Origin of the sequence: Anaerophilus nitritigenes (assembly GCF_004138215.1) — a bacterium.
In the GTDB taxonomy this organism is placed as follows: Bacteria; Bacillota; Clostridia; order Peptostreptococcales; family Thermotaleaceae; genus Anaerophilus; species Anaerophilus nitritogenes.
On the sequence record NZ_RYYS01000042.1, the window covers coordinates 1 to 57,671 of the forward strand.

Genomic DNA, 57,671 nt, shown 5'->3' on the forward strand with positions numbered 1-57,671 from the left:
TGATGTGTTATCAGTAAATAAATAGAATAAAGCAATCAAGAACCTCCTAACTAGGAGGTTCTTTTAATGAATTATTTTTTAAAATTCTAATGATAATTCAGAAAGGACAATTATTAGAAGAAGTATATTTTATTAATATGTATAATTTCATGAAATGTGGAAACAATCCCTTCTAGATAGACTAGGAGGGATTTTATGTGGAATAGAAGACGTAAAAGAAAAAGGAAAATTCTTTTATCATGTATAGTTTTGTTTTCAATAGCATTTTTATATGGATACAAAGACAGAGAACTTAATACTACTGAAGAAAATAGTCCTACTCAATGGGGAAATAATATTTTAGAACCATCAAAAGAGCAAGAAAAACAAGTAGTGAAAAAAAATGATGAAAAACCCCAAAAGATTCCTATTGTAGAAAGTGAAAACAAACTTACAAAACAAACTCAAATTGTATTTAATACATATTATGAAAAGACTAGAGATACAATGACAAAGAAAAGTAGTTTACCTAAGGAATGCATAGGAAAAAGTTTTGAAGAGGTTCAAAATTATTTACAAGAAAAATATACAGACTGGGAAATAAGACAATGTAATGAAGATATGGTAGAATTATATAAAACAACAAATATAGTACCACCTAATTATTATATTGTAAAAGAATATAATGGATATATAGGTGTATATCAAGTAAATGAAAGTGGAGAAAATATTTTATTAGAGCAAACTGAGATTCCTATGTCTTCTTTAAGTAATATGGATTTACAATATATGAAAGAAGGAATCGTCAAAAAAAGCAAAGAAGAAATCAATCAAATTTTAGAAGATTATAGTAGCTAAAATGTACTCTTTTGAGTACATTTTTGTTTGTGTATGATACAATATAAAAGATCGAATATTTGTTTGTACAAGGGAGAGAAGTTTATGATCATATTAGGGATTGATCCAGGAATTGCGATTGTAGGGTATGGTGTTATAGAATATAAAGGAAATCATATAAAAACTTTAGGTTATGGGGCTATTATAACACACGCTAATGAAGAGATGCCTCAAAGACTCAAAAAAGTTTATGATGATTTAGAGATTTTGTTAGATCGATTTAAACCAGATGTAGTAGCTATAGAAGAGCTGTTTTTCAATAAAAATGTTAAAACTGCTTTAATGGTTGGACATGCTCGAGGGGTATTAATCTTAGGAGCTGCCAATAGAGGTATAGATATTTATGAGTATACACCGCTACAAGTCAAGCAAGGTGTTGTAGGGTATGGAAGGGCAGATAAAAAGCAAGTACAACAAATGACTAAGACTCTTCTTAATCTACCCCAAATACCAAAGCCTGATGATGTAGCAGATGCATTAGCTGTAGCTATTTGTCATGCTCATTCAGGAGCATTTAAAGGGTTGTTTAAAATTAGATAATGGGGGATAGTTTATGCTAGAATACATAAAGGGAGACCTTATAGAAATAAAAGAAGAATATATTATAGTAGATCATAATGATATAGGCTATAAAATCTATACAACTTCTTCATCTATAGTGAATTTTAAAGAGATTCATAAAAAAATAATAGTATATACACAACTTATAGTAAGAGAAGATGATATGAGTATTTTTGGATTTTCAACGAAAGATGAGTTGAAAATTTTTAGGCTTTTAACTACTGTAAATGGAATAGGACCAAAGGTAGCATTAGGGATACTATCTTCTATTCCTTATAAAAGTTTGGTAGGAGTTATTATTTCAGAGGATCTCAATACTTTAATAAAAGCACAAGGAGTAGGAAAAAAAACAGGACAAAGAATCATATTGGAGTTAAAAGACAAAGTAGATCATGATATGGCAATTTTTGAGTCTAATTTGCTTCAGGTTCAAATGAATAAATCAGATGATACACAAGAAGCCCTAGATGCATTGATAATTTTAGGATATACAAAAGCAGAAGCAAATAAAGCTATAGACGTTGTTAAAGATTCCTCTAAAAGTGTAGAGATGATGATTAAAAATGCACTAAAGATATTATCAAGATAGATAAAAGGGGGTGGAAATATGATTCAAGATATGGATGAAGGAAGAATTATTACTACAGCACCTAGAGTAGAGGATTATGAAGTGGAAAACAGCTTAAGGCCTAGAAAACTAGATGATTATATGGGACAAGATAAGGTCAAAGAAAAGCTTAAAATTTTTATAGATGCTGCAATGATGAGAGATGAATCTTTAGATCATGTGCTTTTATATGGGCCTCCTGGTCTTGGAAAAACTACCTTATCAAATATTATTGCCAATGAGTTAGGGGTAAATATTAGAGTGACTTCAGGGCCTGCTATAGAAAGACCTGGTGATTTGGCAGCTATTCTTACCAACTTAGCAGAAAATGATGTATTGTTTATTGATGAAATACATAGGCTTAATAGAACTGTAGAAGAAATACTTTATCCTGCTATGGAAGACTATGCATTAGATATTATTATTGGAAAAGGACCAAGTGCAAGGTCTATTCGATTAGATTTATCAAGATTTACATTAATAGGTGCTACTACAAGGGCAGGTCTTTTAACCTCTCCTCTTAGAGATCGATTTGGAGTTATATGTAAGCTTGAGCTTTATGAGATAGAAGATCTAACAAATATTGTAATTCGATCAGCAGCTATATTAGGAATAGAAATAGAACAAAAAGCTGCTATAGAGATTGCAAAAAGATCGAGAGGAACACCTCGTATTGCAAATAGATTATTAAAGAGAGTGAGAGATTTTGCACAAGTAAAGGGAGATGGACTTATTACATTAAAAATTGCAAAAGATGGTTTGGCTCTTTTAGAAATAGATGAATTAGGATTAGATCAAGTAGATCGAAATATAATGTTTACAATTATACAAAAATTCAATGGAGGTCCGGTAGGATTAGATACTTTATCAGCTTCAACTGGAGAAGAAAGAAATACTATTGAGGATGTATATGAACCGTATCTTCTTCAATTAGGGTTTATGCAAAGAACTCCTAAGGGAAGAACAATTACAAGCTTAGGGTATAAACATTTGGGTATTTCTAAAGAAGGATAAAGATAGAAGGTAATTAACCGATACATAAAAATAGATTTGTACTTATATAAAAAAAGGAATTTCTCTAGTTTTGTCGAATTTTAAAAAAAAACAATAATCAAGGGGAGAAATTTATGAAAAATTTTTACAAAGTAATAATGATTACAATATTGACCGTATCTTTTGCTTTTACTACTTTAGGGTCTGCTAATGTCTACCCCTCTTCTAATGATGTGAAAATAGGAATCCTATATGGAAGAAATTGCCCGAATCAAGTAAAATTATCTGCTTCTAATGATATAGAGCTAGGATATTTTATGGGAAATGAATTTAGAATTGTAATGGATTTTTTTGAAAGAGAAATAATTGTAAAAAAAGATAATGAAAATTCTATTTATATTCAAATTGGACAAGGATTTTTAAGCAATAATGAAGCTTATACTTTTCAAAATCAAATTTCTTCATCCATAAACAATACTTTCATAGCCTATAAAAATGGAGTAAATATTTGGGTAGGACCTTATGAAAATTTTGCAGATGCACAAGTTTCATTAGAAAATATAAAATCAATTTTACCAGAATATAATGTTACGATGATTCCCCAAGTAGCAAGAGGCATTCAAGTTATCAATCAAAGAGGCAAGATTTTATTTGTATATGATAGCTTAGATGGAGAATATCATTTTAGAGAAAGTTTGCAAAAGGATACACAAGGAATCATGCAAGTAGATGGAAAAAAATATAGAGGTAGTATCATGATTAAAAGATATCCAGATAGTGATTTTACAGTGATTAATCAATTGGGACTAGAAGAATATCTATATGGTGTTTTGCCAAGAGAAATTTCAGGAGATTGGCCTATAGAAGCACAAAAAGCTCAAGCAGTTGCTGCAAGAAGTTATACCCTTGTCAATATGAATAAACATAAAGCGCATGGATTCGATTTATGTTCTAGTACAGATTGTCAAGTGTATGGAGGATACAGTAGTGAAAAACCAAGAAGCAATCAAGCAGTAGATCAAACTAGAGGAAAAGTAATGACATATGAGGGAAAAGCTGTTACAGCCCTTTATCATTCCAATAGTGGAGGACATACAGAAGACAGTGAGAATATATGGTCAAATCCAATAGGATATTTAAGAGGAGTAGACGACCCTTATTCTATAGGAGCACCAAATTCTGATTGGACCATTGTTTATACAAAGAAGCAAATAGAAGATATTTTAATGACTCAAAATATATATGTAGGAAATATACAAAATACAACTATAGTAGAACGCTCTAAAAATGGAAGAGTTTTAAAGCTTTTGATTAAAGGATCAAATGGAGAAAAAATTTTACAAAAAGATGAGATTCGAAAGGTATTTGGTTATAATAATATTAAGAGTACGTGGTTTGATATAATAGGAAATGATTTAAATAATAGTAATGATGGAGATGATTTATTTGTAAATTCTGATAAAAATTTGATACAAAAGCCCAAGAATTCTGCTTTGTATATTAGAAGTGGAGAAGAAATTAAAATAGCGAATGAAAAAACTTATATAACTAATGGAGAAAAAATAAAGGCACTATATGAAACTACATCTAATTATTCTTCTTTAGATACTTATACTGTTTCTGGAAAAGGTTGGGGACATGGACTTGGAATGAGTCAATGGGGAGCTAAAAAAATGGCAGAGCAAGGGTTTTCTTATGAACAAATATTAAAGCACTATTATACAGGAATCCATATAGACTAAGGAGTTTTAAAAATGAAAACAAGTGATTTTAATTTTAATTTGCCAGAGGAGTTAATTGCACAAACTCCTCTGAAAAATAGAGATGAATCTAAGCTAATGATTTTAGATAAAAAAAATCAACAAATCAATCATGGAGTATTTAAAGATGTAATAGATTATTTAAATCCTGGAGATTGCTTAGTTTTAAATGATACAAGAGTACTTCCTGCAAGACTTTTTGGAATCAAAGAAAATACAGGAGCAAAGGTAGAATTTTTACTTTTAAAAAGAACAGATGAAGATTCATGGGAGACTTTGGTAAAACCTGGGAAAAGAGCAAGAGTTGGAGATACTATTTCTTTTGGAGATGGAATATTAAAGGCTCGTATTGTAGATATGGGAGAAGAAGGCTCACGCATCGTAAAGTTTGAATATAAAGGAATTTTTGAACAAATTCTAGATCAATTAGGAACTATGCCCCTTCCTCCTTATATAAGGGAGACTTTAAAAGATCAAAATAGATATCAAACTGTTTATGCAAAGCATGAAGGATCAGCAGCAGCACCTACAGCAGGACTTCATTTTACTCCTGATTTATTAGAAAAAATAAAACAAAAGGGTGTAAATATAGCCTATATTACTCTTCATGTAGGACTTGGAACTTTTAGACCTGTAAAGGTTGACGATGTATTAAACCATAAAATGCATTCAGAATTTTATATGGTAAGCAAAGAAACAGAAAAAATCATCAATGACACAAAACAAAATGGAAAAAAAGTAATAGCAGTAGGCACTACTTCTACAAGAACTTTAGAAAGTATTGGAAAGGAAAAAGGTAAGATTAAAGAAGGAAATGGATGGACAGATATTTTTATTTATCCAGGATATGAATTTAAAATGATTGATGGACTCATTACAAATTTTCATCTTCCAGAATCTACTTTAATTATGCTTGTGAGTGCATTCTGTGGAAGAGAATTTACACTTAAAGCATATGAAGAAGCGATAAAAAACAGATACAGATTCTTTAGCTTTGGAGATGCTATGCTCATTATTTAAAATAGAAGGAGAAAATATAAAAAATGGCTATTAGATATGAATTGATTAAAGAATGTAAACAAAGTGGAGCAAGGTTAGGAAGACTTCATACTCCACACGGGATAATTGAAACCCCAATCTTTATGCCTGTAGGAACTCAAGCTACAGTAAAGACTATGACACCAGAAGAATTAAAAGAAATTAATGCTCAAATTATTCTAAGTAATACCTACCACTTATATTTAAGACCTGGACATGATCTGGTAGAAAAAGCAGGAGGATTACATAAATTCATGAATTGGGATAGACCGATTCTTACAGATAGTGGAGGATTTCAAGTATTTAGTTTAGGAGATTTAAGAAAGATATCAGAAGAAGGAGTAGAGTTTCGGTCTCATTTAGATGGATCTAAGCATTTTCTTAGTCCTGAAAAAGCGATAGAGGTAGAAAATGCATTAGGAGCAGATATTATTATGGCGTTTGATGAATGTGCGCCTTATCCAGCTGACAGAGATTATGTAAAGAACTCTCTAGAAAGAACTACAAGATGGGCAAAAAGATGTAAAGAGGCTCATAAAAATCCTAATACTCAAGCTCTATTTGGAATTGTTCAAGGAGGAATGTATAAGGATTTGAGAGAGCAAAGTGTAAAAGACATTACAGAACTTGATTTTCCAGGATATGCAATAGGAGGATTAAGTGTAGGAGAGCCGAAACCTCTTATGTATGAAGTATTAGATTATACTACACCACTTCTTCCAAAAGATAAACCAAGATATTTAATGGGAGTAGGAAGCCCAGATTGTTTAATTGAAGGAGTTATAAGAGGAATTGATATGTTTGATTGTGTGTTGCCTACGCGTATTGCCAGAAATGGTACGGCTATGACATCTATTGGAAAAGTAGTGATTAAAAATGCTAAATATACGGAGGATTTTTCTCCACTAGATCCAAATTGTGATTGTTATACTTGTAGAAATTATTCAAAAGCTTATTTAAGACATCTTTTTAAAGCACAAGAAATTTTATCAGCAAGACTTGTTACTTATCATAATCTTTATTTTTTACTTAATTTAATGAAAGATGTACGACAAGCTATTATGGAAGATAGACTTTTAGATTTTAGAAAAGAATTTTTTGCAAAGTATGGATATGATTTATAAAATTTTCTAAATATAAAAGGAGTTAATACTTTTATGTAGAATACTAATGTATATCAGAAAAGGAGGCATTATAGTATGAATCCGCAGATGTATTCACCTATTTTAATGACGGTCATATTTGTTGCTATATTTTATGTGCTTATTATTAGACCGCAAAAGAAAAGAGAAAAGCAAGTTAGAGAAATGAGAGACAACTTAAAAGTGGGAGATCAAATTACAACCATAGGTGGTATATATGGTAAAATCTCAAAAATTAAAGATGACTTTATTATTATTGAAGTAGGTGCAGACAAAACGAAGCTTCAAATTGCTAGATGGGCAGTAGGAAATGTATTAAAAACTGATGATGTAGCATAAAAGAAGATGACATAGGTCATCTTCTTTTATTAGTTCTATTTTAAATTTTTATACATAAACATTCTAAAAGAATGTTTTTGGAGGTGGAAAAGGTGAAAACGGAAAGTGAAAATAGGATTGCTACCTATGTAAAATCTATAATGGTTGCGTGTATTTTTTCATTATTTGTATTTGTGATTATTGCACTACTCATTACTTATACAGATATTTCTGAATCTATTATTCCTATTCTTGCATCTATTGTTATGATACTGAGTGCTTTTACTAGTGGTATGTATGCAGGTGTAAAAATAAAAAGAAAAGGACTATTCAATGGACTTTTAGTAGGAGTTTTTTATATGATTGTGATTACTTGTATGAGTTTTTTGTTGATCAAGGATTTTAAATTTGAAATGTATGCATTTTATAAGATGATGATTGGAATCGTAGCAGGTGGAATTGGGGGAATGATTGGTGTGAATTTAAAATAAAAACTTTGACATCATAATCGATTGTGTTATAATTTAGTAGAAATTAAATTAGAGGAGGCATCAGGATGAAGCATGTGAAAACTTTAACAAAAGCAACATTAAAAGAGAGTGCAGCAAAAGGCGGATGTGGAGAGTGCCAAACTTCATGCCAATCAGCATGTAAGACTTCTTGTACAGTTGCAAATCAAGAATGTGAAAATAGATAATACATATATAAAAACAGTAATATTTTCATATTACTGTTTTTTATATGAATCAGGAAATTATGCGTTTAATAAAATGATGGATAACTTTAGAAAAAAGTTTCTATAAATTTTTTAAGCAATAAAAAGTTTAAAAAGTTTTACATTAAAGGAGGACAATCAATGATACACAAGTTTATACAAGAAGATACAAGAATTGTTTTAGATGTAAATAGTGGTGCAGTACATGTAATAGATGAAATTATATACGATGTATTAGATTACTATAAAGAAAAATCTGAAGATAAAATCATAGCTTTATTATCTGAGAAGTACAAAAAAGAAGATATAATAGAAGCAATAGATGAAATAAAGACTTTAGAATCAGAAGGGCTTTTATATGCAGAAGATGTTTATCAAAATCATCCAGCATTTTTAAATAAAAAACCTTTTATTAAGGCTTTATGCTTGCATATTGCTCATGATTGTAACATTCGCTGTAAGTATTGTTTTGCATCTCAAGGAGATTTTAAAGGTCAAAGAAGTTTAATGGGTGAAGAAGTAGGAAAGAAAGCATTAGACTTTTTAATTGAGCACTCAGGAAGTAGAAGAAATCTTGAAGTAGATTTCTTTGGAGGAGAACCTCTTATGAATTTTGAAGTGGTCAAAAAATTAGTAGAATATGGAAGAAAAAGGGAAAAAGAAACTAATAAAAGATTTAGATTTACTATAACTACAAACGGTGTATTGTTAAATGATGAAAAAATGAAATACATTAATGAAAATATGAACAATGTAGTACTTAGTATAGACGGAAGAAAAAACGTTAATGATTATATGAGATACACTGTGGATGGATCTGGAACTTATGATATTATTATTCCTAAATTTTTAAAAATGGCTAAAATGAGAAATGGAAAAGATTATTTTGTAAGAGGAACTTTTACTAAAAATAATTTAGATTTTTCTAAAGATGTACTTCACTTAGCAGATTTAGGATTTGATAGTACTTCTATAGAACCTGTAGTAACAGATCCTAAAGAAGATTATGCACTATCAGAGGAAGATTTAAAAAAGATTTATGAAGAATATGATCTTTTAGCAAAAGAATATATCAAAAGAAAAAAGGAAGGAAAGGGATTTCATTTTTTCCACTTTATGATTGATTTAAATCAAGGACCTTGTGTAGTAAAAAGATTATCAGGATGTGGAGCAGGAACTGAATATTTAGCTGTAACCCCAGAGGGAGATCTTTATCCATGTCATCAGTTTGTAGGAAACGAAGAGTTTTGTCTAGGAAGTGTAGATAATGGTATTTCAAATCAAGAAATAAGAGAAAACTTTAAACATGCTCATGTATATAGCAAGGAAAAATGCAGGGATTGTTGGGCAAAATTCTATTGTAGTGGAGGCTGTCATGCGAATGCTTATAATTTCAACCAAACTATTTACAAGCCTTATGAAATGGGATGTGAAATGGAGAAAAAAAGAATTGAGTGTGCGTTATTTATTCAAGCTAATTTATTAAAATAAGAGATCATACCATTATATCGGATACATTGATCATGATGTTTTCTAAAAAAAGTAAGCATTGACCCTTATCCATACTCAGTATATAATATTTTTATGAGCCAAAAAGGAGGAGTAGAGAATATGAAAACGAAAAATATAATGATCTTGTTATTAGTACTTGTCCTTGTTACAGTAGGAGTGTTTACAGGGATAAAAGGATTTGAAGGTGCTCATATAAAGCCTATTAGAGATAGTATGAAACTTGGACTTGACTTAAAAGGTGGAGTATTTGTAGTACTTGAAGCACAAACAAATGCTACAGGACAAGAACTTGACAAAATTATGACTCAAACAAAAGAAGTGATTGAACGAAGAGTAAATGCAATGGGCCTTACAGAGCCAAATGTAATGAGAGAAGGAAGCAATAGAATAAGAGTAGAGCTTCCAGGAGCTAAAAATGCTCAAGAAGCTGTAGAAGCAATCGGAAAAACAGCTCAGCTTCAATTTATCAATGCACAAGGTGAAATTATTTTAACAGGAAAAGAAGTAAAAAATGCAGAGGTAATATTTGACAAAGATAAAGGAAATGCTCCAGGAGTTTCATTGGAGTTTAATAAAGAAGGAGCAAAGGCTTTTCAAATCGCAACAAGAGAAGCAGCTTCTCAACCAGAAAATTCACCAGGAAGAATTATTGCAATTGTATTAGATGGACAAGCAATCTCTACACCAGGGGTACAAAATGAAATTCCAAATGGAAAAGGTTCTATTACAGGAAACTTTACAATGGAGGAAGCAGCTCAACTTGCAGCACTAATCAGAGGGGGAGCTTTGCCTGTTGAATTGATAGAAGTTCAAACTTCTGCTATAGGACCAACTCTTGGTATGGATTCATTAAACAAAAGTATTTTTGCAGCAGGAATAGGAATTGGGTTGATATTCTTATTTATGTTACTTTATTATAAGGTACCTGGATTTATTGCAAGTATTGCTTTGATTCTTTATATTTTAATTGTTTTGTGGGTATTAATAGGATTTGGTGCAGTACTTACACTTCCTGGAATTGCAGGATTGATTTTATCTGTAGGTATGGCAGTAGATGCAAATGTTATTATATTTGAAAGAATCAAAGAAGAGATTAGAAATGGTAAAAGCCTTAGAGCTTCAGTAAATTCAGGATTTTCAAAGGCATTAGGAACAATACTAGATTCTAATGTGACTACATTAATTGCAGGAATTGTACTGTATCAATTTGGATCAGGGCCTATCAAAGGATTCGCAGTAACTTTAATGGTTGGGCTAGTGGCAAGTATGTTTACAGCAGTAGTAGTAACGAAAACATTATTAAAAACAATTATTGATATGAATATTTTCAAAAATACAAAATTCTACGGGGCATAGAAAGGAAGTGTAAGAAGTGAAGATTGTTTCTAAAAAGAAGTTATGGTTTAGTCTTTCTATTGCCATTATTGTGATAGGATTAATAATGGGAATGTTTCGAGGATTCAATCTAGGAATAGATTTTACAGGCGGAACCATGATGCAAGTTTATTTAGGTAAAACAGTACCAGTAAATGAAGTAAAAGAAGTGATTGCAAAGTTTGATTTGGATGCAGAAATCCTTCATGCAGGAGATAAAAAAGAAGAGATTATTATAAAAACAAAAAAAGATTTAAATACAAATGAAAGACAAGAAGTGTTTGAATCATTAAAAGATAAATATAATTTAAAAGATAATGAGCCTAGACAAGCAGAGCAATTTGGGCCTTCTATGGGAAGTGAAATACAAAGAAAAGCATTGATTTCAATAGGAATTGCAGCTTTAGGAATGCTTATTTATATTACTTTTCGTTTTGAAGTTAAATTTGGAGTATCAGCTATTTTAGCGTTGATTCATGATATTTTAATTGTACTTTCAGTATTTGCTATCTTTAGAATTCCTCTTAATAGTTCTTTTGTAGCAGCTATGCTTACGATTGTGGGATATTCTATAAATGATACAATTGTAGTTTTTGATAGAATCAGAGAAAATATGAGATATGTAAAAAAGAAAAATTACGAAGAAGTAGTAGATATGAGTATTAATCAAACTATTACTCGTACAATTAATACGTCTTTAACTACATTGGTTATGATTGCAGTTTTATATATTTTTGGAGTAGAAGCTATTAAAACTTTTACACTTCCCTTGATTTTAGGAACTGCGGTAGGAACGTATTCTTCTATTTTTATCGCTAGTCCTATTTGGGCTACATTAAAAGAATTGGGAAATAATTAAAATGAATATAATCATATTTAAATAAGTGGCCTATTGGCCACTTATTTAAATATGTATGAAGTGAAGCAATAAAACAAATTATATTGAATAGAGACAATATATAGCATATAATAAGATGTATGCTTAAATAAAGAATATAAATTTTTTTAATTATAATCCTTATGAATAAGGGAGGAATTTTGATGGATTTAAAGGAAAAAATAAGGGTTATTGAAGATTTTCCAGAAAAAGGAATAAGCTTTAAAGATATTACTACCCTTTTGAAGGATGGAGAAGCTTTTCAATATACTATTGACCAAATGGCTCATGAAATTAAAGATAAAGAATTTGATTTTATTGTAGGGCCAGAATCAAGAGGGTTTATTGTAGGAACTCCTCTTGCTTATGCAACAAAAAAGGGTTTTATTCCAGTAAGAAAGCCAGGAAAACTTCCAGGAGAAACGGTAAAATATACATATGATCTAGAATATGGTACTGATTCACTAGAGATGCATAAGGATGCTATCAAACCAGGACAAAAGATTATTATTGTAGATGATTTACTAGCTACTGGAGGGACTTTACTTTCAACTATTAAAATGATTGAAAGTTTAGGAGGTAAAGTGGTAGGAATTGTATGTTTAATTGAATTAACTTATTTAGGTGGAAGAGAATTATTAAAAGATTATGATGTGAAATCTTTAATTCAATATAATTAGTGGTTGGATTTCCAACCACTCATTCTTTTTTGACAAAACTCTAGATTGTATACTATGATTTTTATTTTATTTGTTATATAATGTATGTAATATTTTAATCATGCGTATAATCTTATTGTTATGACGTAGTAATAGGGTGATGATATGTTAGAAAATCTACTAGCACAAATACAACAGTATAATCCAAACAGTGATATGGGCTTTATTATTAAAGCCTATAATTTTGCAGAGGCTGCTCATGAAGGACAGGTAAGAAAATCAGGAGAAAAATATTTTGTACATCCAGAGAAAGTAGCAAAAATATTAGCAGAATTAGAGATGGATGATGCAACTATTGTTGCAGGTCTTTTACATGATGTAATTGAGGATACAAAATATACCTATGAAGAAGTAAAACAAGAATTTGGTGAAGAAGTTGCTATTTTAGTGGAAGGAGTAACCAAATTAGGAAGATTTACTTATGAAACAAAAGAAGAAAGACAGGCTGAAAGTCTTAGAAAAATGTTTTTGGCTATGGCACAGGACATAAGAGTTATTATTATAAAACTAGCTGATCGTCTTCATAATATGAGAACTTTAAAATATATGAATGAAGATAAAAAAAGAGAAAAAGCAGTAGAAACATTAGAAATTTATGCACCTATTGCTCATAGACTGGGAATATCAAAGATCAAATGGGAACTTGAAGATTTATCTCTTCGATATATCGATCCAGAAGGATATTATGACTTGGTAGATAAAGTATCTAAAAAGAAAAGAGAAAGAGAAGAATATATCAATCAAGTAATCAAAGAATTAGAAGATGCATTAAAAGATGTAAAGATAAAATGTGAAATTAACGGAAGATCAAAACATTTTTACAGTATTTATAGGAAGATGGTCTATAGAAATAAGGCTTTTGAAGAGATTTTTGATTTAACAGCTATAAGGATACTTGTAGACAATGTAAAGGATTGTTATGGAGCACTAGGAATTGTACACACTATGTGGAGGCCGATTCCAGGAAGATTTAAAGACTATATTGCTATGCCTAAACCTAATATGTACCAATCGTTGCATACTACAGTGATAGGTCCAGATGGAGAACCTTTTGAAATTCAAATCAGAACTTGGGATATGCATCGCATTGCAGAATATGGTATTGCAGCTCATTGGAAGTATAAGGAAGGCAAGACAGGAGAAACTAAAGAAAATTTAGATGATAAATTAAGATGGCTTAGACAATTATTAGAATGGCAAAGAGATATGAATGATCCTAAAGAGTTTATGGAAAGTCTAAAAATTGACTTATTTACAAATGAAGTTTTTGTATTTACTCCAAAAGGAGATGTCATAGATCTTCCAGCAGGATCTACGCCTATTGACTTTGCTTATAAAATTCATTCCGCCATAGGAAATAGTTGTATTGGGGCAAAGGTAGATGGAAGAATTGTTCCTATTGATTATAAGCTGAAAAATGGAAATATTGTAGAAGTGCTTTCGTCAAAAAATAGCCATGGTCCTAGTAGAGATTGGTTAAAGTTTGTAAAAAGTACTCAAGCAAAAAATAGAATTCGTCAATGGTTTAAAAAAGAAAGAAAAGAAGAAAATATTGAAAAAGGACGAGAAATGCTTGAGAAAGAAATTAAGCGTAACAATTATGAAGTGCATGAACTTTCTAAAACCCCATGGCTTAATGATATTGTAAAAAAACTTAGATTAAATAGTATAGAAGATTTATATGCTGCCATTGGATATGGAGGAATTTTATTAGGACAAGTGATTCCAAAGTTAAAGCAGTTTTACAAAGAATCTCAAAAGGAAGAAAAAACGCTTCAAGAAACAATTCCAATACAAAATAAAACAAATAAATTTAAAAATGATAAAAAAGATACCCAAGGAATAAAAGTAAAAGGAATTGATAATATATTGGTTCGTTTTTCAAAGTGTTGCACACCGGTTCCTGGAGATGAAATTATAGGTTTTATTACAAGAGGAAGAGGAGTATCCATTCATAGAACAGATTGCGTGAATATTCTAAAAGAAAGAGAAAGCATTGATCGTTTTATAGAAGTAGAATGGGATGCAGATAGACAAAAGGCGTATGAAACAGAAATACAAATTATTGCTTCTGATCGAAAAGGCTTATTATCAGAAGTAACCAATGTTTTATCAGATATTAAACTTTCTGTTACTGCTATTAATGCAAGAACTACAAAAGAACGAGTAGTTATTGTCAATCTAACTATAGAAATTACAAATATTGAGCAATTAGATAAATTAATTAAAAAAATAAAATCTATGCAAGGCGTCTTAGATGTATATAGGGTAACATCTTAAGGGGAGGAATCATAAAATGAGAGCAGTAATTCAAAGAGTCAGTCAAGCAAATGTGGTAGTTGATGAAAATACTACAGGGAAAATCAAAAAAGGATTTGTAGTTTTATTAGGAGTAGAAGAAGATGATGATGAGAAAGATGTAATATATATGGCAGAAAAAATTGTAAATTTAAGAATTTTTGAAGATGAGAATGAAAAAATGAATTTCTCTTTATTAGATATAAAAGGAGAAATACTTGTAGTTTCACAATTTACGCTTTTAGGAGATTGTCGAAAAGGAAGACGACCTAATTTTATGAATGCAGCTCATCCAGAAAAAGCCAATGAACTTTATATAAAATTTGTAAAAAAATGCAAAGAGTTTAAATTAAATGTTCAAACAGGTGTTTTTCAAGCTGATATGAAAGTTAATTTATGTAATGATGGACCAGTGACTATGATTATAGATAGTAAAAAGAATTTTTAGGAGGGAAAAAAATGATTATACACAAAATAGAAGCAGGAATTTATGCTGTAAACTGCTATATTTTAGCTTGTGAAGAAACAAAAAAAGCATGTATTATAGATCCTGGTGGAGATGGTGAAAGAATTTTAAAATATATTCATGACAATCATTTAATACCTCAATTTATAATATTGACTCATGCTCATGGAGATCATATTGGAGGTATTCCTGCAATCAAAGAAAAGATAGATTTGCCTATTTATCTACATGAAGAAGATGAAGAGTTATTTGCGGATAGAAAAAAGAACTTATCTAGTATGATTGGTGGAGCAGCTATAGAGATGAAGCCAGATAAACATTTAAAAGATGGAGACATCATTTCATTAGGAAAATTAAATCTTCATATTGTGCATACTCCAGGTCATACAAAAGGAGGAGTATCTATTCATGTGGAAAATGTAGTTTTTACAGGAGATACTTTATTTGCAGGATCTATTGGGAGAACAGACTTTGAAGGAGGATCTTTTGAGTCTATTATCGAGTCTATTAAAAGCAAACTATTAAAATTAGATGATCAAGTCAAAGTATTGCCAGGGCATGGACCAAGCTCTACCATAGGTAGAGAAAAATTTTATAATCCTTTTTTAATAAACTAAGAAGTATATACCTGAAGAATTGGGACAATAATAGTAGTATCAATTCTTCAGGAGGTCTATTATGAAAAAAAGTATAGGAAAATATATTATAAAAAAAAATCAAGAACTTCTTAGGGAAATTGATTTTCATGATTTCTTAAATATGGTTGAATCAGATTTATGTGATGAAGAAATTGCTAGTGAATTAGGTGTTCATAAGGAACATGTAAAAAGACTTAAAAATGAAATAAAAAAGGACTTTTAATGTAGGTGATAAAATTGATCAATGTTTTACTAAAGGGACATAATTTTGAATATGAAGTAGGAGAGCTTTTAAAAATATTTATCCATAAAAAAGATTTTAAATTTGTACAGCAAAAAGCTTTGGAAGATAACCAAAGCTTTTTGCTAGTAAGTGAATATATAAAAGACCAAAATATTACCAAGGCTACTTTGCTTCAAAATGAAAAAGTACTTGGTGAAAAATTTATATATCATGAAAAAATAAATAATTCTTTAAAATTAAAAAAAATGATAAAAAGAAGTATAAAAATTGTGATATATGATATTTTGAGAGAGTTTTATGATATAGCTCCTCCTTGGGGAATCCTTACAGGAATTAGACCTACAAAAATTGTACATGAATTATTCCATGAAGGTTTAAATATAGAAAAAATTAAGAAAAGAGTAAAAGATGATTATAGAATGAGTGACGAAAAAATAGATTTAATCATTAATATTGCTCAGATCGAAAAAAAATTCATTCATGGTGAAAAAGAAGATCAAGTTAGTGTATATATTAGTATTCCATTTTGTCCTACTAGATGTCTTTATTGTTCTTTTCCATCTCATCCTTATGAAGAAGAAAAAATAAAAGATTATCTAAATGCTTTATGTTATGAAATCAAAGAAATTGGAAATACTCTAAAAAAATTAAATAAAAAAGTAGAAACTCTTTACATAGGAGGAGGTACTCCTACTACGCTTACAGCAGAGCAGTTAGATACTTTACTAAAAACAATCCATCATTTTATAGATCTTAAATATGTGAAGGAAATGACTGTAGAAGCAGGAAGACCAGATACAATCACAAAAGAAAAATTAGAAGTATTAAAGAGAAATAAAATTAACCGTATTAGTATCAATCCTCAAACTATGAATGATGAAACACTCATAAAAATAGGAAGACATCATAAAGTACAAGATATTATAGATACTTATGAAATGGCAAAAGAAATAGGGTTTGATTCTATAAATATGGATCTTATTATAGGGCTTCCTGGTGAGGATGAAAAAATGGTCGAGCATACTATGAAAGAAATTCAAAGATTAGATCCTAATAATTTAACTGTACATACTCTGGCAATTAAAAGAACCTCTAGATTAAAAGAAAGTATTAAAGATTATGATTTAGCAAAAGAAGAACAAGTACAAAAAATGATTCATATTACACAAGATTATGCAAAAAAAATGGGATTAATACCTTATTATATGTATAGGCAAAAGTATATGCTAGGAAATCTTGAAAATATAGGCTATTCAAAAGAGAATTATGAATGCATTTACAATATACAAATTATGGAAGAAAAACAAAGTATTATTGCTCTGGGAGCAGGAGGAGTTTCTAAATTCTTCTATCCTAAAGAAAATCGATTAGAAAGAGTTCCAAATGTAACAAATGTAGATGAATACATAAAGAGAATTGATGAAATGATTGAAAGAAAAAGAAAAGAGTTTTTCATACAAAATGGAAATAATATTGACAGATAAAGGTCATTTCATTATAATAATAAACAATTGTATATAGTATTTGCAAGGAAGAGGAATAGTAAGTGTAATACTATTAAAAGCGAGTTGAGATTTGGTGGAAGCTCAATAATAAAGGTTATACTAAAGACACCTCAGAGCAAATGATCTGAAAAAAAGTAGGATTATTCGTATTTCGGCGTTAACGAATAAAAGTGGGATTTTCCAATGAGGGTGGTACCGCGGGATATAATACTTCTCGTCCCTAAATTTAATAGGGATATAGGAGTATTTTTTGTTTTTACTTTGTTTCAAGGAGGGTTATAAATGTTGACAAAAGCACCTAGAGGAACAAAAGATGTTTTACCATCAGAAGTATATAAATGGATATATGTTGAGAATTTATTTAGAGAAGTTTGTGATCACTTTGGTTACAGAGAAATAAGAACTCCAATATTTGAACATACTGAACTTTTCAAAAGAGGAGTAGGAGAAACTACAGATATTGTACAAAAGGAAATGTATTCCTTTGAAGACAATGGGAAAAGAGAGATTACTCTAAAGCCAGAAGGAACAGCTCCTGTAGTTAGAGCTTTTATTGAAAATAAACTGTATGCAGATACTCAACCTACAAAGCTTTTTTATAGTACTCCATGCTTTAGATATGAAAGACCTCAAGCAGGAAGACTACGAGCTTTTCATCAATTTGGAGTAGAAGCTTTTGGAAGTGATCATCCTTCTATAGATGCAGAAGTGATAGGAATTGCTATGGTATTTTTTGAAAGACTTGGCATAAAAAATTTAGAGCTTCGAATCAATAGTATAGGTTGTCCTCATTGTCGTAAAAAATATAATGATATTCTAAAAGACTATTTAAAAGAAAAACTTCCTAATTTATGCAATACTTGTAAAGATAGATATGAAAGAAATCCAATGCGTATTATTGATTGTAAGGTAGAATCTTGTAAAAATGAACTTAACAATATACCTCTTATGTTAGATTATTTGTGTGATGAATGTAAGAAAGATTTTGAAATATTAAAAGAAAGTCTTTCTGCAATGAAACTTGATTATGTAATAGACCCAAGCATTGTAAGAGGATTAGATTACTATAGAAAAACTGCCTTTGAAATCATCTCTCATAATATAGGAGCTCAAGGAACTGTATGTGGAGGAGGACGTTATGATGGTCTTGTAGAGGAATTAGGAGGACCACATACACCAGGAATTGGATTTGGAATGGGAATAGAAAGATTACTACTTACTTTAGAAAATAATGAAATAGCAATACCAAGTCCTAAGGGATTAGATATTTTTATTGTATCTATAGGAGAGAATGCAGAAAAAGAAGCTATAAAAATTCTTCAAAATTTAAGAAGAGAAGGTATTTCTGCTGATAAAGATTATTTAAGTAGAAGTATTAAAGCTCAATTTAAATATGCAAATAAATGCAATGCTTCTTATACAATTGTATTAGGAGATGATGAATTAAATCAAGATATGGTTTCTTTAAAAAATATGAATACAAGTGAACAAACGACTATTAAGCTTAGCAATTTATTAGAAGAATTAGAAAATAGATTATAGGGAGGTAGATCATATGGCTGAAGCATTAGGAAATATGAAAAGAACACATATGTGTGGAACACTAAGAATGGATCACATTGACAAGGAAGTTGTTTTAATGGGATGGGTGCAAAAAAGAAGAGATTTAGGTGGACTTATATTTACTGATTTAAGAGATAAAACAGGAATTGTTCAAATTATATTTGATAAAGATATTTCAGAAGAAGCTTTTAAAAAAGCTGAGACAATAAGAGGAGAATATGTAATTGGAATCAAGGGTATTGTAAAACATAGACAATCTGTAAATAAAAATATACCAACGGGAGATATTGAAATATTTGCAAATGAGTTAAAAATATTTTCAGAAGCACAAACACCTCCTATTTACATAGAAGATGAAGATGAAGTTTCAGAAAATTTAAGATTAAAATATAGATATCTTGATTTAAGAAAGCCTAAGATGCAAAAAAATCTTATGTTTAGACATAAATTATCAAAATTAACAAGAGACTTTTTGGATGAAAATGGATTTTTAGAAATAGAAACTCCAATGCTTGGAAAAACCACTCCAGAGGGAGCAAGAGATTATTTAGTTCCAAGTAGAGTAAATGAAGGGAAATTTTATGGTCTTCCTCAGTCCCCACAGCTTTTTAAACAGTTACTTATGGTATCTGGAATGGATAAATATTTTCAAATTGTAAAATGTTTTAGAGACGAAGATTTAAGAGCAGATAGACAACCAGAATTTACACAAATCGATATAGAAATGTCTTTTGTAGAGGTAGAAGATGTATTGTCTATGAATGAAAAATTAATACAAAAGATGTTTAAAGACATGTTAAATGTAGATGTTACATTACCTCTTAAAAGAATGCCATATCAAGAAGCTATGGAGAGATTTGGTTCAGACAAACCAGATATTCGATTTAGCTTTGAATTAAAAGCTATGAATGATTTAGTAGAGAATTGTGGATTTAAAGTATTCTCAGATACTATAAAAAATGGTGGAGATGTACGAGGAATTAAAATTGACGGAGGAGAAAGTCAATTTAGCAGAAAACAAATTGCAAAGCTAGAAGACTATGCAAAAACATATGGTGCAAAAGGTCTTGCGTGGATCAAAATGACTTCTGAAGGTATCAATTCTCCTATTGCTAAATTCTTTAGCGAAGATGAATTACAAAATATAATAAAAAGATTTGAAGCAAAAACAGGAGATTTAATTTTAATAGTAGCAGACAAACCAAGTGTTGTATTTGATGCTTTAGGTCATTTAAGAGTAGAAATTGCAAAACAATTAAATATTTTAGATAAAAATGATTATAAATTATTATGGGTTACGGATTTTCCATTGTTTGAATATGATGAGGAAGAAAATAGATATGTAGCAAAACATCATCCATTTACTTGTCCAAGAGAAGAAGATCTTGATTTATTAGAAACAGAGCCTAATAAAGTTAGAGCAAAAGCTTATGATATCGTACTGAATGGAGTAGAAATAGGTGGAGGAAGTATCAGAATTCATAAAAGTGATCTTCAACAAAGAATGTTTAAAGCATTAGGCTTTACAGAAGAAGAAGCATGGGAAAAATTTGGATTCTTATTAGAAGCATTTAAATATGGAACACCTCCTCATGGAGGAATTGCATATGGATTAGATCGCCTTGTTATGCTTTTAACAGGAAATGATAGTATTCGAGAAGTTATTGCTTTTCCTAAAAATCAAAATGCAATATGTCCTATGACAGAAGCTCCAAGTGTAGCAGATGAAAGTCAATTAGATGAACTTCATATTGCTTTAAAGAATGAAAAATAAAGTAAAAAATATAATCTTTATATGATAGAAGGCATTCAATTCCATTGGATTGAGTGCTTTTTGTTATGGGGAAATAAGTATTAGCTTTTACGAAGAAGAATACTTGATGATTCTGTATGGAAAAAAATACAATATATGCTATAATAATTTGTAGATTATTGTATATATTTGGGAGGAGAATAGATGCAATTTAAAATGCTTGATAATAAAAAATATGGTAAAGTTGGAGATGAACTTAAAGATAATATTGATAAAGGAAGTAAACTTTCGGTAATATCAGCATATTTTACGATTTTTGCATATAAAGAACTTCGCAAAGAACTTAATAAGATAGATGAAATGAGATTTATTTTTACAGAACCTACTTTTGTAAAGAAAAAAGAAGAATTAAAAAGAGAATATTACATAGAAAGAGACAATGAAAAGAAATTATCAGGAAATGAATTTGAAATCAAATTAAGAAATGAATTAAATCAAGCAAGTATAGCCAAAGAGTGTGCTGATTGGATTAGAGATAAAGTTAAAATCAAATCTTTTAAAAAGCCTAATCCAGCACAACAAAGATTAGTACATATTCAAAATAAGGATAATGACTTGTCAATAAATGGTACAGTGGATTTTACTACAGATGGACTAGGATTTTCACCATCAAGTAGATTAGATATGAATACATGTGTATATGGTAAAGAAGCTACTCAACATTTTTTGCAGATGTTTGAGGATATTTGGGAAAATGATACAGTTGTAGAAGATGTAAAAGATCAAGTACTTGAGCATATGCAAGTTATTTATAAAGAAAATACACCAGAATTTATTTATTTTATTACATTATATAATATATTTAAAGATTATCTTGATGAACTTACTGAGGACAAAATTGTAAAAACAAAAACAGGATTTAAGGATACAATTATATGGAATAAACTATATAAATTTCAGAAGGATGGCGTTATTGGGGCTATAGATAAACTAGAAAAATACAATGGTTGTATAATAGCTGATTCTGTAGGTTTAGGGAAGACATTTTCTGCTCTTGCAGTTATAAAATATTATGAACTTAGAAATGATAGGGTACTTGTTTTAGCTCCAAAGAAATTGAGAGAAAACTGGACTATCTATACACAAAATGATAAACGTAATATATTGGTAGGGGATAGGTTTAATTATGATGTACTTAATCATACAGATTTAACTAGATATAATGGATATTCTGGGGAGATTAATCTTGAAACTATAAATTGGAGCAATTATGATCTTGTTGTTATTGATGAATCTCATAATTTTAGAAACAATGATCCTCATAAAGACAAGGTTACTAGATATGCAAGAATGCTAAATGATGTAATTAAAGCTGGTGTAAAGACGAAAGTACTTATGCTTTCAGCTACACCTGTAAATAACAAGATGAATGATATTAAGAATCAAGTAGCTTTTATTACTGAAGGGAATGATAAAGCTTTTGAGTCTGAAGGAATTATTAGTATTGAACATACATTAAGAAAAGCACAGTTAGTTTTTAATAAATGGTCTGAGCTAGAAGATCAAAAAAGAACTGTAGATACATTTATTGAAATGATGAATATGGATTATTTCAAGCTTTTAGATACAGTAACTATTGCTCGTTCAAGAAAACATATAGAAAAGTACTATAATGTTTCAGAAATAGGAAAATTTCCTATTAGAAGAAAACCAATTAATATTTATGCAGACATTGATACTAAAAATGAGTTTCCAGAACTTGAATATGTGAACAAGATGATTAAAAATCTCAATATGAGTGCATATGCACCTCTTAAATATGTATTATCAGAAAAGAGAGCAGAATATGCTGCAAAGTATGATAGTAAAGTTAAAAATGGAAAATCAGTATTAAAACAAACAGATAGAGAGCAATCTCTCGTTAATTTGATGCGTGTAAACATATTAAAAAGGATGGAAAGTTCAATTCATTCTTTTGGTATTACAATTTCAAAACTATTAATTCAGATAGACCATTTGTTGGACAAAATTGAAAAAAATCAATTTGAGTATGATAAGGATATTCATATTGAAGATATAGAAATGGATGATGCACAATTTGAAGATATACTCATTGGAAATAAAGTAAAAGTACTTATTCAAGATGTAGATTCTATTAAATGGAAACAAGATCTTGAAGAAGATAAAATAAAATTAGAAAAACTTTTAATTGAAACAGCTAAGATTATAAATAATCGTGATTCAAAGATTAAAGAGTTAAAAATTTTGATTGAAAATAAAATAAATAATCCATTAAACGATGCAAACAAGAAAGTAATTATATTTACTGCATTTGCAGATACAGCACAATACTTATATAAAAACATTTCAAAGTGGGCTATGGAAGAATTTAATGTTCATTCGGCTTTAGTTACAGGAGCAGGTGATAATAAATGTACTCTAAATGGAATAAATAAAAAAGATTTAAATGCAGTACTTATGAACTTTTCACCAAAATCTAAGGAAAGAGAAAAGATTTTTCCAGATATGAAAGAGGAAATAGATATACTAATAGCAACAGATTGTATATCAGAAGGACAAAACCTTCAAGATTGTGATTACCTAATAAATTATGATATACACTGGAATCCAGTTAGAATCATTCAAAGGTTTGGAAGAATAGATAGATTAGGTTCAAAAAACAATAGCATACAACTAGTTAACTTTTGGCCTAATATTAAACTAGATGAATACATCAATCTTGAAGCTAGAGTGACTGGAAGAATGATGCTTTTAGATATTTCAGCAACAGGAGAGGAAAATATTATAGATCATAGTGAAAAATCTAAAATGAATGATCTAGAGTATAGGAAAAAACAACTAAAGCAACTACAAGATGAGGTTGTTGATTTGGAGGATATTTCAGGAGGAATATCTATTACAGACCTTACTATGAATGATTTTAAAATGGATTTAATGGAATATATGAAAAACCATGAAGAAGATTTAGAAAAAACACCATTAGGTATGTATGCAGTTTCAACTATTGAAGATGAAGAACTAAAAGAACAAATAAAGCCAGGGGTCATATTTACTTTAAAACAAGTAAATCACAATGTAAAACCAGAGGAGAGTAATTCTTTATATCCATATTATATGGTTTATGTTTATGCGGATGGAAATGTTAGATATAATTATATTCATACAAAGAAAATATTAGATTTTTATAGGAAGTTATGTTCAGGTAAAAATGAAGTATTAAAAGATATAGTTAAAACTTTTAATGATGAAACGAATAATGGTAAGGATATGAAAAAATATTCCAATTTTTTAGAAGATGCTATTGATAATATAATGGGTAAAAAAGAAGAAAAAGGGGTAGCCTCTTTATTTACAAAAGGAGGAACAACTATACAAAAGAGCTTGTTTAAAGGTATTGAAGATTTTGAACTAGTATCATTTTTGGTTATTAAATAGGGGGAAACTATGACACATAAATTATATGAAAAAATGAATATACCAAAAGAATGTGAAGTAGGAAATACTATATTTAAAAAATTATTTTATGAAAATTCCAATATGAGCAGCAATGATAAGGATATATTTACAAATCACATTGATAAGATACTTTGGAAATATTCCTTTAAAGAAGAAAACCTAAATATAAAAGCATATAAAACAGATGAATTAGATTATGAAGAAATAGCTGTTATTGAAGTATTATTAAATGATGAAAAAAAGTATAAAAGAATATCTGAGATTATACAAAATACTATACCCTATCCTTTAATATTGATATTTGTTAAACAAGATAAAATTCTTTTAAATGGGGCTTATAAAAGAGTTAATAAAGTAGATGTTAGCAAAAATACAGTAGAGGATTATATCTATAGCTCATGGATCAATCTTTCAAATTTAAAGGATAATGAGGAAAAATTCTTAGAATCATTAAATATAAAAGAGTGTTCTTTTATAAATATATATAAATTTTATTGCAGCTTTGTAGATCAAATTAATATTTTTAATGCATCAAATATTACAGGGGACTTTGATAATTTAAAAAATAAAGATATAGAAGAGATAAATACTTTAAATGCAGAAATAGAAAACTTAAATATAAAAGTTGAAAAGTTAAGAGGAGATTTAAAGAAAGAACAGCATTTTAATAAAAGGTTAGATATAAATATAAAAATAAAAAAGATAGAATCTAAAAGAAACAATTTAATTGAAAAATTAAAAGCATAAGTTTGGGGGAATACATAATGGAAAAGATGAATGGATATAGCCTAAATATAGTTAAAGAAAATATAGGGAAACTAAAAGAAATATTCCCAGAAGTATTTTGTGAGGATAAAGTTGACTTTGAAAGATTACAAGAAGTTTTAGGAGAATATATAGAAGATAAAGAAGAAAGATATAATTTTTCATGGCATGGAAAATCAAAGGCCATAAGAATGGCTCAAACACCATCAAGAGGAACACTAAGACCATGCAAAGAAGAAAGTAAAAACTGGGATACTACAGAGAACTTATATATAGAAGGAGATAACCTAGAGGTTTTAAAACTACTTCAAAAGAGCTATCAAAACAAAATAAAAATGATATATATAGACCCACCTTATAACACAGGTAATGATTTTGTATATAAAGATGATTACAAAGATAATCTTAAAAATTATTTAGAAATAACAGGACAAGTTGATGAAGAGGGAAATAAAACATCCACAAATTCAGATGCTGGAGGAAGATATCATACTAATTGGTTAAATATGATGTATCCAAGATTAAGATTGGCTAGGAATTTACTTAAAGATGATGGGGTAATATTTATTAGTATTGATGATAACGAAGTTCATAATTTAAGAAAAGTATGTGATGAAATTTTTGGTGAAAATAATTTTATATGTAATATTTGTCATAAAGCCAGAGCGTCTATTTCAAATGATAAAATTATATCAAGTAACCATAATATAATATTACTATATGCAAAAGATCATGATGTAATATTTGATAAAAGAAAAAGTATAGGGTTAGACCCGGATTTATCAGGGTTTGATAATCCAGATAATGACAAAAGGGGTCCATATAGGTTAACTCCCGTTGATGGACCTGGTGGGGCTAAAAAGGGAAATCCTTATTATGAATTCATGGGAGTTGAGGGATATTTTAGATATTCAAAAGAAACAATGCAGAAAAAATACGAGGATGGATTAATTGTTAAAACAGCTAATGGATTACAACAAAAGTATTATTTAGAAAAAGCAAGGGAAAGTAGAAAGACTGATACAACATGGTGGGATGATGCAGGGCTAACATCAAATGGAACAAGATATTTAATTGACTTAATGGGAGAGAAGACATTTGATACTCCTAAACCAGTTTCTTTAATAAATAGAATGTTGAAGTTATTTACTACCTTTGATAAAAATGAAATAATATTAGATTTTTTTGGGGGTTCATCCACAACTGCTCACTCAGTTATTGAATCTAACTTAGAAGATTGTGGAAAAAGAAAATTTATACTTGTACAATTACCAGAGAAGATTAACGAAAAGTCTGATGCGTATAAGTCTGAATACAGTAACATTTGTGAAATAGGTAAAGAGCGTATAAGACGTGCTGGCGATAAAATTGTTGAGGAAAACAAAGATAAAGAAGGTATTGAGGATTTAGATATTGGATTTAAGGTGTTTAAGCTGGATTCTTCTAATATTAAGCCTTGGAATCCAAGTTTTAAAGATATAGCAAATAGATTAGATGAAGTGGTTGATAATTTTGTACCAGGTAGAACAGAAGAAGATGTAGTTTATGAAATAATGCTTAAGTATGGTATTGATTTAACCTATCCTATTGAAGTAAAAGAAATTAATGGAAAGAAAGCATTTAGTATTGGACTTGGAGCTTTAATTATTTGTTTGGATAATGAAATTACTTTAGATGCTATTAATGGTATTGTAGATTTAAAAAATGAATTAAATCCTGAAACTACTAGAGTAGTATTTAAGGATAATGGATTTCAAAATGATTCTGTAAAAACTAATGCTATAGAAATATTAAAGAGAAATAACATAAATGAAATAATGAGCATATAGGAGGGAAACTTAGAATGAAGTTAAAATTCAATCCAGATTTAGACTATCAAAAGGAAAGTATCTCTTCTATAGTTAATATTTTTAAAGGGCAAACCCCAGCCCAAACAAACTTTACAGTATCAGCTTTAACGGATAAAGTAGGTACTGAAGGTAAGCTGATAACAGATTTGGGTATAGGAAATAAATTAGAGCTTGATGAAGAAGATATTTTAAAAAATATAAGAGAGATTCAACTTGAAAATGGACTTAACACTTCAAATTTAAAGGATTTAGGTAAAAATAACTACAAATTTACAGTGGAGATGGAAACAGGTACAGGAAAGACCTATGTCTATTTAAGAACCATATTTGAGCTGAATGCTAAATATGGCTTTACAAAATTTGTTATAGTAGTTCCCTCTGTTGCTATTAAAGAGGGTGTTGTTAAGTCTATAGATATTATGACAGAGCATTTTAAAGGGCTTTATAATAATGTAATATTTAAAGCTTATGAATATAAATCCCAAAAGCTAGACATTATAAGAGATTTTGCAACTAGTGATCATATAAGAATAATGGTTATGACTATTCAATCCTTTAACAAAGATAGTAATGTAATTAATATAGATAATGAAAAAACGAATGGGGTTAAGCCTATTGAGTTTATAAAAGAAACGAATCCTATTGTAATTATAGATGAACCTCAAAGTTCAGCCAGTACAGAAAAAGCTATGGATGCAATTAATTCATTAAATCCATTATGTACTGTAGGATACTCGGCTACCCATAAACATAAACACAATTTAATGTTTAGACTAGATGCAGTAGATGCCTATGAAAGAAAATTAGTAAAACAAATAGAAGTTGCCAGTGTTATTTCAAAGGATCATAATAATACAGCTTATATAAAGCTTGTAAGTGTAAATAATAAAAAGTCACCTATTAAAGCCAAAATTGAAATAGATATTTGGGATGATAAAAAAGGAACCATAGTAAGAAAATCAAAAGAATATAAAGTAGAAGATGATTTGTACGAATTATCTGGAAGAAGAGAGATATATAAAGGATACCAAATTACAGAAATAAATGCCAAAGAGGGAGATGAATATGTTTCCTTTGTAGGACATGAAACTATAAGATTAGGAGAAGTTCATGGTGAAATTGATGATGATATAATCAAAAGAACTCAAATAAGGAAAACCATTGAAGAGCATTTAAATAAAGAGGTTAAACTTAAAAAAGAAGGAATAAAGGTACTTAGTTTATTCTTTATAGATAAAGTTGCAAATTATAGAATTATAGACAAAGAAGGTAATCCACAAAAAGGGAAATATGCCCTTTGGTTTGAAGAAGAATACAAAAAAGCTATACAAAACCCTAAGTATAACACTCTTTTTAATGATGTAGATATAGAAACAGAGGCAGAATGTGTTCATAATGGATATTTTGCTCAAGATAAAAAAGGGGGATTTAAAGATACAAAGGGTAATACCTTAGCAGATGAAGATGCTTATAGCTTAATAATGAAGGATAAAGAAAAATTATTGAGTTTTGATACAAAATTAAAGTTTATATTCTCTCATTCAGCCTTAAAAGAAGGTTGGGACAACCCAAATGTATTTCAAATATGTACTTTAAACGAAACAAAATCAGAATCAAAAAAGAGACAAGAAATAGGTAGAGGACTTAGACTAGCAGTAAATCAAGATGGTGAAAGAGTGTATGGTTTTAATGTAAATACTTTAACTATAATGGCTAATGAAAGCTATGAAGATTTTGCAAGAAAACTGCAAAATGAATATGAAGAAGATGAAGGTATTAGATTTGGTATAGTTGAAAAGCATAATTTTGCTAATATTATAATATCAAAAGATGGTGAAAACACTTATTTAGAACAAGAAGCATCTGAAAAAATATTTAATCATTTAAAAGAAATGAAATATATAGATAATAAAGGTAAAATAACGGATAAGCTAAAAACAGCCTTAAAAGAGCAAAAAGTAGAGATACCACAAGAGTTTAAAGAGATAGAGAATCAAATAGTGAATAACCTTAAAAAAATAGCTGGTAATTTAAATGTAAAAAATGCAGAAGATAAAAAGCTTGTAAAATTAAATAAAATGAGATATTTAAGTTCAGAATTTAAGGAGCTATGGGATAGGATAAAATATAAAACCACATATTCAGTTCATTTTGATTCTGATGATCTTATAAATCAATGCGTAGAGGAAATAAAAAATAATCTTAGTATTAATAAAGCTAAATTAGTTTATTCAAAGGCTGACATAGATATAACCAAAGCTGGAACCATAGCAGAAGAAAATAATAGATATAGTATGGATGTAGATGTGTCTAATTTTGTATTGCCTGATATAATAACATTTTTGCAAAATCAAACAAACCTAACAAGAAGAACCTTAGTAGAGATATTAAAAAAATCACAAAGGTTAGAGGATTTTAAAAACAATCCTCAAAAATTCATGGATGAAGCATCTAAAATCATTAAAAGAAAAATGAGATTGATGATAGTAGATGGTATTAAGTATGAAAAAATAGGAGATGAAGCTTATTATTCTCAGGAGTTATTTGAAACAAAAGAGTTAAGTGGATATTTATCAAAAAATATGATAGCTAGTGACAAGTCTGTTTATGATTATGTTATTTATGATTCAGATAAAGAAGCTGAATTTGCAAAGAAATTTGAAAAAAATGAAAGTATAAAAATGTATATAAAATTACCAAATTGGTTTAAAATAGAAACACCACTAGGAACTTATAATCCAGACTGGGCAGTATTAATAGAAAAAGAGCATACAGAAAAATTATATTTTGTAGTTGAAACAAAGGGAAGTGTTTTATCAGAAGATTTAAGAGAAAAAGAAATTAAGAAGGTTAAGTGTGGAGAAAAGCATTTTGCTGCTTTGGGTAACAATATTATATTTGAAAAAAGAGATAACTTTAATGAATTTATTGAAAATGTATAAAAGAAAGGGTGTAGATTTATGGCAGAGATTAAATATGAAATAGTAGAAAAAATAGGAAGTTTATCAGAATCATCAAAAGGATGGACAAAAGAATTAAATCTAGTTTCTTGGAATGGAAGAGATCCCAAATATGATTTAAGGGATTGGGCTCCTGAGAATGAAAAGATGGGTAAAGGACTTACTTTATCGGCTGAGGAATTAAAGAAGTTAAGGGATATATTGAATGGCATGGAGTTATAGAATGATCAAAAAGAATCGACGTATTTGTTGGTTCTTTTTGATTCTAGGAGGATAGATATATGCTTTATACCAATGGAAATTTTTATATTGAAAGTGATTTTGAAGTAAGAGTACTTAGAGAAGTTGGAGAAGATGTAGATTTGTTGATTCCTATAGAGGATAGAACACTGAATTTATATATGGATCATCTACCTATTTATTTAAGTAAAAAAATACAGTTTCCTATGATCAAAAACATATTGGTTCGATTTTGTACATTGAAAAACAACTCTATTTGTACCATTCACTTTTTAAGAAATATTGATATTCAGTCTGCTATTGTTAATTTTGAAATGGATTATAGCAATCATTTTTTACACATACAAAATAAAGAATATGCTGTAGAACTAGAATTTAAAAAACTGTGATGTGTTTTTGTTGTGGTTAAATTATGGAATAATAGTACGAAATTATACTTTGATATTGTATAAAAAATGGTTATAATAAAAAAGAGGTGAGTCATATGAATCAAGTAGGAAAAGTAATAGAGGTTTTAGAAGATCATAGAGCTCAGGTTTTAATGAGAAAACATTCTGCATGTGGAGAATGTGGAGCTTGTCAGTATGGACAAGAAAATATGAAGATAAAAATTATAGCAATGAATCAAGTAGATGCCAAAGAAGGAGATACCGTAGAGGTAAACCTAGAGACACAAAATGTACTGGGAGCAGCTTTTATTGCTTATGTAATACCACTTATAGCTCTTTTGATAGGGATAATTGGAACAAGTTATTTACTCCCTAAAATAGGCTTTACTGGAAATATAGAAGTATATTCTATAGTAGTTGGATTTATTTTAACTGTCATTGTTTTTGGATTTATTAAATTAAATGAATCTTCATTTAAAAAACAAGATAAATATGTACCTGTTATATCAAAAGTTATAGAAGATGAAAAATAGAGATCATTGATCTCTATTTTTTCTTGATTTTTTAAACTCAAAAAACATTTTTGCAATAGAAGAAACGAGTAAAATAGCAGCTGCTATGCCTCCTGCCATAAAAAGGGTTTCACTTCCTACTATAGCAAATTTACTAAAATCTTTTTCCATAGCGGCAAGCATTGCATAATACATTCCAGCTCCTGGAACAAGAGGGATAATACCAGGAATTACAAATACAGTGACAGTTTCTTTGAATTTTCTAGCAAAAATTTCACTGATGATCGCTACAACAGAGGCACCTACAAAAGAAGCTGCAATCAAAGAACCAAAACTTTCTCTCCAGTATACAAAAGCAATCCAGCCACATCCTCCAACAAAGGAAGCTTTGATGATAGATTTTTGAGGGATATTAAAAAGAATAGAAAAACCTAGAGTAGCTAAAAAAGAAAATATAAATTGTAGATACATTATCAAATACCTCCAAAAATATAAATCCAAGTATTCATAACAGCTCCAGCCCCAACTGCAATAGCAATCGCTACAATAAAAGCTTCAGCAGTTCTTGCGGCACCTGATAATAAATCCCCAGAAATATAATCTCTTACAGCATTAGTAATTGCAACACCAGGAACCAATATCATAATAGAACTGATGATAATTTTATCAAGATGTATACCTACTCCAATATGAATAGATAATATGGCTATAAAAGCTGCAATTGCTCCACCGAATAGATTTTGAATAAAAAAATTAGAATTTAATTTTTCAGTAAAAGATATCGATATATAAATACATATGGACGTTATTAAAACACTAATAAAATCACTATAGGTAGCACCTAACATAACTCCAAAAAAAGAAGATGCAGTAGCTGCTCCAAATATTTTAAGAAATTTTGGATATTTAGGAAGATGATCAATTTTTTTTAAAATTTCTAATGCTTCCTCAATAGATAAAAAAGAACTAGAGACTTTACGAGAAAAGTCATTTACCTTTGAAATTTTGTTTAAATCAATAGTTCTCTCAACGATTCTTTTTATAAATGTAAGTACATCTCCACCATTTTCTCTACAATCTACGGAAACAAATATCCCAGTAGGTGTTACAAAAGATTCTACATAAGAAATTTTATAAGCTTTGCAAATTCTCATCACTGTATCTTCCACTCTATAGGTTTCTGCTCCATTTTTAAGCATGATTTCTCCTGCATAAAGAGCCATAACTAAAACATCTTTTTCTCTAGAGTTCATTTTTTCACTCCTTTATTCTTATAGCACATTATATCAAAATGGAAATAAGGTTACAACATAGTATAAAAGCATGAAATAAATTTAATTTAAAATATTTATTATATGCATGATTTTTTTAAATTTAAAAAAAAGTTTGCATATTTTAAAAAACTGTAGTATTATATAAAAAATAGTATTGAATTGAAAGACAATTGAATAACATAAGCGTACAACTTATCAAGAGTGGTGGAGGGACTGGCCCTGTGAAACCCGGCAAATGCAAAAGCTAGTGCTAATTCCAGCAGACATATGTCTGAGAGATAAGTGTTGAGTTATAGATTGAAATCATAACCACACTTATTAGAGTGTGGTTTTTTAATACCACAATCAAATTCAAAAAATTAATTAAGAAAGAGGTATTAAATTATGAAAAAATATTCACAAGAAACATTATGTGTACAAGCAGGTTATGAACCCAAAAATGGAGAAGCAAGAATATTACCTATAATTCAATCTACAACTTATAAGTATGATGATGCAGATGAAGTAGGTAAGCTGTTTGACCTAGAAGCACAGGGGCATATGTATTCAAGAATAAGCAATCCCACGGTAGCAGCACTTGAAGATAAAATTACATCCTTAGAGGGAGGAGTAGGAGCGCTTGCAACATCTTCAGGTCAGTCAGCTAATCTAATTGCAATACTTACAATTTGTAATGCAAATGAGCATGTGGTTGCAATGTCAAATCTTTATGGCGGAACTTTTACATTATTCACATCTACATTAAAAAAGATGGGAATAGAAGTAACTTTTGTAGACCATAAAGCTACAGAATCAGAAATACAATCGCATATAAAATCCAATACAAAACTTATTTTTGCAGAAACTATCGGAAATCCAGGGGTTGATGTTTTAGATATACAGACTGTTTCAAACGTAGCACATGAGAATAATATACCACTTGTAATAGATAATACTTTTGCTACACCATATCTTTGCAGACCTTTTGAATTTGGAGCCGATATAGTAACTCATTCTACTACAAAATATTTAGATGGACATGCAACAAGTGTAGGAGGCATAATTGTAGACAGTGGAAAATTTGATTGGGAAAAAAGCGGAAAGTTTCCACATCTTACTGAGCCAGACCCAAGCTATCATGGACTTAGCTATACGAAGCAGTTTAAGGAGGCGGCATATATAGTAAAAGCAAGAGTAGCTTTTTTAAGAGACATGGGAAATACAATGAGTCCATTCAACGCATTTTTAACTAACTTAGGAGCAGAAACCCTTGCTCTTAGAATGGAAAGACACAGTGAAAATGCGCTTAAAATTGCAAAATTCTTAGAAAATCATCCTAATGTAGCTTGGATAAATTATCCGCTTTTAGAATCAAGTGAAAGCTACGAGCTTGCAAAGAGATATCTTCCAAAAGGAGCAAGTGGAATAATTTCTTTTGGAGTAAAAGGCGGTGCTGAGAGTGGCAAAAAATTTATCAATTCTCTTGAGCTTGCAAGTCTTGTAGTTCATGTAGGAGATATAAGAACCCATGTACTTCATCCAGCGAGCATGACACACAGACAGCTTTCTGAGGAAGCTCAAGTAAAAGCTGGCATAAAGCCAGATATGATAAGACTATCTGTAGGGATTGAAAATGCAGAAGATATAATCAAGGACTTAGATAAGGCACTTAGAGATTAATTAGAAGAGGTGAAGAATATGCCAGTAATAATACCATATGACCTTCCGGCAAAAGAAATATTAACGCATGAAAATATTTTTGTAATTAATGAGACTAGAGCGCAGACACAGGATATAAGACCACTTAAACTAGCGATAATAAACCTTATGCCAACTAAAATAGAAACAGAAACACAGCTTCTTAGAATGCTTTCAAATACAGCACTTCAGGTAAATGTAGACCTTATAAGAACTACATCACATCAGAGTAAAAATACAAGTAAAGAACATTTGGAAAAATTTTATAAAACATTTAAAGATATAAAAAACACTAAATATGATGCTATGATAGTAACGGGAGCGCCTGTTGAGAAGATGCACTATACAGAAGTTAGCTACTGGAAAGAATTAAAAGAAATAATGGATTATGCAAGAGAGAATGTTTACTCCACTATGTTTATTTGCTGGGCATCACAAGCTGCACTTTATCATTATTATGGCATAGGAAAATACAAGTTTGAAAACAAACTCTCAGGTATATTTGAAAACGAATTGGTAGGAGAAAGTGTTCTGACAAGAGGTTTTGATAAATATTTTTATGCACCTCAATCTAGATACACATATTGTAAGGAGAAAGATTTAAAAAATATAGAAGATATTGAGATTATAGCAAAATCTGATGAAGCAGGAGTTCATATTGCAACTACAAAAGATAATCGACTCATATTTATATCGGGACATAGTGAATATGATGAAGATACTTTGGATAAGGAATATAAAAGAGATTTAGATCAAGGGCTTAAAGCCCAAATACCTAAAAATTATTATAGAGACAATGATCCTAATAAAGATATAATTGTAAGATGGAAAGCTCATGGAAACTTATTGTTTAGCAACTGGTTAAACTACTGTGTATATCAACAAACTCCTTATGATATAGAGAAAATAACCAAAAAAGTAGTAGACAAATTTGAAGGAAGATCACTTTCAGATGCAACGTAGAATATATTGTGAGTAAAGATTTATATTTTATATAATTTATACAAAACTTGTAAAATTACTGAATTAAACTTATAATAAGAATAGATGAAATTTTTAAAATAAAAGATACATAGGAAGGAGAATAAAATTATGAATTTTGAAAATTTGAAACAAACAGATTCAGAAATATTAGAGGCTATTGAAAAAGAAATAGAAAGACAAAGAAATAAAATTGAGCTCATTGCATCAGAAAATTTTGTTACAGAAGCAGTAATGGAGGCTATGGGAAGTCAATTAACAAATAAATATGCAGAAGGATATCCTCATAAAAGATATTATGGAGGGTGTGAGTATGTAGATATTGTAGAGGATTTAGCAAGAGAAAGATTAAAAAAATTATTTAATGCAGAGCATGTAAACGTTCAGCCACATTCAGGAGCAAATGCAAACTTAGGGGTATATTTTGCTATGATTGAGCCTGGAGATACAGTTTTAGGTATGAATCTTTCTCATGGAGGACACTTAACTCATGGGAGTCCTGTAAACATATCAGGAAATTATTTTAAATTTATAGAGTATGGAGTAGATCAAGAGTCTGAAGTTATAGATTATGATGAAGTATTAAAAGTTGCAAAAAAAGCAAAGCCAAAATTAATTGTGGCAGGAGCTAGTGCATATCCAAGAAGCATAGATTTTAAAAAGTTTAGAGAAATTGCAGATGAAGTAGGAGCATATTTAATGGTGGATATGGCTCATATAGCAGGATTAGTAGCAGCTGGACTTCATCAAAATCCATGTGAGTATGCACATTTTGTAACTACTACTACTCATAAGACACTAAGAGGACCTAGAGGAGGAGCTATCCTTTGTAAAGAGGAATTTGCAAAAAAAATAGATAAAGCAATTTTTCCTGGAATACAAGGGGGACCACTAATGCATGTTATTGCAGCAAAGGCGGTAAGTTTTAAAGAAGCTTTAACAGATGAATTTAAAACTTATCAAGAACAAATCATAAAAAATGCAAAAAGATTATCAGAAGAATTAATCAAAAGAGGTTTTAGACTTGTTTCAGGAGGAACAGATAATCACTTACTTTTATTAGACTTAAGAAATAAAAATATAACAGGAAAAGAAGCAGAAAAGCTTTTAGATGAAGCAGGTGTTACAGTTAATAAAAATACTATTCCATTTGATCCTCAAAGTCCTTTTGTAACAAGTGGTATAAGAATTGGTACTCCAGCTGTTACAACAAGAGGAATGAAAGAAGAGGATATGGCAGATATTGCAGAAATTATGGGTATGATTATTGATTCTCCAGATAAGATAGAAGAAGCAAAAAAACTAGTTGAAAAATTATGTGATAGATTTCCATTATATAAATAAAACATGACTTTTGTCATGTTTTATTTATATAGATGAGAGGAAGAATTTTATGAAAGATTTTACAAAAGAGATATTAGAAATATTATTAGAGTATATTGATGAAGGAATTCATGTTATTGATCAAGATGGAAAGACCATTTTATATAATAAAACTATGGAAAAACTAGAAGGTATGAAAAAACAAGATGTATTAAAAAAGCAATTATTAGATGTATTTCCTACCTTAAATAAAAATAGTAGTACTCTTTTAAAGGTATTGGGGACAGGACAAAAGATAATAGATAATCCTCAAACTTATTTTAATCATCATGATAAAGAAATTACTACCATAAACACTACGATCCCTATATTTTTAGACGATGAAAAAGTAGGAGCTTTGGAAATTTCAAAAAATATTACAAAATTAAAGGAATTATCAGAGCAAATTATGGCGTTACAAGAACAATTGACTCAACCGGAAAAACAGATAAAGATAAAAAAAAGATTTACTTTTTCAAGTATTATCGGTGAAAATGAAAATTTTAAAAAAGCAATTGATTATGCAAAGAAAGCTTCTAAATTTTCTTCAAGTGTACTTATATATGGAGAGACGGGAACAGGTAAAGAATTAGTAGCTCAAAGTATTCACCATGAAAGTTTAAGAGCAAGTAAGCCATTTTTAGCACAAAATTGTGCAGCTATACCAGAAACTCTATTAGAAGGCATGTTGTTTGGAACCATAAAGGGTGGATTTACAGGAGCTGTGGATCGACCAGGATTGTTTGAACAAGCAAATGGAGGAACACTATTTTTAGATGAGCTCAATTCTATGGGAATACAATTACAATCTAAACTTTTAAGAGTTTTACAAGAAGGTATGATCAGAAGAATAGGAGGAGTAAAAGATATTCCTATAGATGTAAGAGTTATTGCTAGTACCAACGAGGAACCTTATGAGGCAATTGAAAGGGGTCAATTAAGAAAAGATTTATTTTATCGTATTAATGTAATACCTATTACCTTACCTCCTTTAAGAGAAAGAAAAGAAGACATTAAAGTATTAACAAATTATTTTATACAAAAGTACAATAAACAGCTTAAAAAGGAAATACAAGGAGTAGAAGAATCCGTATTAGATTCATTTCAAAGATACAGATGGCCTGGAAATGTAAGAGAGCTTGAGAATGTCATAGAGGGAGCTATGAATATTATTGAAGAGGAACGAATATTAAAACAAGATCATTTTTCTCCACAAGCAAATGCAAAAATATTTGCATTCACTTATCCTATAGAATATAAATTTAAAAAAGATTTACCTACTACCATAGCTGAAATCGAAAAAAATATGATTCGAAAAGTACTTATATCTTGTAAAGATAATATTACAAAAGCTTCAGAGCAGCTAGGAGTAAAAAGACAAACACTTCAACATAAGATGAAAAAATATAATATTTCTACAAAATAAGACTGCAAAAACATTTGCGAAAGACTGCAAAAATATTTGCAGTCTTGTTTATTGTTCTGAAAATTCAAACCATAAAGCTAGAATAATATTTAAATATTAGAATAAATATGCAAAATACCATAAAAAAAGACATAAATTTATCAATTTTTTATATTAAAACTTGGCATAGAAGTTGCTTTTATAAATATCAAATACAAATTATTTAATTTATGGGAGGGATACATATGGAAAATATTAAAGTGATTATTTGGGGACTTGGTGCAATGGGAAAAGGAATGGCAGAAATGCTTTTAAAAAAGAAAGGTGTAGATATAGTAGGAGTAGTAGGAAGAGGTAAAAAAATAGGAACAAGTATGTATGATTATTTATCTGTTGAAAGAGAAGATAGAAAAGATCTTTTATTAGGAGCTTATGATGAGGTCATTACAGAAAAAGCAGCAGATGTAGTTTTAATTTGCACAGATTCTTTTACAAAAAATGCGTTTGAAAAAATTAAATTTTGTTTAGAAAAGAAAATCAATGTAATTTCAAGTGCAGAAGAAATGTCTTATCCAATGGCACAAGAGCCAGAGCTTACAAAAGAGATGGATAAAATTGCAAAAGAAAATGGAGTATCTGTATTGGGAACTGGAATTAATCCAGGTCTGATTATGGACTTATTAGTAGTAACATTAACAGGTGCATGTGAATCAGTAGATCATGTTGTGGCAAGAAGAGTAAATAGTTTATCTCCTTTTGGACCTGCTGTAATGGAAGAACAAGGAATAGGGATAACAGTAGAAGCATTTAAAAAAGGTGTAGAAGAAGGAACTTTAGCAGGACATGTAGGTTTTGCTGAATCAGTTTCTATGATTGCAGATGCTATTGGCTGGAAATTAAGTGACAAAGTAAAGCAAAGTATGGAGCCTATAGTTTCAAATGTATACAGAAAATCACCATATGCACAAGTACAACCAGGAGAAGTAGCAGGATGCGCTATGAAAGGCTTTGGATATGTAGATGGAGAGTTAAAAATTGAAATGGATCATCCACAACAAATTGAACCTGAAACAGAAGGAACTCATACAGGAGATTATATAGAAATTAAAGGAGTACCAAATATCAATATGGCTATTAATCCAGAGGTTCCTGGAGGAATTGGAACGATTGCTATGTGTGTAAATATGATTCCTCATATTATTAATGCAAGACCTGGAGTAAAAACTATGATAGATCTTCCTGTACCAAGAGCAATTATGGGAGATATGAGAGATATGATAGAAAGGTAGGGATAAAAAATGAAAATTAAAAAAGGAGATTGGGTACTTACATATCATGTTGTATTAACTCCAGATGAGAGGGCACCACAGGTTCCAGATGATACAAAGAAAGTTCCACTTGAATCATGGGTAAAGGGCTTTTTACAAGAAGATGCAGAAATAGGTGATGAAGTAACAGTAAAAACAATTACAGGAAGAATGGCAAAAGGAAAATTATTAGAGGTAAATCCAGCTTATCAACATAATTTTGGGAATTTTGTTCCAGAGCTTCTTCAAGTAGGAATACAACTAAAGTCTATTCTTTGGGGAGGGGAACAAAATGAATAATACAAGTTATGAAAGTGTAATGGGAAGAAAAAATGAAATCATGAAAAAAGCAGTAGGAATTGATTATAATGTTTTTGAATCAGGAGATATAAGGTTTGATTATGAAAAAATGATGAGAGATACAGGATATAGTCTTGATGAGATTCAAAAAATACAACTAGCTACAGGTGTTGGAAATACTCCATTATTAGAACTGAAAAATTTAACCAAACTAGCAAGAAAAGTGGCACCTAAAGGAATGGGTGCAAGAATCTTTATAAAGGATGAAGCGTCTAACCCATCTGGAAGTTTTAAAGCAAGAAGAGCAGCTACTGCTGTATACCATGCAAAAAGATTAGGATACAAAGGAGTTATTGCAGCAACTAGTGGAAATTATGGTGCGGCTGTAGCGTCACAAGCAGCAATGCAAGGACTAAAATGTATTATTGTTCAAGAATGTTATGATAGTAAAGGAATAGGACAGCCTGAAATCATAGAAAAGGCTAGAAAATGTGAAGCTTATGGTGCTGAAGTCATACAACTTACTGTAGGGCCAGAACTGTTTTATACTTTCTTAAGACTTTTAGAAGAAACAGGATATTTTAATGCTTCTTTGTATACTCCTTTTGGAATTGCAGGGGTAGAAACATTAGGATATGAAATTGCTATGCAGTTTAGAGAAAGAGAAGGGAAAGACCCAGATGTAGTAGTTTGTACGAACGCTGGTGGAGGAAACTTAACTGGAACAGCTAGAGGAATGATAAAAGCTGGTGCAGATCAAACTCAAATAATTGCAGCAAGTGTAAATTTAAGTGGACTTCATATGGCAAGTGATATTCAGTTTAATAAAAAATCTTTTACTACAGGACATACAGGATTTGGAATGCCTTTTTCTACAGGACCAGACCGTTCAGATGTGCCAAGATCTGCTGCAAGACCACTTAGATATATGCATCGATATGTAACTGTAGCTCAAGGAGAAGTTTTTTATATGACAGAAACTTTGGCTCAAATTGAAGGATTAGAAAGAGGACCAGCAGGAAATACATCACTAGTGGCTGCTTTTAGCCTTGCTCAACAATTAGATGAAGACAAAATTATTGTAGTACAAGAAACAGAATATACAGGAGCAGGAAAACATGTACAGCCGCAGCTTTCTTTTGCTAGAGATAATGGAATTGATATAAAATTTGGAAATCCAAGGGATGAAGTTCCAGGACAAAATATTATATTACCAGAACATCCAAGACTCATTCAAGCACAAGAAGTAGATTTAAACAAACTAAGAAGATCTTACATCAATCATTGTATTGATGATTATGGACAAAAAGAAATTTCTAATGAAGATTTAGATTTCTTAGTACAAGAGACAAAATCTAGTATAGAGTTTGTAAAAGAAATAATTAAAGAGAAAGATATAAAAATTTCTGAATAAAAATTTTATAATGCTTTTGCATTATTTGTTTGGCATACATATGTATGCCAAACTTCTCTCAAAATATAGAATCGGGGTGACAAAATGAAAAGAGCGGATGATTTTGAAAAACGAAGAGACCATTTGAAAAATTTAACAGATGAAGAATTAAAACAAAGATTTTGGGAATTGGCAAATCAACTAGTAGATCCTCTTTTGGATCTTGCATATAAAAATACTTCACCATCTATTGAAAGATCGATCCTTCTTCGTATGGGATTTTCAAGCATGGAAGCAAAAGCTATCGTAGAAGGTGTAAGGGATAGAGGCCTTATGGGAAAAGGGGCAGGACATGTAGTTTATAAGCTTGCAAAGACAAAGAATATAGATATTAGAGATGCAGGAGTTGCTCTTTCTAATGGAGAGTACTGGGATGAAGTAATAGATTTATTCAAAGGAGGTGTGCAAAGTGAAGCTTGATAAAAATGAAAAATTAGAAATTAAAGAAATTTTAAAGGATCTTAATACTTATGTACCCAAAAGAAGAGGTTGGGTTTGGAGAGAGAAAAAAAATGATTTACAGATGGGACCTTTTACTTATCAAAATTGTTCAGAGCCTCTTACACAAAGTGTTCCTTTGCCATCTGCAAAATATTTTGGAGATATTGACCCACAACCTGAGTACTCTATTACTACAGAAATTGCATCAGGTAGATTTGAAGATGATATAAGAAGAATGAGAATGGCTGCATGGCATGGAGCAGATCATATCATGGTTATTAGAACAGCAGGACAATCTCATTTTGATGGACTTATAGAGGGAACACCACAAGGAATAGGTGGTATTCCTGTTACAAGAAAGCAAGTTCGTGCTCAAAGAAAAGCACTTGATTTTATAGAAGAAGAAGTGGGAAGACCAATTAATTATCATTCTTATGTTAGTGGTGTGGCAGGACCTGAAATTGCAGTTATGTTTGCAGAAGAAGGGGTAAATGGAGCCCATCAAGACCCACAATATAATGTTTTGTATAGAAATATTAATATGATTCGTTCTTTTGTAGACGCAGCAGAATCTAAAACTATCATGAAATGGGCAGATATTGCTCAAATTGATGGAGCTCATAATGCAAATGCTACAGCAAGAGAAGCATGGAAGGTAATGCCAGAGCTTATGGTTCAGCATTCACTTAACTCAATTTTTTCTGTAAGAGTAGGGATGAAAAAATCTAATATTTGTTTATCAACGGTACCACCAACAGCTCCACCTGCACCATGTCTTCATATTGACCTTCCTTATGCAGTAGCTTTAAGAGATTTATTCTCTGAATATAGAATGAGAGCTCAAATGAATACAAAATATATGGAATCTTCTACAAGAGAAGCTACTGTTACCCATGTAATCAATCTACTCATTTCTAGACTTACAAGTGCAGATATTCAATCTACCATCACTCCAGATGAAGGAAGAAATGTACCATGGCATATTTATAATATAGAAGCTTGTGATACTGCAAAACAAGCATTAATAGGAATGGATAATATACTAGATTTAGTAGAGCTTAAAAGGCATGGCTATCTTCCAGAAAAGGTTCGAGAATTAAAAGAAAGAGCTATCTTATTTATGGAAGAGATGATTAGAGTAGGAGGATATTTTAAAGCCATAGAAGAAGGCTTCTTTATAGACTCTGGCTGTTATCCTGAAAGAAATGGAGATGGAATTCCAAGAAAGAGTGATGGAGGAGTAGGTGTAGGGACTGTTTATGAAAGAGATGAGGACTACTTTGCTCCAGTTACAGCACATTTTGGATACAACAATGTAGCACAATATGACGCTACTCTTATAGATAATCCTGCAGAATTCATTGGAGGTTGCACTTTTGAAAAACCAGAAAAAATTGTTTATATAGATGAATTAGATGAAACAGATAATGTAAATGTACGATTAGAAGAAACAAAAGCATTAAGAGAATCAAGTCAAATAAAGCCAGAAGTAGAGTGGTTAGGAGACGGTATTATTCAACTAGATTTATTTTTACCTACAAGTAGAAGAGTTGCAGAAGTAGCAGCAGTAGAGATTGGAAAGAAAATGGGACTGATAGATCCTGAAGTAATTCACAAAGAAATTATGCATCCATCTGAAGGAACTAGGATACAATTAAAAGGTAAAATAGATTTTAGTATAGATGTGGATCGATTAGTCATTCCTCCAGAGCCTGAGATTATGTCTGATGAGGAAATTCGTCAAGATATTGAAGAAAATCCAATGAAGATTGTTGCTGCAACAGTAGGAGAAGATGAACACTCTGTAGGTTTAAGGGAAATCATTGATATTAAGCATGGTGGGATAGAAAGATATGGTATTGAATGTCATTATCTAGGTACCTCTGTTCCTGTAGAAAAATTAGTAGATGCAGCTATAGAATTAAATGCAAATGCAATACTAGCTTCTACAATTATTAGCCATGATGATATCCATTATAAAAATATGAAGAGAATTCATGAATTATGTGTAGAAAAAGGTATAAGAGATAAAATTATGATTGCTTGTGGAGGAACACAAGTTACACCTAAAATAGCAGTCAAACAAGGTGTAGATGCAGGATTTGGAAGAGGAAGTAAAGGAGTTCATATGGCCACTTTCTTAGTGAAAAAAAGAAGGGAAATGCAAAATGAAAATTGATTTATTAGTAGCCGAGATTGGAAGTACTACTACTGTGGTGAATGCCTTTTTAGGCATTCACACTGCTGATCCCAAATTTTTAGGGCAGGGCCAAGCCCCTACTAGTGTATTAGAGGGAGATGTAACGATAGGTCTTGAAGGAGCTATTGAGGATTTAAGAAAAAATTTAAACTTATCTAGTATTGATTATGAAGAGATGCTTGCTACAAGTAGTGCAGCAGGAGGACTAAAAATGAGTGTCCATGGACTTGTATATGATATGACAGTTCGTGCTGCAAAGGAAGCTGCACTCGGTGCAGGAGCAATTATTCATCAAGTAACAGGAGGTAAGTTAAGAAGAACAGATATAAAAAAGATAAAAGAAATTGGTCCAAATCTTATATTGATTGCTGGTGGAGTAGATTATGGAGAAAGAGACACAGCCCTTTTGAATGCAGAAATGATTGCTGACTCAGGAATTAAAGCACCAATTATTTATGCAGGGAATATTGAAAATCAAGAAGAGATTCGTGAAATATTTAAAGATAAAGAAAATAAGTTATATATTGTAGAAAACGTATATCCAAAAATAGATGAGTTAAATATTGAACCTACTAGAAAAGTAATTCAAGAAGCTTTTGAGGAGCATATTATTCATGCACCAGGAATGAGCAAGGTAAGGGATCTTATTACAGGTCCAATTATTCCTACTCCTGGTGCAGTTATGGAAGCATCAAAGGTATTAAAAGAAGAAATAGGAGATTTAATGACTCTAGATGTAGGAGGAGCAACAACAGATATCCATTCTGTTACAGAAGGAAGTGAAGAAATCAGTAGGATTTTAATTAGTCCTGAGCCTACAGCAAAAAGAACAGTAGAAGGAGATTTAGGGGTTTATGTGAATATGAAAAATATAGTAGATCGAATAGGCAAAGATGTTTTGACACAAAAGCTAAATTGTGATGTAGAAGAATTAATCAATCAACATAAACCTATTCCAGATACAGATAAATTAAAAGAGTTTGTAGAATTATTAACCAAAGAAGCAGTATTAACTTCTGTATATCGTCATGGAGGGAAATTAAGAAATCTATATGGTCCCGCAGGAAAGAAGACATTTGCAGAAGGAAAAGACCTTACTAGTCTAAAATGGATTATTGGAACAGGAGGGGCACTCACTCGGCTTCCTCATAGAGTAGAGATATTAAAAGAAATAGCAAAGAGCAACAAAGGAGATTATTTGCTTCCCAATAAAGAAGTAAAAATACTCATTGATAATGATTATATTATGGCATCTTTGGGCGTTTTATCTAAAAAATATAAAGAGGCTGCTTTAATATTAATGAAGAAGAGTTTGGGATTACTTTAGCAAATTTTTACCTTTTATAGAATAGGCACAAAGAACCTTCGTTTTATTGATCACGAAGGTTTTTTGTGCTTGTAATTTTTAAGTTCGATACCTAAAAATTATCCATTTTAAAAAGTAAAGATGCTATTGTATAAAAATATAGATGTTATAAAATATATTACAAAGGATAATCATTAACTAAAATATAAAGGAGTTATTTCGATGATTAGGATTGAACAAAATGCAGATAATTCTTTATTGGATATACGATTTAACTACAATGATGAGTATATACGAAAAATCAAAAAAATTCCTCAAGCTTTTTTTGATCCAAATGAAAAGAAATGGATTATTGATAAGTCATACATATATATTCTTGAAAAGTTATTTGAAGGAGAGTTTATGTATATTACCCCTAGATGGATTTTGCTAGATGAATCTGTACCAAATTATACTGAAATGTATAAAGAAATTCCAATTTTAAAAGTTGCATTAAAAAAGCCATATAAACCTCATAAATTTCAGATGTTTGGAATTAATTTTATTCACAAAAAAATAATAGAATATGGTTTTGCTTGCTTGTTTGATGACATGGGGTTAGGAAAAACATTACAGGCTATAGGAGTTACTAGACTGTTGTCTAAAAATATTTTAAATTTTAATAAAAAATATGATATTCCTTTTTTGATTGTTTGCAAGGCAGGGCTAAAATATCAATGGAAGGAAGAGGGCGTTGAAAAATTTACTAAACTTTCTTCTGTAATTATAGAAGGAACTGCTAAAAAAAGAAAAAGTCTCTATGAAAATGCAATTAAGAAACATATCCCTTATATAATCACTAACTATGAATCTTTAAGAAAAGATATTGAATTTATCAGAGAATTTAAGGTAGGTTGCTTAATTTGCGATGAAGCACATAAGATAAGAAATAGAGAAACAGTATCACATAAGGCAGTTAAGAAAGTTCAGAAGGAATACGCTTTATTTATGACAGGTTCTCCTATTAACAAAGACCCTTGTGGTATTTTTTCTTTATGCGAAATAGGAAATGAAGATTTTATTGGTAATCATGAAGAATATGAAAAAAGATATGTAACAAAAATATATGGTTTATATGGAGTTGAAAAGTTTTACAAAAACTTAGAAGAGTTTAGACTTAAAATAGAACAGATTGCATTAAGAAGGACAGAAAGAGAAGTAGCTATTGAAATGCCAAAGATAATCGAACAAGATATTTATATTGATATGACTAAAAATCAGAGGGAAATAGATCATTATCTTGCAGTTGAGATGAGTCTTGCTGTAAATGAATTAGCTAAGATAGTTAAAGTTATAAGAAGCGAAAAATATGTTTTTATGGCTCCAGAAGAAATTGAAGAAATAGAACAACAGAGAAAAAATTTAGATAGTAAAGTAAGAATGTTTTTAACTTTTAGGTTGCAATGTTCTGATAGCCCAGAACTATTCAAAATGTCAGAATCAGATTATGTACATAAAAACATTGTTTCTTTAATTAAAAGCAATAACTCAGGAAAGCTAAATTATTTGGTGGAGCATGTGGAAGAATTAATCGAAAGTGGTCATAAAGTAGTTGTTTTTTCTCAATATGCAAGAATGGTTAAACTTATTTCAATAGCATTGAAGAAGCATAAAACAGTTGTTTTTACTGGTAAGATGTCGGCAGCTCAAAAGAATGAAGCTGTAAACGCATTCAAGAAAAATCCACAGGTAAAATGCTTTATTTCTACTAATGCTGGAGCGGAAGGGTTAAATTTGCAAAATGCTAAATATCTCATTAATTATGATATTGATAGAGATATATCTATAAATGATCAAAGAAATAAAAGGATAAGAAGGGTTGATAGCATGTTTGAAAAAGTATTTGTTTATAACTATATCTCTAAAGATTCAATAGATGAAAATATAGTTGAAGCAAATAAAGACAAAAAGCAGGTTTTTGATTATTTAATAGAAAATAACCTTGAAAAATCAGAGGCTTTAAAGGAATTAAGTTTATAAAAATTATATACATTGATTCTTTGACGGATAAGATACTTTAAAATATCATTTTAGTCATGTCTAGAATATAATATTAAAAAAAGTATTTGGAGCTGATGTGTATGATGTATGAGAAGGAAAAGTATCTTATTGTATTTACATCTAACTATCATGGATATTATATGGAGGAGCTATTTAGAAGAAACAATATTAAAAATACTTTTAGAAAGGCTCCAAGAGCTGTTGGACAGTCTTGTCATACAGCTATTTATATACAAGAAAAAGATTTAGAATTAGCAATAAAGCTTATTTTAAAATGTAAAATATTGCCTCAAGGGATTTATGAAATTATTTCTAGAGGAAGTTTATTAGATTATAAAAAATTAGAGATTCAATATAAATAGGAAGGAGAAGTAATTTGGATAGACAAGTTAGAAGGAAGAAATCCTACCCAGAAAGAGAAAATAGAAAAGCACAAGATCAAAGGTTTCATGTAGAAGGAGCTTCTACACAGGCAAATGGCCCTTATTCTCATGCAGAAGGGATACAGTCGATTGCAAATGGAGATGGATCTCATGCACAAGGGATTCTAACAAAAGCAGATGGAGCAGCATCACATGCGGAAGGATTTTGTACCAATGCAAGTGGAGAAGGAGCTCATATAGAAGGTCAATTTGGAATGGCCAATGGAAAGGCTTCCCATGGAGAGGGGCAATCAAGTATAGCTTATGGAGAAGCCTCCCATGCAGAAGGATGTTCAACAAAAGCAAACGGAGCTGCATCTCATTCAGAGGGAAGTAAAACAAAGGCAGATGGAGATAGTGCTCATGCACAGGGTTGGGAAACACAGGCAAATGGTTTTGCATCTCATGCAGAGGGTATTGAAACCGTAGGGCAAGGAGATGCATCTCATGCACAGGGTTGGGAAACAAAAGCTATAGGAATATGTTCTCATGCTCAAGGCATGAAGACAAGTGCAGAGGGAAGATATGCTCATGCTCAAGGAGATCATACAATAGCTAAAGGATTTTGTTCCCATGCTCAAGGATGTAAAACTATAGCAAGTGGTATGTATTCTCATGCTCAAGGAAAAGGTACCAACACAAATTATTTTCCTGGGACACATATTATGGGAAAAAATGGTAATGCAGATGCACCGTATTCTTGGTATATAGCTAATGGAATCAGTGAAAAAGTAAAGGGTATTGCTGGGAAATTAGTAGGGCAAACAGGGAATATGGATATTGATGGAACATATGGAAGTTTCTATAATGGGTATGGAGAAATGTTTGAAACAATAGATGGAAAAGGTATAGATCCAGGATATTTTGTAACTTTATCAGGAAGGAAAATAAGAAAAGCCAATCATAAAGATGATTATATTTTAGGAGTTACTACAGAAAATATAGGAATGATGGGAGGAAGTAAAGAATTAAGATGGAAAAATAAGTATACTAGCAATGAATGGGGTGATGTGGAATATAAGAATATATTAGCTACACCAACACAAGATCAAGAAGGAAAAAATTTATATGAACCTTATCATGAAACAGTACCCGTATTAAATCCAGATTGGGATGGAAGTAAGATGTATATACCAAGAAGAAATAGAGAAGAATGGATTTGTGTAGGTTTAGTGGGTCAAATTCTCGTAAGAGATGATGGAAATTGTAAAGTTAATGGATATTGCAAAGTAAATCATGATGGAATTGCAACAAATGCTTCTGTAGGATATAGAGTGTTAGAAAGGATTTCGCTGAATCAAATATTAATATTGCTAAGATAGAAAAGGTCTTATTATAGACCTTTTCTTTTGGAATAACTATTGCTACACTATCATATAATGAATGGAAAAAGAATGAGGGGTGATGAGATGAAGGAAAGAAGGTTATCTTCTATTTTAGAGATGGATGAAAATATAAAAGTATATAAAGATGGAAATTACAACAGTTTAGGTTTTATTAAGGAACATGAAAAAGAGAGATTGTTAGTATTTTTAAATGATGAAAAGTATTTATCTGATTTGGAAAAGAATCCTAATATTAGCTGTGTAATTTGTTCTGAAAATATTTTAGAAAAAATAAAAAATAAAGATATAGGTATATGTATAGCAAATGATCCAAAGATTACCTTTTATAGATTGCATAATTATTTAGCAAAAAATACAGAGTTTTATGGAAAAAATTTCAGTAGTCAAATTAGTAAAACAGCACACATTCATCCAACAGCATATGTATCTGATCAAAACGTAATTATAAAAGATGGAGTAAAAATAGGACCCAATGTGACTATATTAGATAATGTATATATTGGAGAGGATACGATCATAAGAGCAGGATGTGTGATAGGGACAGAGGGATTTCAGTTTGCAAGAATAGAAGACGATATTTTACCTATAGTTCATGCAGGAAAAGTAATCATTCATGATCATATAGAATTTCAAGCCAATTGTTGCGTGTCCAAAGGAATTTTTGGTGAGGCTACAGAAATAGGACAAAAATGCAAATTTGATAATTTAGTTCATATTGCTCATGGAGTACGTATGGGAAAAAGATGTTTGGTTGCAGCAAATGCTATGATTGCAGGATATACAACTATTGGGGATGATGTATGGATAGGACCATCTGCAAGCATTAGCAATATGATTTATATAGGAGATGGAGCCAATATAACAATAGGTGCAGTTGTAACAAAAAATGTAGGGGATAGACAATCTGTCAGTGGAAATTTTGCCATTGACCATGATAGATTTATTTCTTTTTTAAAATCTATTCGATGAATCAATGGCAAAATATTATAGGATACCTTCCTTTTTTAAAGTATCTAACATATAAAGTACTCTATTTTCATAGGAATGTTGTGATGCAATAGCATGACCTTGTGATTGTATTTTTTTTCGTTCTTCTGGATGACTTTTATAATAATGAATATAGCTAATTGTTTCTTCAGGAGATGAAGAAGCAATTAAATCATATCCTGGTTTGAAAATTTTTCTTACTACTAATGTATCAGAGGTAATTAAAAATCCTCCACATCCTAATATTTCGTAAGTTCTTTGAGTCAATTGTGTATGTTTATTTTGAAGACCTAAGATGATATCAGCAGAAGAATATACTTTGTTTGCATCTAAATAGTGTAGATATCCATGTATCCAATCTTTTGGAATTTCAATACCCATAATATTTTTCATCAATTCCCAATCATTCCCCCAAAAGTCAACCCGTATATTTTCTTTAATTAGTGGAGTAATTAAATTTTTGATGGATTGATGACGATAAAGATAAGGATATTGATTCAATATACTAGGATAAGGATTTGCAATCACAGCAATAGAACACTTATATTTAGGATCAGGATCTGTTTTATAATGAATATTAGGAAGATATCCATAGTCCATATGAGCAGATTTAAATCCTAATTTTTTAAAATATTCTACTCTTTCTTTACATATAGTAAATACAAAATGAGGACGAACAGTTCTTATATAAGGAAGGACTACTGTATCTGTATGATCAGGATCTTCTAAGGACCAATAAATATGAGGAATATTTGTCTTTGGAATATGTTTTGCAATCCAATGATAATATTGAGGAGTCTGATAAATTCCCCATCCCATAGAGATAATAAGATCAGGATGAAATTCATGGATCATTTGAGGAATATGATGTTCTGCTTGTAGGCCTTTTATTCCAGAAATTTTTACTTCGTGTCCTAGATTTTTAAAGGCTTGAGGTAGTAGATATTCCCATACCACACTATACTCAATAAAAAATATACGCAATATAGCACCTCCTTCTCATGGATCAATTTGGTATAGCATAATGTAAAATCTCTATCACAAGATAGAGATTTTACATTTTTTTAATTTTTGTTAAAATCCTATTTGCAGTGACTAAATTTTTAAAACCATCATATCCATCTACAAAAGGAGTTTTATTCATTTGTATATTTCTTATAAAGGAAAGGATCTCATTTTTTAAAGGATTTGTATTAGGAATATATATTTTTTTAAAGATTTGATCTAAAGAATATTTTCTTTGAATATCTATATGAGAACATCTTGAAATGGTTATAGATTTTTTTAGAAAGTCTACATCGATATAGGCATTTTTTGCATGAATGATAAGTTTTCTTACCCTTTCTTCTGTGATACGACTAGCAGTAAGACTGACTAAAATATCATTTTCATATTCAATAAGGGCTTGGGCATAATCTATGGATTCATGGCTATAAACAGATTTTCCTTGTGATAAAATATTTTTGATAGAGGAACCTAAAAGATAATGCATAATATCTATATCATGAATCATAAGATCGTGAATGACATCAGTATCATATATTCTATTGGTATAAGGACTAAGGCGTTTAAATTCTAAAGAGATAATTTCTTCATCCTTTAGAATTTCTAAAAGCTTATCTACGACTGGATTAAATCTTTCAATGTGACCAACTTGTAAAATGACTTTATTTTCTTTACATACTTCTATTAATTTTTTAGCTTCTTTAGGAGTGTTACAAATAGGTTTCTCCACTAAAATATGTTTTTTTTCTTTTCCACATAATACACCGTAATAAAAGTGTAAAGAGGTAGGAACACAAATAATAACAGCATCTACTTTCTTTAATAAATCATCTATTTCTGAAAAAAAAAGGATATTGTATTGACTAGATGCTTTTTCTCCTTGTATAGGATCAATATCAAAAAAACCTATTAAGTTTAAATTTTTAATTTCTTGACATACTTGTATATGCTTTTGTCCCATGTTTCCTGCTCCTATAACCCCTATATTTAAATTATTCATAAAGATTGATGACCTCAACAACTTTTAAAAGTTCGTCTTTAGACAAAAGAGGGTGTACAGGGATGGATACAACTTCTTGACTGACTTTAAGAGTTATAGGAGTAGTGTTAGGGTCATATCCAAGTTCTTTATAATAAGGCTGAGCATTGAGTGGGGTAGGATAATAAATACCATATCCAACATTATTTTTTTCTAAATGTTTTATGAATTGAGCACGATCTTTTACTTTTAGTGTATATTGATGATACACAGGATCACACTTAGAAGGTACAACAGGAAGTTTGACTTGATTATTTTTTATATGGTTATTATAAAATTTTGCATTTTCTTTTCTTTTGTTATTAAAATCATTTAATTTATTTAATTGTTCAATTCCTAAAGCTGCCGCAATATTTGTCATTCTAAAGTTATAACCAAGCTGTGTATGAATATATCTTTCTTTTTGACCATGACTGATGAGTCTTTGTAAATTTTCATAAATGCTTTTATTTTTTGTAAGAATCATTCCACCTTCTCCAGTAGTCATATTTTTAGTTGGATAAAAGCTATAAGCAGATGTAGTGCCAAAAGTTCCTACGTATTGATCATTATATTTTGCCTCATGGGCTTGGGCACAATCTTCTATAAGAAGTAAATTGTATTTTTTTACAAGCTTCATAATCCTTTCCATATTACAAGGAAGTCCAAACAAGTGTACAATTAATATTCCTTTAATATCGTTATGAATTTTTAAAAGTTCTTCTACATGATTTACATCTATATTGAAGGTATCAGGATCAATATCAGCAAAAACGGGAATGGCTCCTTCAAATAATAAACTGTTGGCAGTAGCTGCAAAGGTAAAAGGGGTGGTGATAATCTTGTCTCCTTTCTTAATATTACATGCAATGATTGCTGCATGGAGAGCTGTTGTTCCAGAGGATGTAGCTACTCCATAAGGCATATGAAAATAGGTTGCAAAATTATTTTCAAAATCTGAAACAGTTTGACCAGATGCTATATTTCCACTTTTTAAGATTTGTTGCACATGAAATATTTCTTCAGTTCCAATACTGGGTTTTGCAATTGGAATCATTGAATCTACTCCTTTATATATAAATTTGAACAAACATGTCTTCTTGATTTATCATATACTTAGAGTGTTTTTTTTGTGTCATAATTTTCTCTGTAATTAAAATAAATAGGCATAAAATGCCTATCCCAAAATTTTTTGAATCCAGTTTTTATTTTTATGATCTTCTAATTCTTTTTTTAAATTATTATTTTCTTTTTTATATTCTTCTAAAAGAAAAGATAATTCTTCATATTCCTTTGAGAGTTGATTGATTTTTTCTTGATAGATTTCACTATTTTTTCTTATTCTATCTACATATTCTTTATTTTGTATTTCAAGGCGATTGATTTCTTCTTTCAAGTAATTAATATTTCCTTGTAATGCCTGTAAGAGTTTAGTTTTATTTTCTAGTTCATTATTTTTTTTGTATAATTCTCCTTTTAAGTTGTTAGATGGTTTCTTATTATTCAAACTTATAAAAGAAGGAGTATGAATAGGAATAATGTCATATGAAGCTTTTGATAATAGATAATTTCCTTCATAAGGAATCAAAAAAGAGTGATTACTTTTAATGAATTTAATGATAAAGATATCATCAGAAGAAGTATCTATAGTAGATGGTTTGCTCCAAACACTAGATATATTTGTGAATGGTTTAGAAGAATAATAAATAGTATTATCTATTATTCCATAAGAAGTAATAAGGTTTTTTTGTAACAAAAGAATGCAATTTATAAAGGGTGTAGGATTACTTATAATGACTTGTGGATCATCAGAAGGATATTGATTTTGTTTAATAGATATATATTTTATACAATATGATTTTTTTTCTTTATCTGTAAACACAATATGAATGGTATTTTTATCATCTATGAGAGCATCAAGTAAAAAATTTTTTAAAAATATACAATGACATAAGAAAAAAGGGTCTTCCCAATCGTCATTTTCAATAGAAAGCTTTGTAAGCATTAAATCATAAATCATATTTTGTTTTTTTAAGTAAATACAATAAAGATTATTATAAATATCTTTTATTAGAATATAGGGTTTGATTTCTTCTTTTAAATAAAGACGATGAATGACTTCTTTTTTCCATAATTCATCTTGTCGGTAGTAAGAAAGAATAGACCATTCAAAAGGAGAAGAAAGATTATGCCAAGAAAATAAGATATAAGGGCAATCCCCAAAAAGTTTAATACTAACATATTTAAACTCTTCTAATTCAAAATTTACCTCGTATAACAAATAAAAAGACCATTCATTGTTTTTTTCATACATATAAAAGAGCTTTCCTTTTTCATCTAAAATTACAATTCCTATATGATCACTTTTATTGATATCCACATCAAATTCAAGTATTTTTTTTTCATATAAGATAATATCTTCTTCTTGATAATGATAATGAAGAAGATTTTGATCATCCATATAAAACCGTACCGTCTCTTTATTAATATTTAAAATAATATTTTTAGAAAAGGACATGATCATCACCTACCTATTTTAAATATATTAATAATGAAACTACATTATGAAAAAGATTTTATAAAGAATTTATGAATTTGAATCACCAAAAGAAGTTTAGATACATAATATACAAGTAAAGAAACATGATTCATACCTACTTAAAAAGTATTTTATGGGTAGAAGGGGGAAAATATATGTATAAGTCAACATCTTGTGGAACGAGCATATACACTCCTGGTGTAATTCCAGAAGAATTAAGAGAACAATTTGGAAATGCATGTGAATTAGTATGTGTTCAAATTCCAAAAGTTTATGATTCCTGTTTATTAAGAGTATGTTTAGTAGGGAATGATAGAAAATCAAAATCAAAAGAAGGTATTTTATTTGATCCAGATCTTAAAGTAAGAATTGATTGTAGTGCAGATGGTATTGTAAATCCAAGAGTAGTTGGAATTGTACCAGGATCTTTTAAAGTATTGGATAAAAAAAGTATGTCATCAGATCCAGATAGAAAGTTTATTACTTTCACTTATCAATTAAGAATTTTATATGATATTGTATTTGATGATGGAACTATTTCTAGGGATAATGAGCTTTTATTAAGAAGAAGTGAAACAGTAGGGCCTCTATATTGCCCAGAATCATTAGCTATTATTAGAGAGAGCAAGGTAGATCAATCAGGAATTGTTCATCCACCTGAAGATGTAGATGATAATATTGTAAAACTAGAGATTATAGCAAAAGTTTTAGATGCACAAATTATAAGGGATGATTGTAAGACACCTTGTGATCCTTATGATGATCAATGCTTTGCAGTATTTACAGTAGGGATTTATCATATTATAAAATGCGAATTGATTGTACAATTAGTAATACCAGCATTTGGATTCTGTCCACCACCTGCTCCATGTGAAAGAATGGGAGAGCCTTGTGAGATATTCAATCAAGAGTTACCACCAGATTTCTTCCCACCACAATTAGATAATTTTATTACAGGACCTGGAATAGATTGCTAAATCAAATAAAAATGCACTGAATACTTTCAGTGCATTTTTATTTAAATAAATTTTTAAGTTTATTGCGAAAATTATCTGGATTGTTTTCTAAAAAGGCATGAAGCTTGGAATACAGTTGAAACAACTCATCCATTCTTTTGTTGTGTAAAATTTGTTGTTCATATAGAGTATAAAAATTTTCTTTGAGTTCTTTTTGCATTATTTTGATGTTTTTTATTTCTTCTATGATTTTTAAGAAATGATCTTCTTGAAGAGATAACTGATTTGTATCACTCGATAAATCCACCTCTAAATCTTTTGTATCATCAGAGTTATTTCCTTGTGAAGAGAATGATGGAAGAGGATCATCTACTCCTATAAGAAAGATTTTATTTTCAAAGAATAATCCATAACTACTTAAAACTTTTACTTTTTCTAAAGACTTATATTGATTTCCTAATAAAGAAATACAAAAAGGTTTATGATCATTTTCTACATGTATTTCACAAGAGGGACTCCATAATTGTTCGTAAATATTTTTACGAGTAACAAAATAATAGTTACCTTCTTTCCATATCATATGAATTTCATTATCTATTTGAAGCAAAATAGGATGTGTGCTATTTGTATTCACATTAGACAAACATATAGGTTGACTCCAATCATTTTTTGGATGATTTAATTGTTCTTGATACATATAAAAGATAGCAAGATTATTATCATAAAAGCTAGACCATATAATATGAATCGCTCCTAAAGAATCGCAAAGGATAAAAGGATGAGAATGATCATCAAAAGAACTATTGATTTTTACCGGGATACTCCATGAATCATAAAAAATATGATATTTACAATAATATAGTTGATATTGTTTGTCGTAAGATGATTTAAATATAATATGGATATGTCCATCAGGATCTGTATCTGAACAAAAGGGGACATCATATTTTTCTGTAACCATATCACATACTTTTCTATTACTCCAAGAGGAGCCATTCCAATAGTGATGCTTAAGTATCCATAATTCTGGATGAATAATATTAGAGATAGCCATGAGAATATGAATATGATCATCCATTATAAATAGTTTTAAGTTTTTAAATACAAAAGATTTTGAATCATACTTTGTGAGATAGCGATATTCCCATTTATGATCTTGATAAATACAATATTTTAAGTCTCCATAAGAAGAAATACTTACAAGATGAAATACTCCAAAAGAGTCTATGGTAACACAATAATCAATAATATTTTCGCTAATTTTTAAAGTCCCATAGATTGTATTATCTTTTAAAGTTTTCATATAAAGATGGTCTTCTTCCATATAAAAATAATAGGTAAAGCCTGATAAGTTATAAGATATGTATTGAGAAGTACAAGGTATATTCATTCTTTTATACCTCCTATAAAATTTTTAATATTATAATGTATGTGTATTGTAATTTACACAAAATTATAACTATTTTCCAATAAATCAACAGACTTTAATGTAATCATAGATTTAAGTTTCAAAACTATACAAACTTTAAAAGAAGTAATAATGAAAATGGAATATGATTCATATGATTATAAAAAGGAGGGCTAAGAAATGATAAAAAATTCACCTTATCAAAAAACAATGGAGCCTTCTCCATATGCAACAGCTAATGATGCAAAATTAAAAAAGCAATCCAATACTATAAAAGATTTAGAACCTGTATGCATATTAGCTGATAAAGTATATTCTTATGGTCAACAAAGAGATTGCTTTCCAAATTTTAAAGTAGAGATAAAGCATAAAGGAGAACAATTTCAGTTTATGGGAATTTATTTTCAGGAAGGATACATATGTGAAGAAACTTTACAAGTGACTCCTTTAGGTGCAAAGAGACCCAATTTTTCTAGAATTCAATTTCATTTAAAAATACCTTTTACAGTACAATTAAGAAATATTTTATCAGGAGAAATTATACAGATCAATGGATGTTTACCAGAGTTGATCAAGGATGTTGTCATGTACATGCCTCAAGCAAGAAATGAATTTAATTTTAAAATTGTAGTAGAAACTCGTTCAGAAGTTTTAGCTCCTGTAGAGCTATTTAAAGGCTATATTATAATTCCAACAGGAGTACTTTCTGTAATTCGAGTTGTAGGGAGAATTGAGCTTTTGGTTGCAGCATATTCTTTAAATTCTGAGCCACCTGAAGTAGAAAATTTTGAAGAATGTGAAAAAAAGATGTATGAAGAATTTGAAAAAAGAGTTTTTCCATATGATTTTTTTCCAACGGAATTTGAAGATAAAGATATGGGTTTTTAAAAATAAAGGAGAAAAATATGAAAGTATTGTTTCAAATTAGAAAAGATTATTTAAATAATCCAGCTGGTGATACGATAATTTTTAATAATTTAAGAAAAAACTTAATTCAGTTAGGTGTAAAAGTAGATATATGTACAGATTGTAATATTAATTTACAAAAATATGATGTCATTCATATTTTTAATACCATAAGAGTACTAGAAA

At 29.9% G+C, this 57,671-nt stretch carries 52 protein-coding genes, 1 riboswitch and 1 other annotated feature (1 of these 54 running past the window's edge); of the genes, 45 read left to right on the forward strand and 7 right to left on the reverse strand.

The window, feature by feature from the left end; all coding sequences use genetic code 11:
- Nucleotides 1-195 precede the first annotated feature (195 nt).
- The 28 genes from EK368_RS06225 to EK368_RS06355 all read left to right on the forward strand — a co-directional run bounded on the left by EK368_RS06225 (nucleotide 196) and on the right by EK368_RS06355 (nucleotide 31,173).
- Complete coding sequence (locus EK368_RS06225; RefSeq protein WP_129597556.1) at nucleotides 196-837, forward strand: hypothetical protein; 642 nt, start codon at nucleotides 196-198, stop codon at nucleotides 835-837.
- Nucleotides 838-921: 84 nt separating this feature from the next.
- Complete coding sequence (ruvC, locus tag EK368_RS06230; protein ID WP_129597558.1) at nucleotides 922-1,416, forward strand: crossover junction endodeoxyribonuclease RuvC; 495 nt, start codon at nucleotides 922-924, stop codon at nucleotides 1,414-1,416.
- A gap of 13 nt (nucleotides 1,417-1,429) precedes the next feature.
- A complete protein-coding gene (gene ruvA / locus EK368_RS06235) occupies nucleotides 1,430-2,026 on the forward strand; it encodes a Holliday junction branch migration protein RuvA (RefSeq protein WP_129597560.1) in 597 nt (198 codons plus the stop codon).
- 30 nt (nucleotides 2,027-2,056) lie between these two features.
- Entirely contained in the window at nucleotides 2,057-3,058 is a 1,002-nt protein-coding gene (ruvB, locus tag EK368_RS06240) for a Holliday junction branch migration DNA helicase RuvB (protein ID WP_129597804.1), read from the forward strand.
- Nucleotides 3,059-3,171: 113 nt separating this feature from the next.
- Complete coding sequence (locus EK368_RS06245) at nucleotides 3,172-4,779, forward strand: SpoIID/LytB domain-containing protein (protein ID WP_129597562.1); 1,608 nt, start codon at nucleotides 3,172-3,174, stop codon at nucleotides 4,777-4,779.
- 12 nt (nucleotides 4,780-4,791) lie between these two features.
- A complete protein-coding gene (gene queA / locus EK368_RS06250) occupies nucleotides 4,792-5,817 on the forward strand; it encodes a tRNA preQ1(34) S-adenosylmethionine ribosyltransferase-isomerase QueA (RefSeq protein WP_129597564.1) in 1,026 nt (341 codons plus the stop codon).
- A 23-nt stretch (nucleotides 5,818-5,840) separates the two neighbouring features.
- Nucleotides 5,841-6,959 carry a tRNA guanosine(34) transglycosylase Tgt gene (gene tgt / locus EK368_RS06255; RefSeq protein WP_129597566.1) on the forward strand — a complete coding sequence of 373 codons (1,119 nt, stop codon included), beginning with the start codon at nucleotides 5,841-5,843 and terminating at the stop codon, nucleotides 6,957-6,959.
- A gap of 75 nt (nucleotides 6,960-7,034) precedes the next feature.
- A complete protein-coding gene (gene yajC, locus EK368_RS06260; protein WP_129597568.1) occupies nucleotides 7,035-7,316 on the forward strand; it encodes a preprotein translocase subunit YajC in 282 nt (93 codons plus the stop codon).
- Nucleotides 7,317-7,408: 92 nt separating this feature from the next.
- Nucleotides 7,409-7,786 (forward strand): TIGR04086 family membrane protein, encoded by a 378-nt coding sequence (locus tag EK368_RS06265; protein WP_165000346.1) that lies wholly within the window; start codon nucleotides 7,409-7,411, stop codon nucleotides 7,784-7,786.
- Nucleotides 7,787-7,851: 65 nt separating this feature from the next.
- Nucleotides 7,852-7,992, forward strand: a complete 141-nt coding sequence (gene scfA, locus EK368_RS06270; protein ID WP_165000347.1) for a six-cysteine ranthipeptide SCIFF — start codon at nucleotides 7,852-7,854, stop codon at nucleotides 7,990-7,992.
- Between the two features lie 159 nt (nucleotides 7,993-8,151).
- Nucleotides 8,152-9,501, forward strand: coding sequence for a thioether cross-link-forming SCIFF peptide maturase (gene scfB, locus EK368_RS06275; RefSeq protein ID WP_129597574.1), 1,350 nt, complete (start codon nucleotides 8,152-8,154; stop codon nucleotides 9,499-9,501).
- Between the two features lie 120 nt (nucleotides 9,502-9,621).
- Complete coding sequence (secD, locus tag EK368_RS15175) at nucleotides 9,622-10,878, forward strand: protein translocase subunit SecD (RefSeq protein ID WP_165000348.1); 1,257 nt, start codon at nucleotides 9,622-9,624, stop codon at nucleotides 10,876-10,878.
- A gap of 16 nt (nucleotides 10,879-10,894) precedes the next feature.
- The gene (secF, locus tag EK368_RS15180; protein ID WP_165000349.1) at nucleotides 10,895-11,755 is read left to right on the forward strand and encodes a protein translocase subunit SecF; all 861 of its coding nucleotides are present in this window, start codon (nucleotides 10,895-10,897) and stop codon (nucleotides 11,753-11,755) included.
- A 182-nt stretch (nucleotides 11,756-11,937) separates the two neighbouring features.
- Nucleotides 11,938-12,453: an adenine phosphoribosyltransferase gene (locus EK368_RS06285; RefSeq protein ID WP_129597576.1), complete on the forward strand. Its 516-nt coding sequence runs from the start codon at nucleotides 11,938-11,940 to the stop codon at nucleotides 12,451-12,453.
- Between the two features lie 144 nt (nucleotides 12,454-12,597).
- The gene (locus tag EK368_RS06290; protein WP_129597579.1) at nucleotides 12,598-14,772 is read left to right on the forward strand and encodes a RelA/SpoT family protein; all 2,175 of its coding nucleotides are present in this window, start codon (nucleotides 12,598-12,600) and stop codon (nucleotides 14,770-14,772) included.
- A 16-nt stretch (nucleotides 14,773-14,788) separates the two neighbouring features.
- Nucleotides 14,789-15,238, forward strand: coding sequence for a D-aminoacyl-tRNA deacylase (gene dtd, locus EK368_RS06295; RefSeq protein WP_129597581.1), 450 nt, complete (start codon nucleotides 14,789-14,791; stop codon nucleotides 15,236-15,238).
- Nucleotides 15,239-15,249: 11 nt separating this feature from the next.
- Nucleotides 15,250-15,873 (forward strand): MBL fold metallo-hydrolase, encoded by a 624-nt coding sequence (locus EK368_RS06300; RefSeq protein WP_129597583.1) that lies wholly within the window; start codon nucleotides 15,250-15,252, stop codon nucleotides 15,871-15,873.
- Nucleotides 15,874-15,934: 61 nt separating this feature from the next.
- Nucleotides 15,935-16,117, forward strand: a complete 183-nt coding sequence (locus tag EK368_RS06305; RefSeq protein WP_129597585.1) for a hypothetical protein — start codon at nucleotides 15,935-15,937, stop codon at nucleotides 16,115-16,117.
- A 14-nt stretch (nucleotides 16,118-16,131) separates the two neighbouring features.
- Nucleotides 16,132-17,622, forward strand: coding sequence for a coproporphyrinogen dehydrogenase HemZ (gene hemZ, locus EK368_RS06310; RefSeq protein WP_129597587.1), 1,491 nt, complete (start codon nucleotides 16,132-16,134; stop codon nucleotides 17,620-17,622).
- A gap of 36 nt (nucleotides 17,623-17,658) precedes the next feature.
- Nucleotides 17,659-17,868 (forward strand) — a binding site (T-box leader).
- Nucleotides 17,869-17,925: 57 nt separating this feature from the next.
- Nucleotides 17,926-19,185 (forward strand): histidine--tRNA ligase, encoded by a 1,260-nt coding sequence (gene hisS / locus EK368_RS06315; RefSeq protein ID WP_129597589.1) that lies wholly within the window; start codon nucleotides 17,926-17,928, stop codon nucleotides 19,183-19,185.
- Nucleotides 19,186-19,198: 13 nt separating this feature from the next.
- Complete coding sequence (gene aspS, locus EK368_RS06320) at nucleotides 19,199-20,980, forward strand: aspartate--tRNA ligase (RefSeq protein ID WP_129597591.1); 1,782 nt, start codon at nucleotides 19,199-19,201, stop codon at nucleotides 20,978-20,980.
- Nucleotides 20,981-21,163: 183 nt separating this feature from the next.
- Nucleotides 21,164-24,415, forward strand: coding sequence for a helicase-related protein (locus EK368_RS06325; protein WP_129597593.1), 3,252 nt, complete (start codon nucleotides 21,164-21,166; stop codon nucleotides 24,413-24,415).
- A 9-nt stretch (nucleotides 24,416-24,424) separates the two neighbouring features.
- Nucleotides 24,425-25,183: a DUF4391 domain-containing protein gene (locus EK368_RS06330; protein WP_129597595.1), complete on the forward strand. Its 759-nt coding sequence runs from the start codon at nucleotides 24,425-24,427 to the stop codon at nucleotides 25,181-25,183.
- A 17-nt stretch (nucleotides 25,184-25,200) separates the two neighbouring features.
- Complete coding sequence (locus EK368_RS06335) at nucleotides 25,201-27,030, forward strand: site-specific DNA-methyltransferase (protein WP_129597597.1); 1,830 nt, start codon at nucleotides 25,201-25,203, stop codon at nucleotides 27,028-27,030.
- A 14-nt stretch (nucleotides 27,031-27,044) separates the two neighbouring features.
- On the forward strand, nucleotides 27,045-29,993 hold the full coding sequence (locus EK368_RS06340; protein ID WP_129597599.1) for a type III restriction-modification system endonuclease: 2,949 nt from the start codon (nucleotides 27,045-27,047) through the stop codon (nucleotides 29,991-29,993).
- Between the two features lie 18 nt (nucleotides 29,994-30,011).
- Complete coding sequence (locus EK368_RS06345; RefSeq protein WP_129597601.1) at nucleotides 30,012-30,233, forward strand: YdbC family protein; 222 nt, start codon at nucleotides 30,012-30,014, stop codon at nucleotides 30,231-30,233.
- A gap of 59 nt (nucleotides 30,234-30,292) precedes the next feature.
- The gene (locus tag EK368_RS06350) at nucleotides 30,293-30,640 is read left to right on the forward strand and encodes a hypothetical protein (protein WP_129597603.1); all 348 of its coding nucleotides are present in this window, start codon (nucleotides 30,293-30,295) and stop codon (nucleotides 30,638-30,640) included.
- A 95-nt stretch (nucleotides 30,641-30,735) separates the two neighbouring features.
- Nucleotides 30,736-31,173 (forward strand): SoxR reducing system RseC family protein, encoded by a 438-nt coding sequence (locus EK368_RS06355; RefSeq protein ID WP_129597605.1) that lies wholly within the window; start codon nucleotides 30,736-30,738, stop codon nucleotides 31,171-31,173.
- Nucleotides 31,174-31,176: 3 nt separating this feature from the next.
- Here the strand turns inward: EK368_RS06355 and EK368_RS06360 are convergent, their stop codons facing one another.
- Nucleotides 31,177-31,623, reverse strand: a complete 447-nt coding sequence (locus tag EK368_RS06360) for a threonine/serine exporter family protein (protein WP_129597607.1) — start codon at nucleotides 31,621-31,623, stop codon at nucleotides 31,177-31,179.
- A gap of 2 nt (nucleotides 31,624-31,625) precedes the next feature.
- Entirely contained in the window at nucleotides 31,626-32,405 is a 780-nt protein-coding gene (locus tag EK368_RS06365) for a threonine/serine exporter family protein (RefSeq protein WP_129597609.1), read from the reverse strand.
- Between the two features lie 210 nt (nucleotides 32,406-32,615).
- Nucleotides 32,616-32,711, forward strand: a riboswitch (SAM riboswitch).
- A 99-nt stretch (nucleotides 32,712-32,810) separates the two neighbouring features.
- Here EK368_RS06365 and EK368_RS06370 point away from each other — a divergent pair.
- The 14 genes from EK368_RS06370 to EK368_RS06435 all read left to right on the forward strand — a co-directional run bounded on the left by EK368_RS06370 (nucleotide 32,811) and on the right by EK368_RS06435 (nucleotide 49,635).
- Complete coding sequence (locus tag EK368_RS06370; RefSeq protein ID WP_129597611.1) at nucleotides 32,811-34,085, forward strand: O-acetylhomoserine aminocarboxypropyltransferase/cysteine synthase family protein; 1,275 nt, start codon at nucleotides 32,811-32,813, stop codon at nucleotides 34,083-34,085.
- An 18-nt stretch (nucleotides 34,086-34,103) separates the two neighbouring features.
- The gene (locus EK368_RS06375; RefSeq protein ID WP_129597613.1) at nucleotides 34,104-35,066 is read left to right on the forward strand and encodes a homoserine O-succinyltransferase; all 963 of its coding nucleotides are present in this window, start codon (nucleotides 34,104-34,106) and stop codon (nucleotides 35,064-35,066) included.
- 129 nt (nucleotides 35,067-35,195) lie between these two features.
- The gene (locus EK368_RS06380; protein WP_129597615.1) at nucleotides 35,196-36,428 is read left to right on the forward strand and encodes a serine hydroxymethyltransferase; all 1,233 of its coding nucleotides are present in this window, start codon (nucleotides 35,196-35,198) and stop codon (nucleotides 36,426-36,428) included.
- A 49-nt stretch (nucleotides 36,429-36,477) separates the two neighbouring features.
- Entirely contained in the window at nucleotides 36,478-37,872 is a 1,395-nt protein-coding gene (locus EK368_RS06385) for a sigma-54 interaction domain-containing protein (RefSeq protein WP_129597617.1), read from the forward strand.
- A gap of 224 nt (nucleotides 37,873-38,096) precedes the next feature.
- The gene (gene ord, locus EK368_RS06390) at nucleotides 38,097-39,140 is read left to right on the forward strand and encodes a 2,4-diaminopentanoate dehydrogenase (RefSeq protein ID WP_129597619.1); all 1,044 of its coding nucleotides are present in this window, start codon (nucleotides 38,097-38,099) and stop codon (nucleotides 39,138-39,140) included.
- A gap of 9 nt (nucleotides 39,141-39,149) precedes the next feature.
- A complete protein-coding gene (ortA, locus tag EK368_RS06395; RefSeq protein ID WP_129597621.1) occupies nucleotides 39,150-39,458 on the forward strand; it encodes a 2-amino-4-oxopentanoate thiolase subunit OrtA in 309 nt (102 codons plus the stop codon).
- Nucleotides 39,451-40,872: a 2-amino-4-oxopentanoate thiolase subunit OrtB gene (ortB, locus tag EK368_RS06400; protein ID WP_129597623.1), complete on the forward strand. Its 1,422-nt coding sequence runs from the start codon at nucleotides 39,451-39,453 to the stop codon at nucleotides 40,870-40,872. The genes ortA and ortB overlap by 8 nt, the downstream gene beginning before the upstream one ends.
- An 84-nt stretch (nucleotides 40,873-40,956) precedes the next feature.
- On the forward strand, nucleotides 40,957-41,331 hold the full coding sequence (locus tag EK368_RS06405) for an ornithine aminomutase subunit alpha (protein ID WP_129597625.1): 375 nt from the start codon (nucleotides 40,957-40,959) through the stop codon (nucleotides 41,329-41,331).
- The gene (gene oraE / locus EK368_RS06410) at nucleotides 41,321-43,531 is read left to right on the forward strand and encodes a D-ornithine 4,5-aminomutase subunit OraE (protein WP_129597627.1); all 2,211 of its coding nucleotides are present in this window, start codon (nucleotides 41,321-41,323) and stop codon (nucleotides 43,529-43,531) included. The genes EK368_RS06405 and oraE overlap by 11 nt, the downstream gene beginning before the upstream one ends.
- On the forward strand, nucleotides 43,521-44,879 hold the full coding sequence (locus EK368_RS06415) for a GlmL-related ornithine degradation protein (protein WP_129597629.1): 1,359 nt from the start codon (nucleotides 43,521-43,523) through the stop codon (nucleotides 44,877-44,879). Before oraE ends, EK368_RS06415 begins: the two co-directional genes overlap by 11 nt.
- A 201-nt stretch (nucleotides 44,880-45,080) precedes the next feature.
- Nucleotides 45,081-46,877: a DEAD/DEAH box helicase gene (locus EK368_RS06420; protein ID WP_129597631.1), complete on the forward strand. Its 1,797-nt coding sequence runs from the start codon at nucleotides 45,081-45,083 to the stop codon at nucleotides 46,875-46,877.
- A gap of 101 nt (nucleotides 46,878-46,978) precedes the next feature.
- Complete coding sequence (locus EK368_RS06425) at nucleotides 46,979-47,260, forward strand: putative Se/S carrier protein (RefSeq protein WP_165000350.1); 282 nt, start codon at nucleotides 46,979-46,981, stop codon at nucleotides 47,258-47,260.
- Between the two features lie 14 nt (nucleotides 47,261-47,274).
- Nucleotides 47,275-48,642: a peptidase G2 autoproteolytic cleavage domain-containing protein gene (locus tag EK368_RS06430; RefSeq protein ID WP_129597635.1), complete on the forward strand. Its 1,368-nt coding sequence runs from the start codon at nucleotides 47,275-47,277 to the stop codon at nucleotides 48,640-48,642.
- Between the two features lie 87 nt (nucleotides 48,643-48,729).
- The gene (locus EK368_RS06435; protein ID WP_165000351.1) at nucleotides 48,730-49,635 is read left to right on the forward strand and encodes a UDP-3-O-(3-hydroxymyristoyl)glucosamine N-acyltransferase; all 906 of its coding nucleotides are present in this window, start codon (nucleotides 48,730-48,732) and stop codon (nucleotides 49,633-49,635) included.
- A 15-nt stretch (nucleotides 49,636-49,650) separates the two neighbouring features.
- On the opposite strand, the gene EK368_RS06440 is transcribed toward EK368_RS06435, so the two are convergent.
- The 4 genes from EK368_RS06440 to EK368_RS06455 form a co-directional block, all read right to left on the reverse strand.
- The gene (locus EK368_RS06440; protein ID WP_129597639.1) at nucleotides 49,651-50,637 is read right to left on the reverse strand and encodes a CgeB family protein; all 987 of its coding nucleotides are present in this window, start codon (nucleotides 50,635-50,637) and stop codon (nucleotides 49,651-49,653) included.
- Between the two features lie 70 nt (nucleotides 50,638-50,707).
- Nucleotides 50,708-51,658 carry a Gfo/Idh/MocA family protein gene (locus EK368_RS06445; RefSeq protein WP_129597641.1) on the reverse strand — a complete coding sequence of 317 codons (951 nt, stop codon included), beginning with the start codon at nucleotides 51,656-51,658 and terminating at the stop codon, nucleotides 50,708-50,710.
- Nucleotides 51,651-52,733 carry a DegT/DnrJ/EryC1/StrS family aminotransferase gene (locus tag EK368_RS06450; RefSeq protein ID WP_129597643.1) on the reverse strand — a complete coding sequence of 361 codons (1,083 nt, stop codon included), beginning with the start codon at nucleotides 52,731-52,733 and terminating at the stop codon, nucleotides 51,651-51,653. Before EK368_RS06450 ends, EK368_RS06445 begins: the two co-directional genes overlap by 8 nt.
- A 120-nt stretch (nucleotides 52,734-52,853) precedes the next feature.
- Nucleotides 52,854-54,194: a hypothetical protein gene (locus tag EK368_RS06455; protein ID WP_129597645.1), complete on the reverse strand. Its 1,341-nt coding sequence runs from the start codon at nucleotides 54,192-54,194 to the stop codon at nucleotides 52,854-52,856.
- 176 nt (nucleotides 54,195-54,370) lie between these two features.
- On the opposite strand from EK368_RS06455, the gene EK368_RS06460 reads away from it, so the two are divergent.
- Nucleotides 54,371-55,192, forward strand: a complete 822-nt coding sequence (locus tag EK368_RS06460; RefSeq protein ID WP_129597647.1) for a hypothetical protein — start codon at nucleotides 54,371-54,373, stop codon at nucleotides 55,190-55,192.
- Between the two features lie 37 nt (nucleotides 55,193-55,229).
- Here the strand turns inward: EK368_RS06460 and EK368_RS06465 are convergent, their stop codons facing one another.
- On the reverse strand, nucleotides 55,230-56,561 hold the full coding sequence (locus tag EK368_RS06465) for a hypothetical protein (protein WP_129597649.1): 1,332 nt from the start codon (nucleotides 56,559-56,561) through the stop codon (nucleotides 55,230-55,232).
- A gap of 198 nt (nucleotides 56,562-56,759) precedes the next feature.
- On the opposite strand from EK368_RS06465, the gene EK368_RS06470 reads away from it, so the two are divergent.
- Both EK368_RS06470 and EK368_RS06475 read left to right on the forward strand, forming a co-directional pair.
- Complete coding sequence (locus EK368_RS06470; RefSeq protein WP_129597651.1) at nucleotides 56,760-57,467, forward strand: hypothetical protein; 708 nt, start codon at nucleotides 56,760-56,762, stop codon at nucleotides 57,465-57,467.
- Between the two features lie 17 nt (nucleotides 57,468-57,484).
- Nucleotides 57,485-57,671, forward strand: the 5' portion of a protein-coding gene (locus EK368_RS06475; protein WP_129597653.1) for a glycosyltransferase family 4 protein. The gene runs 812 nt beyond the window's last position; 187 of the gene's 999 nt are visible here — the first part of the coding sequence; the start codon lies at nucleotides 57,485-57,487; its stop codon lies beyond the right edge, outside the window.

Excerpts from the sequence above, each read along its gene's own strand:
- ruvA (WP_129597560.1), top strand. The coding sequence starts at position 1,430 with ATGCTAGAATACATAAAGGGAGACCTTATAGAAATAAAAGAAGAATAT.
- EK368_RS06225 (WP_129597556.1), top strand. The coding sequence starts at position 196 with ATGTGGAATAGAAGACGTAAAAGAAAAAGGAAAATTCTTTTATCATGT.
- scfB (WP_129597574.1), top strand. The coding sequence starts at position 8,152 with ATGATACACAAGTTTATACAAGAAGATACAAGAATTGTTTTAGATGTA.
- secD (WP_165000348.1), top strand. The coding sequence starts at position 9,622 with ATGAAAACGAAAAATATAATGATCTTGTTATTAGTACTTGTCCTTGTT.
- EK368_RS06305 (WP_129597585.1), top strand. The coding sequence starts at position 15,935 with ATGAAAAAAAGTATAGGAAAATATATTATAAAAAAAAATCAAGAACTT.
- aspS (WP_129597591.1), top strand. The coding sequence starts at position 19,199 with ATGGCTGAAGCATTAGGAAATATGAAAAGAACACATATGTGTGGAACA.
- EK368_RS06470 (WP_129597651.1), top strand. The coding sequence starts at position 56,760 with ATGATAAAAAATTCACCTTATCAAAAAACAATGGAGCCTTCTCCATAT.
- EK368_RS06350 (WP_129597603.1), top strand. The coding sequence starts at position 30,293 with ATGCTTTATACCAATGGAAATTTTTATATTGAAAGTGATTTTGAAGTA.
- ortB (WP_129597623.1), top strand. The coding sequence starts at position 39,451 with ATGAATAATACAAGTTATGAAAGTGTAATGGGAAGAAAAAATGAAATC.
- tgt (WP_129597566.1), top strand. The coding sequence starts at position 5,841 with ATGGCTATTAGATATGAATTGATTAAAGAATGTAAACAAAGTGGAGCA.
- EK368_RS06365 (WP_129597609.1), bottom strand. The coding sequence starts at position 32,405 with ATGAACTCTAGAGAAAAAGATGTTTTAGTTATGGCTCTTTATGCAGGA.
- EK368_RS06355 (WP_129597605.1), top strand. The coding sequence starts at position 30,736 with ATGAATCAAGTAGGAAAAGTAATAGAGGTTTTAGAAGATCATAGAGCT.
- EK368_RS06370 (WP_129597611.1), top strand. The coding sequence starts at position 32,811 with ATGAAAAAATATTCACAAGAAACATTATGTGTACAAGCAGGTTATGAA.
- EK368_RS06465 (WP_129597649.1), bottom strand. The coding sequence starts at position 56,561 with ATGAATATACCTTGTACTTCTCAATACATATCTTATAACTTATCAGGC.
- ord (WP_129597619.1), top strand. The coding sequence starts at position 38,097 with ATGGAAAATATTAAAGTGATTATTTGGGGACTTGGTGCAATGGGAAAA.
- EK368_RS06425 (WP_165000350.1), top strand. The coding sequence starts at position 46,979 with ATGATGTATGAGAAGGAAAAGTATCTTATTGTATTTACATCTAACTAT.
- hisS (WP_129597589.1), top strand. The coding sequence starts at position 17,926 with ATGTTGACAAAAGCACCTAGAGGAACAAAAGATGTTTTACCATCAGAA.
- EK368_RS06335 (WP_129597597.1), top strand. The coding sequence starts at position 25,201 with ATGGAAAAGATGAATGGATATAGCCTAAATATAGTTAAAGAAAATATA.
- EK368_RS06360 (WP_129597607.1), bottom strand. The coding sequence starts at position 31,623 with ATGTATCTACAATTTATATTTTCTTTTTTAGCTACTCTAGGTTTTTCT.
- yajC (WP_129597568.1), top strand. The coding sequence starts at position 7,035 with ATGAATCCGCAGATGTATTCACCTATTTTAATGACGGTCATATTTGTT.
- EK368_RS06375 (WP_129597613.1), top strand. The coding sequence starts at position 34,104 with ATGCCAGTAATAATACCATATGACCTTCCGGCAAAAGAAATATTAACG.
- dtd (WP_129597581.1), top strand. The coding sequence starts at position 14,789 with ATGAGAGCAGTAATTCAAAGAGTCAGTCAAGCAAATGTGGTAGTTGAT.
- ruvC (WP_129597558.1), top strand. The coding sequence starts at position 922 with ATGATCATATTAGGGATTGATCCAGGAATTGCGATTGTAGGGTATGGT.
- EK368_RS06445 (WP_129597641.1), bottom strand. The coding sequence starts at position 51,658 with ATGAATAATTTAAATATAGGGGTTATAGGAGCAGGAAACATGGGACAA.
- EK368_RS06325 (WP_129597593.1), top strand. The coding sequence starts at position 21,164 with ATGCAATTTAAAATGCTTGATAATAAAAAATATGGTAAAGTTGGAGAT.
- EK368_RS06405 (WP_129597625.1), top strand. The coding sequence starts at position 40,957 with ATGAAAAGAGCGGATGATTTTGAAAAACGAAGAGACCATTTGAAAAAT.
- queA (WP_129597564.1), top strand. The coding sequence starts at position 4,792 with ATGAAAACAAGTGATTTTAATTTTAATTTGCCAGAGGAGTTAATTGCA.
- EK368_RS06245 (WP_129597562.1), top strand. The coding sequence starts at position 3,172 with ATGAAAAATTTTTACAAAGTAATAATGATTACAATATTGACCGTATCT.
- EK368_RS06290 (WP_129597579.1), top strand. The coding sequence starts at position 12,598 with ATGTTAGAAAATCTACTAGCACAAATACAACAGTATAATCCAAACAGT.
- EK368_RS06415 (WP_129597629.1), top strand. The coding sequence starts at position 43,521 with ATGAAAATTGATTTATTAGTAGCCGAGATTGGAAGTACTACTACTGTG.
- ortA (WP_129597621.1), top strand. The coding sequence starts at position 39,150 with ATGAAAATTAAAAAAGGAGATTGGGTACTTACATATCATGTTGTATTA.
- EK368_RS06300 (WP_129597583.1), top strand. The coding sequence starts at position 15,250 with ATGATTATACACAAAATAGAAGCAGGAATTTATGCTGTAAACTGCTAT.
- EK368_RS06385 (WP_129597617.1), top strand. The coding sequence starts at position 36,478 with ATGAAAGATTTTACAAAAGAGATATTAGAAATATTATTAGAGTATATT.
- ruvB (WP_129597804.1), top strand. The coding sequence starts at position 2,057 with ATGGATGAAGGAAGAATTATTACTACAGCACCTAGAGTAGAGGATTAT.
- EK368_RS06420 (WP_129597631.1), top strand. The coding sequence starts at position 45,081 with ATGATTAGGATTGAACAAAATGCAGATAATTCTTTATTGGATATACGA.
- EK368_RS06285 (WP_129597576.1), top strand. The coding sequence starts at position 11,938 with ATGGATTTAAAGGAAAAAATAAGGGTTATTGAAGATTTTCCAGAAAAA.
- scfA (WP_165000347.1), top strand. The coding sequence starts at position 7,852 with ATGAAGCATGTGAAAACTTTAACAAAAGCAACATTAAAAGAGAGTGCA.
- EK368_RS06345 (WP_129597601.1), top strand. The coding sequence starts at position 30,012 with ATGGCAGAGATTAAATATGAAATAGTAGAAAAAATAGGAAGTTTATCA.
- EK368_RS06435 (WP_165000351.1), top strand. The coding sequence starts at position 48,730 with ATGAAGGAAAGAAGGTTATCTTCTATTTTAGAGATGGATGAAAATATA.
- EK368_RS06340 (WP_129597599.1), top strand. The coding sequence starts at position 27,045 with ATGAAGTTAAAATTCAATCCAGATTTAGACTATCAAAAGGAAAGTATC.
- EK368_RS06455 (WP_129597645.1), bottom strand. The coding sequence starts at position 54,194 with ATGTCCTTTTCTAAAAATATTATTTTAAATATTAATAAAGAGACGGTA.
- EK368_RS06330 (WP_129597595.1), top strand. The coding sequence starts at position 24,425 with ATGACACATAAATTATATGAAAAAATGAATATACCAAAAGAATGTGAA.
- EK368_RS06380 (WP_129597615.1), top strand. The coding sequence starts at position 35,196 with ATGAATTTTGAAAATTTGAAACAAACAGATTCAGAAATATTAGAGGCT.
- EK368_RS06450 (WP_129597643.1), bottom strand. The coding sequence starts at position 52,733 with ATGATTCCAATTGCAAAACCCAGTATTGGAACTGAAGAAATATTTCAT.
- EK368_RS06460 (WP_129597647.1), top strand. The coding sequence starts at position 54,371 with ATGTATAAGTCAACATCTTGTGGAACGAGCATATACACTCCTGGTGTA.